Annotated in this window: 49 protein-coding genes and 1 other annotated feature (1 of these 50 running past the window's edge); of the genes, 22 read left to right on the top strand and 27 right to left on the bottom strand. The window is 43.4% G+C overall.

The features are described 5' to 3' along the window. Nucleotides 1-463: the 3' portion of a YchJ family protein gene (locus JMX82_RS10785; protein ID WP_201540539.1), read on the top strand. Its footprint begins 128 nt before the window's first position; only the last 463 of its 591 coding nucleotides appear in the window; the start codon falls outside the window, past its left edge; its stop codon occupies nt 461-463. Nucleotides 464-466: 3 nt separating this feature from the next. Here the strand turns inward: JMX82_RS10785 and JMX82_RS10780 are convergent, their stop codons facing one another. The 5 genes from JMX82_RS10780 to JMX82_RS10760 are packed head-to-tail and all read right to left on the bottom strand — an operon-like array spanning nt 467 to nt 4,433. Then, nucleotides 467-958 (bottom strand): hypothetical protein, encoded by a 492-nt coding sequence (locus JMX82_RS10780; RefSeq protein WP_201540538.1) that lies wholly within the window; start codon nt 956-958, stop codon nt 467-469. After that, the gene (locus JMX82_RS10775; protein WP_201540537.1) at nt 958-1,899 is read right to left on the bottom strand and encodes a hypothetical protein; all 942 of its coding nucleotides are present in this window, start codon (nt 1,897-1,899) and stop codon (nt 958-960) included. Before JMX82_RS10775 ends, JMX82_RS10780 begins: the two co-directional genes overlap by 1 nt. A 24-nt stretch (nt 1,900-1,923) precedes the next feature. Next, nucleotides 1,924-2,835 (bottom strand): class II glutamine amidotransferase, encoded by a 912-nt coding sequence (locus JMX82_RS10770; protein ID WP_201540536.1) that lies wholly within the window; start codon nt 2,833-2,835, stop codon nt 1,924-1,926. Continuing rightward, nucleotides 2,836-3,147 carry a putative signal transducing protein gene (locus JMX82_RS10765; protein ID WP_227676648.1) on the bottom strand — a complete coding sequence of 104 codons (312 nt, stop codon included), beginning with the start codon at nt 3,145-3,147 and terminating at the stop codon, nt 2,836-2,838. 50 nt (nt 3,148-3,197) lie between these two features. Continuing rightward, nucleotides 3,198-4,433, bottom strand: coding sequence for a homoserine kinase (locus JMX82_RS10760; RefSeq protein ID WP_201540535.1), 1,236 nt, complete (start codon nt 4,431-4,433; stop codon nt 3,198-3,200). A 188-nt stretch (nt 4,434-4,621) separates the two neighbouring features. Between JMX82_RS10760 and hisF the strand changes: the two genes are divergently transcribed. The 11 genes from hisF (at nt 4,622) to JMX82_RS10705 (ending at nt 17,345) form a co-directional block, all read left to right on the top strand. Next, the gene (gene hisF / locus JMX82_RS10755) at nt 4,622-5,404 is read left to right on the top strand and encodes an imidazole glycerol phosphate synthase subunit HisF (protein WP_201540534.1); all 783 of its coding nucleotides are present in this window, start codon (nt 4,622-4,624) and stop codon (nt 5,402-5,404) included. A 205-nt stretch (nt 5,405-5,609) separates the two neighbouring features. Next, nucleotides 5,610-6,131 (top strand): 6,7-dimethyl-8-ribityllumazine synthase, encoded by a 522-nt coding sequence (ribE, locus tag JMX82_RS10750; RefSeq protein ID WP_201540533.1) that lies wholly within the window; start codon nt 5,610-5,612, stop codon nt 6,129-6,131. A 230-nt stretch (nt 6,132-6,361) separates the two neighbouring features. Next, entirely contained in the window at nt 6,362-7,234 is an 873-nt protein-coding gene (nusB, locus tag JMX82_RS14270; protein WP_227676647.1) for a transcription antitermination factor NusB, read from the top strand. A gap of 2 nt (nt 7,235-7,236) precedes the next feature. Then, nucleotides 7,237-8,277 carry a thiamine-phosphate kinase gene (thiL, locus tag JMX82_RS10740; RefSeq protein ID WP_201540532.1) on the top strand — a complete coding sequence of 347 codons (1,041 nt, stop codon included), beginning with the start codon at nt 7,237-7,239 and terminating at the stop codon, nt 8,275-8,277. Nucleotides 8,278-8,280: 3 nt separating this feature from the next. Beyond that, nucleotides 8,281-8,859 carry a phosphatidylglycerophosphatase A gene (locus JMX82_RS10735; protein WP_201540531.1) on the top strand — a complete coding sequence of 193 codons (579 nt, stop codon included), beginning with the start codon at nt 8,281-8,283 and terminating at the stop codon, nt 8,857-8,859. Nucleotides 8,860-9,115: 256 nt separating this feature from the next. Further along, nucleotides 9,116-10,498: a bifunctional UDP-N-acetylglucosamine diphosphorylase/glucosamine-1-phosphate N-acetyltransferase GlmU gene (gene glmU, locus JMX82_RS10730; protein ID WP_201540530.1), complete on the top strand. Its 1,383-nt coding sequence runs from the start codon at nt 9,116-9,118 to the stop codon at nt 10,496-10,498. A 247-nt stretch (nt 10,499-10,745) separates the two neighbouring features. Beyond that, nucleotides 10,746-12,590 (top strand): glutamine--fructose-6-phosphate transaminase (isomerizing), encoded by a 1,845-nt coding sequence (glmS, locus tag JMX82_RS10725; RefSeq protein ID WP_201540529.1) that lies wholly within the window; start codon nt 10,746-10,748, stop codon nt 12,588-12,590. A gap of 148 nt (nt 12,591-12,738) precedes the next feature. Beyond that, on the top strand, nt 12,739-13,554 hold the full coding sequence (locus tag JMX82_RS10720) for a TnsA endonuclease N-terminal domain-containing protein (RefSeq protein WP_201540528.1): 816 nt from the start codon (nt 12,739-12,741) through the stop codon (nt 13,552-13,554). Beyond that, the gene (locus JMX82_RS10715; protein ID WP_201540527.1) at nt 13,538-15,640 is read left to right on the top strand and encodes a Mu transposase C-terminal domain-containing protein; all 2,103 of its coding nucleotides are present in this window, start codon (nt 13,538-13,540) and stop codon (nt 15,638-15,640) included. Before JMX82_RS10720 ends, JMX82_RS10715 begins: the two co-directional genes overlap by 17 nt. Before the next feature lie 71 nt (nt 15,641-15,711). Beyond that, a protein-coding gene (locus JMX82_RS10710; protein ID WP_201540526.1) for an IS3 family transposase occupies nt 15,712-16,931 on the top strand; the annotation gives its coding sequence in 2 pieces (ribosomal slippage) (nt 15,712-15,997 and nt 15,997-16,931; 1,221 coding nt in all). Continuing rightward, nucleotides 15,987-16,103: a sequence feature (AL1L pseudoknot), on the top strand. (Overlaps the previous gene by 117 nt.) A gap of 165 nt (nt 16,932-17,096) precedes the next feature. Beyond that, a complete protein-coding gene (locus tag JMX82_RS10705) occupies nt 17,097-17,345 on the top strand; it encodes an antitoxin VbhA family protein (protein WP_201540525.1) in 249 nt (82 codons plus the stop codon). Nucleotides 17,346-17,677: 332 nt separating this feature from the next. Here the strand turns inward: JMX82_RS10705 and JMX82_RS10700 are convergent, their stop codons facing one another. The 3 genes from JMX82_RS10700 to JMX82_RS10690 form a co-directional block, all read right to left on the bottom strand. Beyond that, entirely contained in the window at nt 17,678-19,264 is a 1,587-nt protein-coding gene (locus JMX82_RS10700; protein WP_201540524.1) for a BCCT family transporter, read from the bottom strand. Nucleotides 19,265-19,427: 163 nt separating this feature from the next. Further along, nucleotides 19,428-21,521 carry an acetate--CoA ligase family protein gene (locus JMX82_RS10695; RefSeq protein ID WP_201540523.1) on the bottom strand — a complete coding sequence of 698 codons (2,094 nt, stop codon included), beginning with the start codon at nt 21,519-21,521 and terminating at the stop codon, nt 19,428-19,430. A gap of 62 nt (nt 21,522-21,583) precedes the next feature. Then, nucleotides 21,584-22,750, bottom strand: a complete 1,167-nt coding sequence (locus JMX82_RS10690; RefSeq protein WP_201540522.1) for an acyl-CoA dehydrogenase family protein — start codon at nt 22,748-22,750, stop codon at nt 21,584-21,586. Nucleotides 22,751-23,031: 281 nt separating this feature from the next. Here JMX82_RS10690 and JMX82_RS10685 point away from each other — a divergent pair, with 281 nt between their 5' ends. From JMX82_RS10685 to caiE, 3 genes are read left to right on the top strand one after another with little or no spacing between them, the layout of a single operon-like run. Then, nucleotides 23,032-23,817 carry an enoyl-CoA hydratase-related protein gene (locus tag JMX82_RS10685; protein ID WP_201540521.1) on the top strand — a complete coding sequence of 262 codons (786 nt, stop codon included), beginning with the start codon at nt 23,032-23,034 and terminating at the stop codon, nt 23,815-23,817. Between the two features lie 13 nt (nt 23,818-23,830). After that, the gene (locus JMX82_RS10680) at nt 23,831-24,613 is read left to right on the top strand and encodes an SDR family oxidoreductase (protein ID WP_201540520.1); all 783 of its coding nucleotides are present in this window, start codon (nt 23,831-23,833) and stop codon (nt 24,611-24,613) included. Nucleotides 24,614-24,629: 16 nt separating this feature from the next. Further along, entirely contained in the window at nt 24,630-25,220 is a 591-nt protein-coding gene (gene caiE / locus JMX82_RS10675; protein WP_201540519.1) for a carnitine operon protein CaiE, read from the top strand. 41 nt (nt 25,221-25,261) lie between these two features. Here the strand turns inward: caiE and JMX82_RS10670 are convergent, their stop codons facing one another. Then, entirely contained in the window at nt 25,262-26,218 is a 957-nt protein-coding gene (locus JMX82_RS10670) for a GlxA family transcriptional regulator (RefSeq protein ID WP_201540518.1), read from the bottom strand. 920 nt (nt 26,219-27,138) lie between these two features. On the opposite strand from JMX82_RS10670, the gene truC reads away from it, so the two are divergent. Then, nucleotides 27,139-27,909, top strand: coding sequence for a tRNA pseudouridine(65) synthase TruC (gene truC / locus JMX82_RS10665; RefSeq protein WP_201540517.1), 771 nt, complete (start codon nt 27,139-27,141; stop codon nt 27,907-27,909). A 186-nt stretch (nt 27,910-28,095) separates the two neighbouring features. Here the strand turns inward: truC and JMX82_RS10660 are convergent, their stop codons facing one another. The 9 genes from JMX82_RS10660 to JMX82_RS10620 form a co-directional block, all read right to left on the bottom strand. Then, entirely contained in the window at nt 28,096-29,031 is a 936-nt protein-coding gene (locus tag JMX82_RS10660; protein WP_201540516.1) for an EamA family transporter, read from the bottom strand. A gap of 158 nt (nt 29,032-29,189) precedes the next feature. Further along, nucleotides 29,190-29,510, bottom strand: coding sequence for a LysE family translocator (locus JMX82_RS10655; RefSeq protein WP_265089320.1), 321 nt, complete (start codon nt 29,508-29,510; stop codon nt 29,190-29,192). A gap of 482 nt (nt 29,511-29,992) precedes the next feature. After that, nucleotides 29,993-30,826, bottom strand: coding sequence for a sulfite exporter TauE/SafE family protein (locus JMX82_RS10650; RefSeq protein WP_201540514.1), 834 nt, complete (start codon nt 30,824-30,826; stop codon nt 29,993-29,995). A gap of 77 nt (nt 30,827-30,903) precedes the next feature. Next, nucleotides 30,904-31,404, bottom strand: a complete 501-nt coding sequence (locus JMX82_RS10645) for a flavin reductase (RefSeq protein WP_060492047.1) — start codon at nt 31,402-31,404, stop codon at nt 30,904-30,906. Between the two features lie 136 nt (nt 31,405-31,540). After that, nucleotides 31,541-32,587 (bottom strand): methionine synthase, encoded by a 1,047-nt coding sequence (locus JMX82_RS10640; RefSeq protein ID WP_201502888.1) that lies wholly within the window; start codon nt 32,585-32,587, stop codon nt 31,541-31,543. Nucleotides 32,588-32,641: 54 nt separating this feature from the next. Further along, nucleotides 32,642-33,679 (bottom strand): DUF1852 domain-containing protein, encoded by a 1,038-nt coding sequence (locus JMX82_RS10635; RefSeq protein WP_201540513.1) that lies wholly within the window; start codon nt 33,677-33,679, stop codon nt 32,642-32,644. Nucleotides 33,680-34,099: 420 nt separating this feature from the next. Next, on the bottom strand, nt 34,100-34,714 hold the full coding sequence (locus JMX82_RS10630; protein WP_201540512.1) for a YceI family protein: 615 nt from the start codon (nt 34,712-34,714) through the stop codon (nt 34,100-34,102). 187 nt (nt 34,715-34,901) lie between these two features. Beyond that, nucleotides 34,902-38,003 (bottom strand): efflux RND transporter permease subunit, encoded by a 3,102-nt coding sequence (locus JMX82_RS10625; RefSeq protein WP_201540511.1) that lies wholly within the window; start codon nt 38,001-38,003, stop codon nt 34,902-34,904. Then, a complete protein-coding gene (locus tag JMX82_RS10620) occupies nt 38,000-39,328 on the bottom strand; it encodes an efflux RND transporter periplasmic adaptor subunit (protein WP_201540510.1) in 1,329 nt (442 codons plus the stop codon). Before JMX82_RS10620 ends, JMX82_RS10625 begins: the two co-directional genes overlap by 4 nt. 497 nt (nt 39,329-39,825) lie before the next feature. Here JMX82_RS10620 and JMX82_RS14375 point away from each other — a divergent pair, with 497 nt between their 5' ends. Then, complete coding sequence (locus tag JMX82_RS14375; RefSeq protein ID WP_265089319.1) at nt 39,826-39,954, top strand: hypothetical protein; 129 nt, start codon at nt 39,826-39,828, stop codon at nt 39,952-39,954. Between the two features lie 128 nt (nt 39,955-40,082). Here the strand turns inward: JMX82_RS14375 and recG are convergent, their stop codons facing one another. Next, entirely contained in the window at nt 40,083-42,449 is a 2,367-nt protein-coding gene (recG, locus tag JMX82_RS10615) for an ATP-dependent DNA helicase RecG (protein WP_227676635.1), read from the bottom strand. A gap of 272 nt (nt 42,450-42,721) precedes the next feature. Here recG and JMX82_RS10610 point away from each other — a divergent pair, with 272 nt between their 5' ends. Next, on the top strand, nt 42,722-43,738 hold the full coding sequence (locus tag JMX82_RS10610; protein WP_320158776.1) for a patatin-like phospholipase family protein: 1,017 nt from the start codon (nt 42,722-42,724) through the stop codon (nt 43,736-43,738). Between the two features lie 150 nt (nt 43,739-43,888). On the opposite strand, the gene JMX82_RS10605 is transcribed toward JMX82_RS10610, so the two are convergent. Continuing rightward, on the bottom strand, nt 43,889-44,476 hold the full coding sequence (locus JMX82_RS10605; protein ID WP_055125406.1) for a hypothetical protein: 588 nt from the start codon (nt 44,474-44,476) through the stop codon (nt 43,889-43,891). A gap of 517 nt (nt 44,477-44,993) precedes the next feature. Here JMX82_RS10605 and argA point away from each other — a divergent pair. Then, a complete protein-coding gene (gene argA / locus JMX82_RS10600) occupies nt 44,994-46,316 on the top strand; it encodes an amino-acid N-acetyltransferase (protein ID WP_045445754.1) in 1,323 nt (440 codons plus the stop codon). A gap of 98 nt (nt 46,317-46,414) precedes the next feature. On the opposite strand, the gene JMX82_RS10595 is transcribed toward argA, so the two are convergent. Continuing rightward, entirely contained in the window at nt 46,415-47,146 is a 732-nt protein-coding gene (locus JMX82_RS10595) for an FKBP-type peptidyl-prolyl cis-trans isomerase (RefSeq protein ID WP_055125408.1), read from the bottom strand. Between the two features lie 461 nt (nt 47,147-47,607). Here JMX82_RS10595 and JMX82_RS10590 point away from each other — a divergent pair, with 461 nt between their 5' ends. Then, nucleotides 47,608-49,320: a mechanosensitive ion channel gene (locus tag JMX82_RS10590; protein WP_201540509.1), complete on the top strand. Its 1,713-nt coding sequence runs from the start codon at nt 47,608-47,610 to the stop codon at nt 49,318-49,320. Between the two features lie 114 nt (nt 49,321-49,434). Here the strand turns inward: JMX82_RS10590 and JMX82_RS10585 are convergent, their stop codons facing one another. After that, nucleotides 49,435-50,865 carry a hypothetical protein gene (locus JMX82_RS10585; RefSeq protein ID WP_201540508.1) on the bottom strand — a complete coding sequence of 477 codons (1,431 nt, stop codon included), beginning with the start codon at nt 50,863-50,865 and terminating at the stop codon, nt 49,435-49,437. A 305-nt stretch (nt 50,866-51,170) separates the two neighbouring features. Between JMX82_RS10585 and JMX82_RS10580 the strand changes: the two genes are divergently transcribed. Then, a complete protein-coding gene (locus tag JMX82_RS10580) occupies nt 51,171-51,839 on the top strand; it encodes an SDR family NAD(P)-dependent oxidoreductase (RefSeq protein ID WP_201540507.1) in 669 nt (222 codons plus the stop codon). A 118-nt stretch (nt 51,840-51,957) separates the two neighbouring features. Here JMX82_RS10580 and JMX82_RS10575 read toward each other — a convergent pair whose 3' ends face one another. From JMX82_RS10575 to JMX82_RS10565, 3 genes are all read right to left on the bottom strand, one after another. After that, nucleotides 51,958-52,653 (bottom strand): lysophospholipid acyltransferase family protein, encoded by a 696-nt coding sequence (locus tag JMX82_RS10575; protein WP_227676630.1) that lies wholly within the window; start codon nt 52,651-52,653, stop codon nt 51,958-51,960. 149 nt (nt 52,654-52,802) lie between these two features. Next, nucleotides 52,803-54,689: a DNA topoisomerase IV subunit B gene (parE, locus tag JMX82_RS10570; RefSeq protein ID WP_201540505.1), complete on the bottom strand. Its 1,887-nt coding sequence runs from the start codon at nt 54,687-54,689 to the stop codon at nt 52,803-52,805. Nucleotides 54,690-54,799: 110 nt separating this feature from the next. Next, nucleotides 54,800-55,447, bottom strand: a complete 648-nt coding sequence (locus tag JMX82_RS10565; protein ID WP_201540504.1) for a YqiA/YcfP family alpha/beta fold hydrolase — start codon at nt 55,445-55,447, stop codon at nt 54,800-54,802. A gap of 188 nt (nt 55,448-55,635) precedes the next feature. Between JMX82_RS10565 and JMX82_RS10560 the strand changes: the two genes are divergently transcribed. After that, nucleotides 55,636-55,896: a DUF1289 domain-containing protein gene (locus JMX82_RS10560; protein WP_087816287.1), complete on the top strand. Its 261-nt coding sequence runs from the start codon at nt 55,636-55,638 to the stop codon at nt 55,894-55,896. A 182-nt stretch (nt 55,897-56,078) separates the two neighbouring features. Here the strand turns inward: JMX82_RS10560 and JMX82_RS10555 are convergent, their stop codons facing one another. Next, nucleotides 56,079-57,005 (bottom strand): hypothetical protein, encoded by a 927-nt coding sequence (locus tag JMX82_RS10555; RefSeq protein WP_201540503.1) that lies wholly within the window; start codon nt 57,003-57,005, stop codon nt 56,079-56,081. Further along, complete coding sequence (locus JMX82_RS10550; RefSeq protein WP_201540502.1) at nt 56,995-57,468, bottom strand: GNAT family N-acetyltransferase; 474 nt, start codon at nt 57,466-57,468, stop codon at nt 56,995-56,997. The genes JMX82_RS10555 and JMX82_RS10550 overlap by 11 nt, the downstream gene beginning before the upstream one ends. Nucleotides 57,469-57,671: the final 203 nt, after the last annotated feature.

The raw sequence follows: 57,671 nt of genomic DNA, 5'->3' as shown, positions 1-57,671 counted from the left end.
TGGTGAGGTTGGCAAAGCAGATGGTATAAAAGCGGAGACAGCCGAACGTCTCATGCGCACGCGCTATAGTGCGTTTGTGTTGATTAAGCCAGACTATATCGTCAAGACTACGCTACCCGCGCAGCAAGGCTTGCTAGATATTAACGCGATTGAATCGTGGGCAAAAGAGACAAATTGGGCAGGATTAAAAATCGTAGCGCACATGCCAAAGCTAGGCAAACGCCATGCGCAAGTTGAGTTTAAGGCTTATTTCAAGTCAACTAATAATGCAAGTACTTTAGAAGAGAAAGTGCAGGCGCATCATGAATTGTCTGCCTTTGTGAAGGTGACAGACAAAATCAATAATGAGGAGTATTGGTACTTTTTAGATCCGACCGTCACTATAAACGTCACGCAGAAACAGCCGTGTGTTTGCGGGTCGGGTGAGAAGTTTAAGCGGTGTTGTGGGATGTATTTGGGTTAATGGTTAGCTCTCGCCTTTAAGTATTACCCTTTTAAATTCGTTAGCTGTTTTGAAAGACGAGATTTGGTTATAAACTATGTATGTAGCTACGACAAATAGAGAAAGTTGGACACTACCGATAATCCAATTTACTTTTATTCCCAAAATGCATATATTTATATTGAGATCAACAACTCCTAGAAGGATATAGTTAGCAATTATTAATCCGACAAACAGGAGAACGTTTGATATTAATTCATTTTTTAAATCGATGAAACTATCTACTACATTTGAATAGGCTTCTAAATCTTCTAACTTCTTCTTTTCAGAAATATCTCGTATGACAGTATCTAAGTAATTCGAAAAAGCTATAGATGTAGCACCGAAAACCGTTAATATAGCAAAATAGCCTTCAAACAACCTCGAAAATACTGGTAAAATATTTCCGCTAGTAAAAGTAATTAATACTAATACTATAACAAAAGTGATTAAAAAGATTGTTATTAACTTTTGCATTAATCATGTCTACGCTTGATAAAATCTAGTATCCTATCTGTTAGCTTTGTTGCTACCCTACTTTGTACGTTATCGTAATCCTGCACCTCTTGCACATCAAGCTCATATTGGCTATTTAGTAAAACTTCATTTACATTCTTATACACAGGAAGTTCAATAGTTTCTGTCAACGAAGCACTTGAAATTATTTTTCTAACACCATTATCATTGACTTTAAGTTTCCATTCACCCTCGCCTTCTTCGATATACTCTACATAATCTTCGGTAGGTAGTTCAGGGATTTTTAAATTTCCAGACTCACTTTTCATCTTAATTTCTGTTTTATCTTGAGAATACAAGCTATGCAATGCTTCTAAAGCACTTCTTGCCTTTTTGTTAGTTTCTAAAATATTAGGAGAAATCAAGGTTAAGTTAAGTTCATAAATTCTATTATATTTATTAACGGCATGCCAAAATTCGCCTTTAACAGGTATAGGTTCAACAAAAACCCTATAATTATAGTTTAATAGAATTGGATCAAATAATCCTTTCTGTAGCTTTTTAGCAATATATTTTACATCTCCAAATTTAGAGCTTTTTTGAACAAAAATTAATTGTTCAACTGTATCGAATATTACTATAACTGGAATCCAATCGTCTTCTACGCTATTAACAATATCGCCTGGAATCTTCTCGCCAACATTCGTTTTCTTTAATCTAGCTAACTTTCCTATAAGGATACTTGAGCGCTTATTTGTTTCCTTACTCTCTCTTCTAATAGAATCACTGAACCCTACAAAACTAAACTTTACGTTTTTATCCATCCACTCTCTATCATCTGTAACTGCTACTTTAATAGCATCCCCTTTAATAGTAGGTAAATTGACAGGAATCAAAGTTTCTTGCTGTTCTTTCACTAAAGAGTATCTAAAAACGTAAAACGTACTTTCACTAGTTCTCATATCTTTCTCTACAAAAGTTAAACCCTAAACACTCGCCCCAACCGCCCGTGCCACCGCAATCCCTTCATCAATCGTCAAAAACTTCCGCTGACTTGGGCTGTCTTTATAAATAACATCACCATCTTGAAATATCAGACATTCATTGACGGCTAACTGTTGCCATTTTTCATTTTCAGTCAATGGCACTGTCACTAGTATCGTCACTTTATCGGTATCTGTCGTCACATCGCCAAAGTTAATCGCCAAATCATCATCTGCCAATTTCGCCTCACCAAACGGCGCTTGACGCGTGAGATAAAACAATAAACTCCCCGCATAAGCCAATTGCCAGCTACCATTTGATATCAAGCAATTAAACAACCCATTGGCGGATAAATAACGACATTGAGTGGTCAAAAAGTTAAACAGCGTTTGGTCATCAGGGCGAGTTTTAAAGCTACTTTTTAAACGATTAACAAGGTAGCAAAAAGCAATCTCAGAATCGGTTGAACCGACTGGCTGACAATGTGAGGCATTACCATTTTCTTGCAGGCGCTGGCAGCGTTTAATAAATTCGCTATTCATCTGTCCATTATGCGCAAATACCCACTGCTCGCCCCAGACTTCACGGACAAAAGGATGGGTATTCGCCAAACAATTCTGACCTTGGGTTGCTTTACGAATATGTGCGATAACATTCATCGCTTTAATTGGATAGTTATTAACCAAATCAGCCACGGGCGATAAATGGCTTGGGCGATTGTCATGAAACAAGCGCAGCCCCGTTGAGTCATTTGCCGATTCATCATTATTATTAGCGCATTCACTGCGCTCAAAAAATGCAATGCCAAAACCATCTTCATGGCTATCGGTCATGCCACCGCGACGACGAAAACCTGCAAAGCTAAAGCCAATATCAGTTGGGGTGTTGCAGTTCATTCCTAAGAGTTGACACATTTATACTTCACCACCGTTATTGTCGTCTTGTGCAGAATTTAAAGTAGGGTTAATTTTGGCTGCGGACGTTTCATCAAACATCTCATAAGGCGTTGCCCCATCGGTGTCAATATTCGCTAAAATGCGCTGTGCATGCGCCAAATCAGTATCCTGTACCCACAGCACAATCCCAGAATTCATACCCGGCATTGCGCTCAGCGGTTGCAGAGACACCGTAATACCATTGTTACGCAGCAGATTGGCATGCAGTTCACCCTGCATATTGGTGTCGTAGCGTGCCAGTTTGTGCCAGTTATCAACTTGATCGGTCATGATAAATTCCTTTTAGATATTTATAAATATAACTCGTTGCTAATATTCTATTAGCAACCGAAACCTTGTGACCAATTAATTTGATTTAACGGATAAGCATCAATATGAAAACCGTTTGGATAATCTTTAAAGCCAGATTGTGATTTTAATTGCTCAATAGCAGCTTGTGCTTGTTGCTCAGTCGCAAACACACCGATTATTTTAAAATCTTCGACATCATTGTTTTTATTGTCGTCTTTATAACGTGCATGTTCCAAAACAAATACCGTATTTTGCACTTTTTCAACATGCGACCAATGATAAGCGGCTAGACGCTTCATCAAGTCAGGATTTTTGACCATGATGTTATCGCCCGTACGACCTTCGGTACGGTTATAGTGAATAACGTTGAGACGTAATAGCCAAAAAATCACCGCCGCTTTTGCGAGCATCACTGGTAAGGCACGTTTTTCATCTTCACCGAGCATGCGTTTCGACTCATAGCCTTGCAAGAAAGCCGCCATTTTGCTGCGGTCAAAATTCACCGACTCGCCTTGTTCAGCCATACCCCACGTGGTACAAAAATCATTAATCGTAATGGCAATATCCATCACATAGTGCTCGACGCTGACTTCGGTAAAGTCTAACAACCCAGTCAGACGTTCTTCACCTTTTTGGCTATTATTTAACGATAAGTTCCATAGCGTGTTATCAGCGAACATGTCTAAATGACATAAGCCTTTTGGCAATGTCGCAAGTGGCAAATCGGTATAAGACTGCCAGATATCACTCATCAATTTGGCTTCATCAGCTGGCATAAACTGCCTTTCACGATCGCGCACCTCGCTCCATGGGTATAAAGGCACGCCATATTCTTCCGCAGGTTGTAGTGCCTGCAATGTCTCATGCAGCATCGCTAAAGCGGCGCCAATTTCATGGCACATCGCTTGTGTGGTTTGCTGTGGATGCGAACCTGCTAGGCATGGCACTAAGGTAATCGCTTTATTGTCATAGCGTATGACATAACATTTTTCTGCGCTATCAACGAGTGATAACGGCGCGGCGACCGGTAAGTTACCATCCAATTGATTAAGGATAACCGCCATTTTTTCGATGTCTTCTGGTGGACGCTCTTCAAATAGCGTAAATACATAAGAGTGTGCGCCATCCACATCGTCAGTCGTCTGAATAAACCAGTTAGAGTTTTTGATACCTTGGGTAATCGGAATGGCACGTGCAAATGACACGCCAAAACGTTGGCAAAAAGCGGCAAACTGGTCATCGGTTAACTGGGTATAGACGGACATGACATCTCACTTATGGCAATTAAAAAAAGGTAGATAGGATAAATATCGACGGTGATGGCAACGATTGCACCGCTTATAGATAAACTTTGCTTAAAAGCACATTAATCTTGCGAAAACCTGCCTGAGATGGCGGTGATTTTGCTAGACTAGCGCTTATAGAATGAATTGATTATAAGGCGAAAGTCCCTATGTTAGCAAAGCGTATCATTCCTTGTTTGGACGTTGATAATGGCCGTGTGGTCAAAGGCGTACAATTTGTCGATATTAAAGACGCAGGCGATCCTGTCGAAGTAGCAAAACGCTACAATGAACAAGGCGCTGATGAGATTACTTTTTTGGACATTACGGCAACCAATGACGAGCGTGATACGACGTATCATACGGTTGAGCGCATGGCAGAAACGGTATTTGTGCCGTTAACCGTCGGCGGCGGTGTGCGTAAGATTGCCGATATTCGTAATTTGCTCAATGCGGGCGCCGATAAAGTGGCGATTAACTCAGCAGCGGTATTTACTCCTGAGTTCGTTGGTGAAGCGGCGCAAAAATTTGGTAATCAATGTATTGTGGTTGCTATCGATGCCAAGCGCGTCGCTAATATTGAGGTTGATGGCATCATCATGCCGCGTTGGGAAATATTTACTCACGGTGGTCGTAAGCCAACGGGTATTGATGCGCTCGCTTGGGCAAGCAAAATGGCTGAGCTTGGTGCTGGTGAGTTATTGGTGACCTCGATGGATGGTGATGGTACCAAAAAAGGCTATGATTTGGCACTCATGAAGCAAATTACCAGTCGTGTGAATGTACCTGTGATCGCTTCAGGTGGCGTCGGTAATTTACAACATTTAGCCGAAGGGGTATTAGAAGGCGGCGTCGATGCCGTTCTTGCTGCCAGTATTTTTCACTTTGGTGAGTATACTGTTCAAGAAGCCAAAGAATATATGGCAGCGCAAGGGATACAAATGCGTTTGTAAGACGTTGGTAAAATACAAATCTAACAGCAAAAAATGTTATCATAGCGCTAACTGCTTATTATCATTTGATTTTCGTTCATTTAACTGTTTATTTAATGGATAATTAACCTATTGAATAAACTACTTGAACCTAGCAATATATTTAGATTCCTAATACTTAGATTCTTATACTTCTATTAATAGCCTATTCGGCAAAGGATTTTTTATGTCAAATTTACAACAGCAACGCAATGACGTGACCCATATCGATGGTAACTTACATCAAAACGAAGACGTGCGTATCGGTATCGTCGTAGGTCGTTTTAACGGTTTTGTCGTTGAGTCGTTGGTTGATGGCGCGATTGATGCATTGCTTCGTCATGGCGTATTGGGCAGTAACATCACTGTGATTCGTGTCCCGGGTGCATTTGAGTTGCCATTGATTGCACAGCGCGCTGCTGAGTCTGATCGCTTTGACGCTATCGTTGCTTTGGGTGCGATTATCCGTGGTAGCACGCCGCATTTTGACTTTGTCGCAAGCGAATCTGCTAAAGGTTTAAGCAGTGTTGCCATTGACTATAATATTCCAGTAGCAAACGGCGTATTGACTACTGACAGCATCGAGCAAGCGATTGAGCGTGCTGGTACTAAAGCGGGTAATAAAGGTTCAGAAGCAGCGATGGTTGTACTAGAAATGCTTGCTGTGTTATCACAGTTAGACATTGATGATGGCAGCGAAGACGCTTAATTGCATTCACTGTTAGCCGCATTTGTGAGTATAAAATTATTATTTATTGTTTGAAATGGGGCTATGGTTACAACGATAGCCCTCAGCACTTTACAATAGCATTAGCATTAATATTTTAAATGATTATCGAACATCCATCTCCAAGACTGACTAGCAACATTTGCGAGTCGACCACTATTTAACATTTTATTTTTAAACTTATTATCTCAAAAACTAGGTATAGACCCCTTATGACTGACCAACTCAAGCGCGCTATTAGCGCTGCACAAACCGCACAAGTTAATGACCAACAAGCTGAAGCCACGCGCATCGCGAGCAGCAGTGCGGGCGATCAAACCTTTGATATGAGTGAGTCTTCTTATAAGACCAGTCACACTGCTATTCGTAAGGCACGCCGCTTTGCTATGCAAGGTCTATATGAATGGCTGGTTACTGACCGCCGTTTTGATATCGATGGCAAGCTTGGTTGGAAAGCCAATGCCCCGCACGATATTGCTGCTCGTACACGCGCGACCAATGCCATGCATACTGTACATATTGGCTACTATCATGAAATGATGCGCGATATCCCAGAGCAGATCGAGGCGCTAGATGTCCTTATCTCTCAGCATCTTGACCGTGAAATCGATAAATTGGACACCGTTGAACACGCTATTCTTTTGATTGGTGCTTACGAGCTACAAAACCGCTTAGAGATTCCTTATAAAGTGGTACTTGATGAAGCGATGAAGCTGAATAATCACTTTGGCGCTACTGATGCGCATAAATTGATTAATGCCGTCCTTGATAAAATGGCGGTAGAGCTACGTGCTATTGAAGTAGAAGCAGATAGCAAAGCCAATTTACGCACCTCACAAAAAGCGGCTGCTAAACCTGTAATAAAAGCGGATAGCAATGCTGACGATAACGCTGATATAGAAGGTAGTGCTGATACAGCTGCCATTGAAGAAAAATCAACTGCCTCAAACAAGCCTCGTATTAGCGCCAATAATACTACCGTCAAACGCAATAGTGCTAGTAAAGCTACTGCCAATATTAGTGACTTTAAAGCGAGCAAAAAAGCGATTGAAACAGACCGCACTGATGCAGACAGCAAAGACTAATCATGAATGAGTTTGAGCTGATTGAGCGTATATTCTCCCAAATGCAAGCTGCGCAGTCATTGTCTAGCAGTGTTGACAAAGGCATTATCGAAAAAGGCATTGGTGATGATGCCGCGGTGATGAGCTTGCCTGCAGGCGCGCGCTTGGTCAGCTGTATTGATACGCTGGTTCAAGGTCGACATTTTAGCGCTGACTGGGAGCAAGTAAATAATCTGGCATTTACCATCGGTTATAAAGCCGTGGCAGTGAACGTCTCAGATATTGCGGCTATGGGTGCAACTCCGCATAGTATTCTACTGGCGTTAGCCTTACCTCAGCGCTTGGCAAATGAGCGCTGGTTAAGTGAATTTGCTAAAGGCTTATTTCATGCTTGCCAGCTATTTGGGGTGACGCTGATTGGTGGTGATACCACGCGCAGCGACAATTTAGTGCTTAGTGTCAGCGCGCAAGGGTTACTCACCAAAGAGACGCCAGCCGTCTACCGTTCAGGCGCGCAAGTTGGCGACAAACTTTATGTCTCAGGCACGCTTGGCGATGCCGCTTATGCGCTACAAAATCCTGACAATGCTATCGGTATTGAGCTTGCGCATCGTCTACATATGCCAACGCCACGTATTGCACTGGGTTCAGCATTGGCAAAAATTGGTGCGACGGCAATGATAGATATCTCTGATGGTCTGTATCAAGATATTGGACATATCTGCCAACAAAGCAGCGTTAGTATGCGCATTCATCTTGATCAGCTACCTACTAGTAAAGCATTGGTAAACGCTGAGTTAACTGAGCGCTTGTTGTGCCAGCTGGCTGGCGGTGATGATTATGAATTGGCTTTTACTTTGCCTGCTCATATTGAACCACCTGTCAATGACAGTAGCAACACGCCTGTTACCTATATCGGCGAAGTCATAGCCGTAAATGAGCCAGATGCTATCAAAAATTTACGACCAGAGCTTTTTTATCAAGGACAGCCAATCACACCTGCCCATCCCGCCCCCTTTACTACTTGGCCCAATCTGACGGGTTACCAACATTTTGCAGGTTAACCCATGATTGATCACAACCTATCTAAGCCTGATATCCGTAAAGCCAATGACTGCCCGCCTCTACCCGCCGATGCCAATATGCTTGACCGCATAGTTTATTGGCTTGGGTTGGGTTTGGGTAGTGGTCTGCCTCGCCGTGCACCCGGTACTTGGGGCACGGTTGGTGGCTTAATCATCGCGATACCATTGCTAAGCTTAGGATTCGTGCCATTTTTGATTATTACCATTCTCTCTTGTGTGATTGGTAGTTGGATATGCGGTCGTACCTCAGAGCTAATGGGTGGTCATGATAACCCGCATATCGTCTGGGATGAATGGGCAGGCATGTGGCTTACCCTACTGCCGCTATCTTATATGGGTATCGCTGACGGTAATTTTTGGCAAAATATCGCTCAAATCTCTTCTATTGTTGTCATTATTATCGCCTTTATATTGTTCCGCTTTTTTGACATTATTAAGCCACCACCGATTGGCTGGGCAGATAAAAAAGTCGCGGGCGGCCTAGGTATCATGCTTGATGACATCATCGCAGGGGTCATGGCAGCAGCCGTCTGGATCATTATTTATACCACCATCCTTTAGCTGTTAAATTAGCCTCGCTTTTATATAAGCGACGGTCTTTCATAACCGATTGTCGTTTATAGTCCATCATTTTTTGACTCTCCCACTTTTTTAGTAATGCGTTTGTGACGATAGCCAATTTATCAGCAAGCCACCAGTAAATGGTAAGCCCATGACAAGCAACGTAAGTTACAAAGATGTCACGACATAGCGTTTTGGTTAAATAGCTATTTACGCTATAATCCAACCCTATATTTTGTTACATTTGTAGGCTATTATGACATCTCCTCTTTCGGTAATTATCCTCGCTGCAGGCAAAGGCACGCGTATGCAGTCGGCTAAGCCAAAAGTGCTACAGACATTGGCTGGTAAGTCGTTATTGGGTCATGTCCTTGATACTTGTCATCAATTAACGGTTGACGACACTATTATTGTTCATGGTTTTGGTGGCGAGCAAGTCCAAGCAGATATCAATGCTCAATATGCGCATCTGCCTATTACTTGGGTTGCTCAGACTGAGCAATTAGGTACTGGACATGCGGTAAAAGTGACCCTGTCGGAATTACCCAAAGAAGGGCAAAGCCTGATTCTCTATGGTGATGTGCCATTAGTCAGCTGCCAGACATTAGCAACGCTACAAGTGGCTAACACCGAGGGCATGTCGATGTTGACATTGACCGTAGATAATCCTTTTGGTCTCGGTCGTATCAAACGTGACAAAGACGGCAACATCGAAGCCATCGTCGAGCAAAAAGATGCGAGCGCCGATGAGCAGAAAATCCAAGAGATTAATAGCGGTATTTACTGCGTCGATAATGCATTATTACATAAATACCTGCCAAAGCTGTCTAATGACAATGCGCAGCAAGAATACTACCTGACGGATATCGTCAAAATGGCGGTCGCTGAAGGCATTAATATTGTCGCGATTGAGCCTGAGCATACCTTTGAGATTGAAGGCGTCAATAACCGCCAACAGCTTGCTAGCTTAGAGCGCACTTGGCAAGGCAAACTGGTGGCTGACTTGCAAGAAGCGGGCGTGCAGTTTGCGGATCCAAGTCGCGTTGATATTCGCGGCACCTTAACTGCGGGTCAAGACGTGTTTGTCGATGTGGGTGTGGTATTCGAGGGCGATTGTGTCTTAGGTGACAATGTTTATATCGAAGCGGGCTGTGTCATCAAAAACGCCCACATCGGTAATGCCTGCCACATAAAACCTTATTGCGTGATTGACCGCGCTGAGATTGGGGCAGGTGTTGATGTCGGTCCTTTCGCCCATTTGCGTCCTGAAACCGTATTGTCTGATAACAGTAAAATTGGTAATTTCGTCGAGATTAAAAAATCAACGGTCGGTCATGGTAGCAAGGTTAATCACTTGAGTTATATCGGTGATACGACCATTGGTACAGATGTCAATGTCGGCGCAGGCGTCATTACTTGCAATTATGATGGTGTCAATAAATCACAAACTATCATTGAAGACAATGCCTTCATTGGCTCGAACTCAAGTTTAGTGGCACCTGTGACTATTGGTGATAGCGCTACGGTTGCCGCAGGTTCAGTGATTACTAAAGACGTTGATAGTAAAGCATTAGCCTTTGGACGGGCACGACAAACTCAGAAAAACGACTTTCAGCGTCCGACCAAAAAGTCAAAATAGCAATGGTCAATCACCAGCATTTTGAATAATGTCTATTGAAGTAATACTAAGCAGCATGACAATTTTTGTGATGCTGCTTCCTTATATTTATAACATCAAAATTGTTAATATAAAAGCTCTGCCAGTATGAACTTCTATTATTTATTGACTGAACATTATCGCCTCTCAAAGCATTTGAGCGGTTAAGCATTGAAACATTGAAGCCTTTAAAAATCAAAACATGAAACATCGAATTTAAGGAATAGTTATGTGTGGAATCGTTGGAGCAGTCGCTGAGCGTAATATCGCTAGTATCTTACTTGAGGGTCTTAAGCGTCTAGAATACCGTGGTTATGATTCTGCCGGTCTGACCGTCATTCGTGATGGCGAGCTTCATCGCGAGCGCCAAGTGGGTAAAGTGCAAGCATTGGTCGATGCTGTGGCAGTTAATCCTGAATTTTTCGATGGTCACATTGGTATTGCGCATACACGTTGGGCCACCCATGGCGAGCCGGCACAGCGTAATGCCCATCCGCACGTATCAGGAAAAATCGCTGTGGTACATAACGGTATCGTTGAAAACTATGCCGAGTTAAAAGAAGAATTGATTGCTAAAGGTTACGTATTTACGTCGCAGACCGATACCGAAGTCGTCGCTCATCTAATCAATGATATCTACAAAACAACGCCTGATTTACTAGAAGCAGTTCGTGCGGTTATTCCGTTATTACATGGCGCATTTGCCCTTGGTATTCTGCATATCGATTGCCCAGATGAGCTGATTACTGTTCGTTTGGGCTCTCCACTAGTGATTGGTGTGGGTATCGGTGAGAATTTTATTGCTTCTGATCAATTAGCCCTACTACCGGTCACCAATCGCTTTATGTACCTAGAAGAAGGTGATATCGCCAAATTGACGCGCAGTAGCATTCAGGTTTATGCCGATGGTGTCGAAGTAAAACGTCAGATACATGAAATTGATGCGGCACAGCACAATGCGGATAAAGGTGAGTTTAAGCATTATATGCTCAAAGAAATCTATGAGCAGCCAGACGCGGTTGCCCGTACTGTTGAGATGGCTGTAGATAGCGATGAGCAGTCTAAACTGCGCGATGACTTTTTACAGCGTCATGAAGCGCAATTAAAAGGCATTAAGCACGTCCAAGTCATCGCTTGTGGTACCAGTTACCACTCAGGCTTGGTCGCAAAATATTGGTTTGAGAGCCTTATTCGTGTGCCTTGTTCCGTTGAAGTCGCTAGTGAATTCCGCTATCGTAATCCTGTCGTCATCGACAACACACTTGTCATTTGTATTTCTCAATCTGGCGAAACGGCAGACACGTTATCGGCGTTACGTGATATTCAAAAGCACACGCCAGCAGGTCTAGTTAGCTTAGCATTATGCAACGTACCGACATCGTCTTTGGTACGTGAGACGGATATCTTTTTACCAACGCTTGCTGGTCCCGAGATTGGTGTTGCTTCTACCAAAGCATTCACCACTCAGCTCGCCGCTTTAATGCTATTGGTCTTAAAAGTGGGTGTCGTTCAGGAGCGCATGACTGGCGAAAACCTGAGTACCTTGCTTGGTCAATTACAAGAGCTACGTGGTCAACTACATGCCAGCTTAAACCTCGATGCGCCTATCAAAGCCATGAGTGAGCATTTTGAGTATAAAAAGAGCTGCCTGTTCTTAGGTCGTGGTTTGCAGTTTCCAATAGCGCTAGAAGGCGCGTTAAAGCTGAAAGAAATCTCTTATATCCACGCTGAAGGCTATGCCGCAGGCGAGCTGAAACACGGTCCATTGGCCTTGGTCGATAAAGACATGCCCATCGTCGTACTAGCGCCAAAAGACAGCATGTTTGATAAGCTAAAAGCCAATATGCAAGAAGTACACGCGCGTCATGGTGAGCTGTTCGTTTTTGCCAGTGAATCTAGTCAAATGGTCGCAGAAGACAGATTACATGTGGTCTATGTGCCTGATGTTTGTGAAACGCTTGCCCCTATCGTCTATAGCGTACCCGTACAGCTGTTGTCATACCATGTCGCAGTAATGCGCGGCACAGACGTCGATCAGCCACGTAACCTTGCTAAATCAGTGACTGTTGAGTAACATAAGTTTTTGATTTTAATAATATTGTATGCGAGTAATAAAGATTCATACTAAGTAATAAAGATTCATACTGAGTAATAAAGATTCATACTATTGACTCCATTATTACCCCCTGCTAAAGTTGATGTAACTTTAGCAGGGGTTTTTTATGCTCTCAAAAAAACAAGAGAAGTGGCTTAAAGAAGGCCGAGGTCAAGGTGAGCTTGCCGATTACAAGCCTTGGATAAAAATCTCTGACATATCTTCCTCAGGTCGATCTCATAGAGTTTTTGGTCATAAAACCAGACGAACTCATCATCTACTCTCAGATTTAGAGTTAGCTACATTTTTAGTGCTTGAATGGAGCCCCACAGTTCTTGATATTAGAGAGCAATTCCCTCTTAACTATGACGACACCCTCAAAATTGCAGAAGATAAGCAAATTAAGCATTCGAGTTTCGGAGGTAATATGAACATCATGACCTCAGATTTTTATGTAATTAGTTCTAATACACATTCTAGTCAGTTTGTATTACAAGCTAAATACTCAACAAAGTTAGATGATATTCGAACTATAGAAAAGTTAGAAATTGAGCGTCATTACTGGCAGTCCAAAGGTATTCCTTGGCAAATAATTACTGAGAAAGATATTCCTATAGTTATCCAAAATAATACTAAGTGGCTATATCCAGAATCGAACAGTCAAGTCACTTTCAATATTGAAGAAAAGTTAGACTTCTATATTGATCAGTTCAGCCGATCTCCTTCAAAAAGTCTCATAGACTTATGTAAGGAGGTTGATAGAGTTTATTTTAGTGAATTAGGCGCTTCTTTAAACGAGATCAGGAAACTATTAGCACTTAGATTTTTTACTTTTGATATTTTTATAGATTTCAGACGATTGAAGTGTAGTGATATCCATATCTCCAATAGTAACGACTACAGCTTGATAACTGAGGAGATTCGTTATGTTTCGAATCAATGATGTATACAACAACCAAGGAGAAAGATATAGAATTTTAAGTCTTTTATCTAAAAAGATCGTGTGGATTGATATCGATAAAGGATCTGCGTTACCCGCGTTAATCTCTTATAAAGAGCTAGCTAATCTTATTGAAGAAAACGTTTGCTATTTAATTGACGATCCGTATCAAGATTTGATCTTACAAAACCCTGAAGATGGTAGTACTGCCCAGTTAAAACGTGATAGCAATTACGAGCTGATAAAACCTATATTCAGTCATAATTTATACTACCTTTCAGTAGAGCGAGCAAAGTTCATCAATGAGATTATTGACTCCAAAAGAAGTACCAAACAAACTTTATATCGTTTACTACGACGCTATTGGCAAAGAGGACAAACTCCTAATACATTATTACCAAGCTATAAAAATTCAGGTGCAAAAGGCAGAAAACGTACTGCCAAAAATAAAAAGCTAGGTAGGCCAAGAGTTCATAAAGAAGGCTCTGGGGCCATAATCAATGATGAAACGGAAAGGTTGTTCTTGAAAATCATCAGTAAATACTTACTAAGTGATAAACAGCTTACGATCCTCTATGCCTATCGACAATTTAAAACCGCATATCGATCTCTAAACCCTGATGTTCATGAAGAAGATTTTCCCAGTATTTGGCAATTTAAATATTTCTATAATAAAGAGTTTACCTCTGTTCAGAAACTTAAATCTAGGCAAAACAAAATAATCTATAATAAAGATGTTAGACCACTACACTCTACTGTTAACACTCAAGTACTTGGACCTGGTTCACGCTACGAAATAGATGCCACAATTGCAGATATTTATCTATTATCTGATTCAGATCGGCAGAGTATCGTAGGCCGCCCTGTCATTTATTTCGTTATTGATGTATTCAGTCGCATGATAGCGGGTTTCTATACTGGGTTTGAAAACCCTTCATATGCCACTAGCATGCAAGCTTTGAAAATGGCAGTTACTGATAAGCAGGACTATTGCAAAGAATACGGGATTAATATCTCTGCAAATGACTGGCCGTGTATAGGGCTGCCTGATGCACTCCTCGCAGATCGCGGCGAATTACTTGGTCATCAAATTGAAACCTTGGAAAAGAGCTTTTCCGTTCGAATAGAAACTACACCCCCATATCGTGGAGATTTAAAACCTGTTGTAGAAAGGTACTTTAAAACTATGCAAGCAAAGTTCAAACCATTTGCGCCAGGTGTTGTAACGGGTGTAACAGAAAGAAAGAAAGGAGGGAGAGATTACCGTTTAGATGCTGCCTTAACCATTAAAGACTTCACTAAAATTATTCTTCATTCGGTTTTAAGGTATAACAAAACTCATCAATTAAGACATTATGATAGAGATAATGATATGCCATTGGACTTACCTGCCGTTCCTCTTGAATTGTGGAATTGGGGACTACAACATCGAACAGGTAAGTTACGTTCTGTGTCAGAGAAGTCTTTACACATTGCATTATTACCTAGAAAAAATGCAACATTGTCAGATTTAGGGATTAAGCTTTTTGGTAATTACTATACTTGTGCAGAAATAAGAGATCTAGGCTGGTTGCACAGAAAAAATTCAATACACAGACCTAAATCGCTAGTAGTTGCTTACGACCTCCTTGATGCAAATATCATCTATATTTTTTATGAAAAAGATAGCCTAAAGTATTGGGAGGCTCATTTATCTGATCGATCTAGAGAGTTTAAAGGCTGTAGTTTTTGGGAGGTTTGGCAGATTCAACAAGAACATAAAAAGACAGTTGCAGCACAAGAAGTTAAAAATGATTTAGGATTAGAGAAGTTAGAGCGAACAATCGAGAGCCTTATACAGAATGCTGTAGAATCTAAATCTAAATCCAAATCTTCACAAACTAAGCAGGCTCAGCTAGCTAATATTAACGATAATAAAAAACAGGCTAAAGATGAAGAGCGTCAAAGCAGAAAAAATGAGGCTAAGAAAGGCCAGTTAATTCAACTGCCCAAAATAATAAAAAACGAACGTAATCAAAACGAATTAAGCGATGAAGATCTGGCACTAGAATATCCTATCTATCACCAGACTTTATCTGATGATGACTAAGCACAAGTGATTGAGGTCAACTGAACCGCCCCGGGATTGTCGGAGACTCAACATTCTGAGAGAATACAACGATGAAAACACGACACTACACCCCCGAGATTAAAGACCGCGCCGTTCGCATGCTGATTGAAGCATTAAGCGACTATCCCTCCACCTGGTCAGCTATTCAAGCAATTGCACCTAAGATTGGCTGTACGCCTGAAACCCTGCGGTCATGGCATAAAAAGCACATAGATCAAACTATTCCTGCCTCAGTGCAAGCCCAAAGCCAAGAGCAACGTATTAAAGAGCTTGAACGCGAGAATAAAGAGCTCAAGCAAGCCAATGAGATTATACGTAAGGCTGCTGCTTTTTTCGCCCAGGCGGAGCTCGACCGCTGACTAAAATCATGATTCAATTCATCGACGATCATAAGAATAATTATGGGGTCGAGCTGATCTGTAGAGTATTACCGATTGCCCCATCAACCTATCACCGTGCTAAAGACTTGGAGAGCTACCCTGAAAAACGCTCACTGCGCAGTCAACATGACGACTTTTACATCAGCGAGATTAAACGTATCTGGCAGGACAGCAAATGCCGTTACGGTGCGCGTAAAGTATGGCAGCAGATGAAAGCTGACGGGTTAAAGGTTGCTCGTTGTACCATAGAGCGTTTAATGAGACAGCATGGCCTACAAGGTGTCTGGCGCGGTAAGGGTAAAATAACAACTCACAGCCGTGATGATCAAAAGCGTGCTGATGACTTGGTTAATCGTAACTTTAGCGCTCATCGCCCTAACCAGCTCTGGGTGGCAGACTTTACTTATATCAAGACGATAAGCGGCTGGGTGTATACCGCTTTTATTATTGATGTGTTTGCTCGCGCTATTGTGGGCTGGAAAGTATCTAATCGTATGAACACAGATATGGTGATGGCGGCGTTAAATCAAGCAATAGCAGATAGAAACTATCCCAAAGATGTGATTCATCACAGTGATCGAGGGGTTCAGTATTTATCCATTCGCTATACTGATAAAATGGCTGACTGCGGTGTGATTGCCTCTGTTGGCACTACAGGTGATTCATACGACAATGCACTGGCTGAGACGGTCAATGGGCTTTATAAGTCTGAGGTCATTCATTATTTGAAAGAGAGCTGGTCTGGTGTGAACGATGTTGAACTAGCAACCCTTGAATGGGTCGATTGGTTTAACAAAACACGACTGCATAGCACGATTGGATATGTGTCACCTTTTGAATTTGAAAAGCGGTATTATGATAATTTAATCCTGTCAGGCATTGCTGCCTGACTAAAGTAAATCAGCCTCCGATAAAGTCGGGGCGGTTCATACCGATGTCTAAATCATTAATACAATTAAATGAGCCAAATAAGGTATACCAGTAAAAGAAAGATTGTTTAGATAGAACACTATATAACTTGCTGAGCAAATTTATCGTTACTGATGGGAGCTGATATGGAAGACTCTAAATCTAAAACAACGATTGTTGACGATCGTCCCATCCTAGTTAGTCAAAAAGAAATAGAAAAGCGCCGCCGCATCAACTCTGATACGTTGGGCAGCTTTGCAGTCGATAACATTCCTGTTAACCCAGATACTCAGCATGTCTTTAAAGACTTTGAGGAAGGTAAAATTGCAACTAGCAAGGAAGTAAAAGTTCTACTGCATGCTCACTATACTAAGATAGCGCTTGAAAATAATTAATCAACATCTCTTCTTTTACGAAAATCTCAGTATGTTATTCATTACTCGCTGACATTAACGTTCAAAATGACCTGCAAACCGGATGTAGCAAAGGCTTATTTGTCCGGCGCCGATCACGCCGATGTGGATAATGCTCATAACGTACTCCTATTTATTGCGCTCAGAAGACCTTCATAAAAATCGGACGCAAAGAATTCAGAGGCTCCAGTTGGAGGCCTCTGAACTCGGGAAGGATTTAAAAGGCCGGCTGAACTGTCAGCCTTGTTGCATTGAGTCTAAGGCTTCAGTTCTAGCTCGGCGTTAGCGAGGCAATCCGGATTGGGGTTGAACACCTATTCCTTGCCGTCGCCGTATTGTTGTACCACTACTTCTTTGGCGAGAGCGCGTGGAGAGAGTTCGGCACCAAAGTCATTGTAGGCCCAGCGAACCAAGGATGCAGCCATGATAATAAGCACTGGTATCATCGGTAGCGCTACCAGGATAGTGGAGGTCTGAACCGCTTTAAGACCGCCAACGGATAAAAGCCCTATACCAACCAAAGCAAGCATAATGGTCCACAAGATACGATTCCATCTGGCTGGCTCCTGATAACCGGTGATTTTCTTGGTGCAGACCGATGCCAGCATGTAGGCGGAGGAATCTACGGTTGTGGCCAGAAACACAAAGCACAGCAATGTGAACAACGGGATGACCAGCCAGGCTACTGGCAAGGTTTTCAAGATCGCTACGACTGTTGCTGGTATGCCTTCATTACTTAGGATCGCCTGCAGGTCGACTGCACCACTAAGCTGCACGTCAAGAGCATAACCGCCCCATATTGCAAAGAATGCCCAACAGCCAAGGGTACCCCAGCCTACACCGTGCACGATGATTTCCTTGATGGTTCGACCGCGCGAGATACGGGCTACAAACAACCCCATCATAGGCGCGTAAGCAATCCACCAAGCCCAGTAGAAGATAGTCCAGTCTTTTACAAAGCTACCCTTTTCGACCGGATCAGTCCAGAAATTAATGCGGAAAAAATTATCTAAGAACAATCCTACACTGTTAGTCCAGAGGTTCAACAGAAAGATAGTTGGTCCCACAATCAAGACGAAAAACAGCAGCAAAAAACCTAGCGCCGCATTGATATTTGATAGCGTCTGAATTCCCTTGTTCAGACCGTTAAAAACACTCCAGGCTATCATCGCGGTCCAGGCGGCCAGAATCCCCATCTGCAATACAAACGAATCTGCCAGTCCGAACATCTCTTGAAAGAGGGCGGAAACTAACGGTACGGAAAGTCCAAGAGAGGTTCCTACACCACCGACGATCGAGAAGATCACAATGACGTCGATCAGCTTACCAACAGGACCATCCACCGCTTTTCCGAGGATGCCACGACAGGCTTCGCTGAGGCGCAATACATTGACCTTGCGTACGTACAGAACATACGCCATAGGCAGGGCAGGCATCAAGTACAGCGCCCAAGGCACCACACCCCAATGGAACATCGGATACATGGCGGCCCATTCCGCTGCCTCAGTGGTGCCGCCTTCGACACCCAAAGGTGGGCCTGAGAGCATGTAGAGGGGTTCTACAAAGGCCCAGTTACAGATTGAGATACCGATTCCTGCACAGAATAGCATGGAAATCCAAGGAACAGTTTTGAACTCAGGCTGCTCGTCGGGTGCGCCCATTTTAATCCGCCCCAGAGGGCCGTATGCAAGCCAAACCATGAAAAGGAAACTGCCGATTCCGGTTAGCAGATAGAGCCAGCCAAAGGTGCCAGTGAACGAAATTAACAGTCCATCAACAGCGGCTTTTCCTGCCTCCGGATATAAAACAAGAGGAATGCTTGCAACTAAAATAACAATTAGCGCACTCCAGAAAATTACTGGGTCGATCACCAGTTTGTTGTTTTCTCCAACGGTATTCATTACCTTTACCTCGCACGTAGTCCTTTAGGGAGGGATACCTCAAGTTTTATTTGTTATTGCTTGAGGTAACTATTACTAACATTGTCAATTATTGATGCTTTATATTTTCCTAATGTTTGAAAAATCGTTTCAATGAAAATGTGTGTGAACTGGTAGAAAAAAGCTACTGTTTTAATCGAACCAAAGCATCGGCAGCGACTGCACCTTTACCTTTAGGACGCACCATCAAAGGATTGATATCCAGTTCAGTAACACTGTCCCAGTGATCCATAGCAAAATCAGCTACGGCCATAATGGCATCTACTACGGCTTCCAAGTCGCCTTCCGGGCGGCCTCGAAAACCCCGTAGCAATGCGCTGCCTTTGAGTGATAGAACAGCAGCACCAGCGGCTTCGCGGGTGATTGGCAGCAGCATAATTGCACTGTCGTTGAGCAGGTTGACTAGAATGCCGCCCGTACCAACAATCAGTGCCAGTCCGAACTGTTCATCTCGTTTAAGGCCAATGATCAGCTCGCCAACAAAGTCTGAAATCATAGGTTCGATCAGAAAGCGGGCATCAGCGAGCCCCTGTTCGGCTAGGCGGCCCGCCATTACCTCAACGGCGCTGGCCACGGCGCTGCCATCCTTAAGATTGAGCATGACGGCCCCGGCCTCAGTCTTGTGAGCCAGCCTGTCGCTGACCCCTTTCATCACCACCGGGTAGCCAACTTCGTCCGCTGCTTCTACCACATCTGCTTTGTTTACACAGCGACCGCCAGGTAGTTGCAGTCCATAGCGGCCAACCAGTTGCTTAGAGGCCCACTCATCTAGCATCTTGCTCTCGCCTTCCATCAATAAAGGCCCTCGTAGGAGTAATTGCTCAGAGTCATCCATTGCGGCCACTTGACGGCGGCGTTCGCCATAACGCACAAGCCGTGCCAACGCTGCAACACCGTCTTTCAGGCTTTGCAATGGTGCAATACCGGCTTTCACTAACCGCTGGCGGGCGTTCTCTGGCATTAGCTCGCTGAGGTTAGAGATCACGGCGCAGGTCTTGGGGTGGTTGGCGTGAGCGGCTATTAAAGAATTGATCGCCACCTGCCATTCGTGATCGTTACCAATGCCCTGTTTGGGGAAGTCCAACGCTAATACGGTAGCGTCGCAGTCACCCTCCATCATAATGCCAAATACCTCGGTACAGGCTTCAAGATTGCCCCAAATCGAAGTGTTGTAATCTAAGGGGTTGGAAAGACTGGCAAAATCGGGCAACCATTTACCTAGTTTTTGTTCCTGTATCTTGGATAAGCTTGGCAGCTGAAGCTTATAGTGATCCAGACTATCGGCTAGCATGGCGCTATCACCGCCGGAGCAGGTCAGCACGCCGATACGATCCCCTTTGGGAAGTTCGCATAGAGAGGCAATCTTCAGGGTTTCAAGCAGCTCAGACAAAGAGTGCACACGAAGAATGCCCAGCCTGTCGAACATCGCCTGATACATGTCATCAGAGCCCGCTAAGGAGCTGGTATGACTCATGGTCAGCTGGGTGCCGATCTCTGAAGTGCCTGCCTTGAGCACTACCAGAGGAACGCCTTTCTCCAAAGCCTTCAGAGCAGCGCGACTGAACGTTTCAATATCTTTCAGCCCCTCGATATAAAAACCGATGGCGGTTACACGATCGTCTTCGAGCAGTGGTTCGATATAGTCGCCTACGCCTAACACCGCCTGATTGCCAACGCTGATTACATGGGTGATTGAAAGTGAGCGGTCGTGCATGGTCAGATTTAGCGCTACGTTACCGCTTTGGCTGATGATAGCGACACCTTTATCGGTACGCTCACCACAAAGACGGTCCGGCCATAACGCGACGCCGTTGGTAAAATTTAGCAAGCCATAGCAGTTGGGGCCCACTAATGCCATATCTCCGGCCGCTTCTATCAGTGAGTCTTGCAGTTCATCCCCATTGTTGCCTACCTCAGCAAAGCCAGCGGCGTAACAAACCACGCCGCCGCACCCCCGTTTACTCAGGTCGGCGACGGCTTGAACCGTCAGCTTAGCGTTGATGGATACGAACGCTGCGTCAGGAGTGCCAGGTAAATCAGCAATGCTGTCGAAACAGGGTACACCAGCGATTTCGTCGTACTTAGGATTAACCACCCATATTTCGCCATCAAAGCCGATGTCTTGAGTGTTTTGGATGGGGAGTGCCAGGTTGGAACCGCCAATAAATACAATACTGCGCGGTGAAAGCAGTCGTTGAAGATTTTCTTGTTTTGTCATGATGAGAAACCTTATAAGCCCAAAAAAAGAGTTAGGGCGCGCTCGTGCGCGCCCTAGGGGACTTACCAACCAGTGTAAATATCGAGGCCACGCTTCTTAATTTGGCCGCTGATAATGACACGTTGGATTTCTGAAGTGCCTTCCCAGATTCGGTCGACTCGGGTATCACGCCACAAACGCTCAACCGCTTGTTCACGCATATAACCGCGACCACCCAGAATTTGTACAGCCTTGTCGCAAACTCGGCCCACCATTTCGGAACAATACAGCTTCAATGCTGCCGCTTTGGCGTGATTAACCTTGCGATCGCTGGTCTGGTCGATTTCCCAGCTCAGTCGGTAGAGCATAGACTTGGCGGCCATGATTTCGACGCCCATATCAGCCAGCATGAATTCGATCGCTTGAAAGTTATTAATCGGTTGGCCAAATTGGATGCGTTCGGCGGCAAACTTGTTTGCTTCTTCAGCGGCTCGAATGGCGCCACCAACGCAACGGGCGGCTATTCCTAGGCGTGCTTCAACAAACCAATCCTTGGTCATATCGTAGCCTTGGCCGATTTCGCCCAGAATTTTGTCTTCTCCAACAATCACGTCATTGAAGATGTACTCAGGGTGCTTGAACGCAAAATGGTGGGTATAAAGCGGTGTGCGTTTGAGCTCTACACCAGGCAAGTTCTTTTCAACAAAAAATACGGTGGGTTTGGTTGAATCACCATCTACGTGAGCGTGTACTAGAATATAATCGGCAATGTCTCCGATGGTTACGAACCACTTCTCACCGTTAATTTTCCAACCACCCTCAACCTTATCTGCACGGGTCATGCACTGAGTCGGGTCAGAGCCTGCATCGGCTTCAGTAATGGCGTAGGCGTCGCGACGTTTGCCCTGACAAGTCGGGATTAAATATTCTTCTTTTTGCGCCTGGGTAGCGAAGCGCATGGGATAAGAGGGATACCAAAGCGCGTCCCAGATGGCGCCGGTGGCTTTGCCTAGTTGCTCGTTGAGAAGGGTCTGTTCAAAGATACTAAAGCCTTGGCCGCCATCTTCCTTGCTGTGGTTTGGTGCGTTAAAGCCCCACGCCAATGTGGCATCGATAATCTTTTGGTGAGTTTCACGGCTGATACCGTCATTTTCTTCACACTCCATTTCGTGAGGGAAGAGAACGGTTTCGGTAAATTCTTTGGCTTTTGCCTGCAGTTCAAGATGCTCTTTAGAAAGATTAAAATCCATTGTAAAATCTCCAAGAAATGTTGGTGTTGTTGATTATGTGCCGTTTGCTTACGGGCCTAAACTCCTATTAACTCTACGCAGGAGTGCAAGGGTGTGATTGATTAAAAACGACGTATTTATCGTGAAATACGACAATGAGCGGTGTCGTTTTGTGGCGTAAAGTCTGTTCTGTCGTTTTGGTGCATTGTTATGACGATTTTGTGCAATGGGTATATTGGGCTTTGCGCTAAGGTGGTGGCAATGGAACAACCAATAAAAAAACAACAGAAGGATTGAACAACATGTCAGTGTCTGTACATACCGAACACAGGGGCTCAGCGTTATTAATCACCTTGAATCGCCCCAAAGCTAATGCGATAGACTGCGCCACAAGTTTTGAGCTTTACGAGGCATTGGCTGAATTTGAGCAGAACCCTTCTCTTCAGGTTGCGATTATTACTGGAGCCGGCCAGCACTTCTTTTCAGCGGGCTGGGATCTTAAAGCCGCCGCCGCGGGGGAAGCGGTAGATGCTCATCACGGCCCTGGTGGTTTTGCCGGGCTGACCGAACTTTTCAGTCTGACCAAGCCTGTTATTGCCGCCGTTAACGGCATGGCAGTTGGTGGTGGTTTTGAACTGGTTTTGGCCTGCGATTTAATCGTGGCAGCCGACCATGCCCAGTTCTTCCTACCCGAAGCTCAGATTGGTATTGTTCCCGATTCAGGTGGCGTGTTTCGTCTGCCCAAGCGGTTGCCTCGAGCGGTTGCCATGGAAATGCTACTAACGGGTAGTCGCCTGAGTGCAGAGGAGGCTCTGCGGTGGGGGTTAGTGAACGCTGTTGTTGCCCCGGACGAATTGATAGCGACAGCACTGGCGCTGGCCGAAAGAGTCGCTACAAGTGCTCCCTTAGCTCAACAGGCAATCATGGAACTAGTCTCCGCCGGAGAATCAATTTCCGTGCAGCAAGCGTTTGAACTTCAGCGTAGTGGAACGCTGCCGGCTTACAGACGCATGCTTCAATCACAGGATGCCGAAGAAGGCAGCAATGCTTTTACGGAAGGCCGCCCCCCAATCTGGAAAGGGTGTTAAAAGGAGATAGGTTATGGAAAATATATTTAGAACTGATTTGTTTGCCGATAAAACGGTTTTAATAACCGGTGGCGGGAGCGGCATTGGCCTGGCCATAGCTCGTAATTTCGGTACTTTGGGTGCTCGGGTGGTGATTGCGGCGCGAGACCAGGAGCGATTGATTGAAGCGGGACAGAGCCTACGTGAGGCTGGTGTCGATGCGATCGAACTGGCAGTCAATATCCGCGATAGCGATTCTGTGGCAAGTCTAATAGAACAGCTGGAGCTACAGGGAATTGGTATTGATGTATTGGTTAATAACGCTGGTGGACAATTTGCTGCGCCTGCCCTAGAGCTCTCTGCCAATGGCTTTCGGTCAGTTGTTGACCTTAACCTAACCGGCACTTTTCTTATGTGTCAGGCTTTTGCTCGGCACTGTATGAACCGCAAGCTCCCCGGATGTATCATTAATATTGTTTTGTGCCAGGCCAACGGGCTACCCGGTATGGCGCACGCGGGTGCTGCCAGAGAAGGTGTCGTCAACTTAACCCGAACTCTTGCTTGGGAGTGGGCAAATCTTGGCATTCGAGTGAATGCCGTGGCACCGGGCACTATTAAGACTGAAGCATTGGATCAGTATGACCCAGTTGCGCTGCAGGATGGCATTAATAAGCTACTGATAAAGCGCATGGGCTTACCCGAAGAAGTTGCTCAATCAGTAGCTTATTTGGCATCACCTGCCGCTGGTTTTATCACCGGCACATGTCTCGCTCTGGATGGTGGTGAACACTTGACAGGCGCGTCTCCGCAACGCTAATCAAAGGATGAATTCTATGCCCTGTTATGAGTTTGAAGGTTTGATTCCGGTGGTGCATCCCAGTGCTTATGTTCACCCAACAGCAGTGCTGATCGGTGATGTGATTGTTGGCCCTAATGTTTACATTGCCCCGCTAGCATCTCTGCGTGGAGACTATGGCCGCTTAATCTTAGAGGATGGTTCCAACCTTCAGGACAGTTGTGTGATGCATGGATATTGCGACACCGACACCGTTGTTGAGGCTAACGGCCATATTGGGCACGGCGCAATTCTTCATGGCTGCATAGTAAAGCGTAATGCGCTAGTGGGTATGAATGCGGTAGTGATGGACGGTGCCATTATTGGTGAGGACAGCATAGTTGCCGCCGGCAGTTTTGTTAAGGCCGGCTTTAAAGGGACATCCCGCCAGTTGCTGGTAGGTTCGCCTGCCAAAGTAATTCGTGAGGTTAGCGAACAGGACTTGCATTGGAAAGGTCTCAATACAAAAGAATATCAGGCGCTGGTCTGGCGCTCAGCCGCGAGCATGAACGTGGTTTCGCCACTGCTGGAGATGGAAGCGGATCGCCCTAGACTCAAAGGAGTGACCGTCGTACAACCCAAAGTATGAGACAGAATCAAAGTGGTATACTCAAAAAAATTTGATGCATGTCAACGGTCTTCACTTGGGCTGCGAGCGAACTGTTTGCGGTAGCTTCGGGTAAAATGGGGAGCTGAATTGAATCCGCAGATGATTCTGATTTCAGAAATGCTTAAGCTGGACTCTTTCAGTAACTGTCGAGATCGTTCCAGCCGCAACTTCATGTAATAGCCAGAAGGTGAATCGTTCAGAAAACTGCGAAACAGGCGTTCCATCTGACGAACAGAAATGTGTGCGTATTTTGCCAGCTCTTTGGTGGACAAGGGCGACTCCAGATGTGCTTCCATCTTCTCCAACACGCGCAGAAGGCGGGGATGGTATATTTTGAGACGTGCGGATAAGTCGATACGTTGCTTGTCCGATTTCTGACGGATACCACTTTTTATAAACTGTTCACAAACCTTGATTGCGAGACCGTGGCCGAGCTCTTCCTGAATGATATAAAGCATCAGATCGATGGCCGAGGTTCCGCCGGCACAGGTAATCAGATTGTGATCTACTTCAAACAGCTCGTTGGTGAGTTCCAGTTCGGGATAATCTTCCTGAAAGGAAGGTGCTGCTTCCCAGTGCAGGGCTATTTTGTGCTTTTTCAGAAGCCCGGCTGCAGCCAGAAGATAGCAGCCGGTGTCCATGGCACCTATTAAAGAGCCTCCCCGGTTGAGTTTTTTAAGCCAAGCAATGGTGTCATCCCGGATATAGTCTTTCGGATTGAAGCTGGAGCAGACAAAAATATTAAGGGGGACTGCGGAATCACAGATAGCAACCGTTTGTTGCAATGCCAGTAGGTTGCTCGCTGCCACTGGTGGGCCGTCCTCAGAAAGCAATTGCCAACGAAAAATCTCGCGGCCGGCAAAGCGATTGGCTACTCGCAGCGGCTCAATAGCAGACAGTAGGGCGACCATTGCGTATTCAGGTAAAAGCAGAAAGGAAATGGTAAAAACGCCATCTTTATCAGGCTTTAGGATCATAGTGATAAACCAAGTTTTTACTGAATACTATAACAGACAACGGAATATGTAAGTATCTACACTAGATAAATTTGTCCCCGAATTCAGGTTTTTAGGCTAATTCCACTCAGTTATTTCCCATCTAGCTTGCTCGCCAGAAAACAGTGAGGATTGGAATTCAGAAATGAGCACAGCCCTTTGTTCAGAGGGCAAAGTCGAAACAGAGTTTATAGCACAGCGGATAGTGGGAGAATGGCAAAGATAATTTTCAAGTTACACCCCTACTCTTAGGTGGGCATGACTCTCATGAAGGTCTTTTTAAGGCTACACAATTGGAAAATAGACACGCATAAAATGTATATGTACCAGTTTATGAGGACCGTACAGCATCAAGAGATGGATTGCATTGTGGGGGACGAACAGTTTTGGACAAAGGAATTTGACGGTTATCATCGATTGCGCAAGAATTTTTACTCTGAAAGATTTAGGATACATACCGCCCTTGTCGCTTGTTTGTAGTTCCGAACGTTCCAAACCCCACTAATTAAAATATCTGATCTTTTTTTTCATCACTTTAACGCAATGAGTATTTTAACTGTGATAGTGCTCGCGTTATACTCAGCTTCATTAGTATGATACTTTATTACTCCTAAATATGACTCGATACCATGGATGAGACTATTCAGTATGATACTTTATTATTTTTACGGAAAATAAGAGGTAATGAAATCAAGGTTTTAACAAAGGCTCAGTATGATACTTTATTACTCGCTGACAAATATTATCATTAATTAGTTGCTTTTTGCACCGAATCCTTCGCTATCTGGTACGAATAAGATAGCGAAGGATTTTTTTGTGAATAACGAATAGAAAAATATCAGTAATTTATATAATTCAATCACTTATATAATTACTGTATCTACAGTATGGACAATGAGAACATGGATATCGAAAGCGACACCGCCAATCAAATCACTAACCAAATAGAAATAATCTATGAAGATGAATTTCTGGTGGCAATTAATAAAGAGGCTGGTCTATTGGTGCATCGCAGTTGGCTGGATAAAGGCGAGACGCGCTTTGCCATGCAACTCACCCGTGATGCGGTAGGTTGTCATGTATTTCCAGTGCATCGGTTAGACAAGCCTACGTCAGGCGTATTATTGTTTGCCAAGAGCTCAGCCGTGGCGCGCAGCCTTGGCGAGGCTTTTACTGAACACAAAGTTACCAAGCAGTATTTAGCCGTGGTGCGCGGCTATATGCCAGAACAAGGCACCGTCGATTATGCGTTGAGCTTTCAACCCGATGCCATCGCCGATAAGTTTGCCGATTTGGACAAACCCGCTCAAGAGGCGGTGACCCATTGGCAAAGTTTGGCACAAATCGAGCTACCATTTGCTGTATCAAAAAAACATGATACGAGCCGCTATAGTCTTGTGCGCTTGACACCCGAGACTGGGCGCAAGCATCAGCTGCGCCGGCACATGCGACATGTATTCCATCATATCGTGGGTGATACCAGCCACGGCGATATACGTCACACACGATTTTTTCGTACTCACTATGATTGTACGCGCATGCTGCTGCATGCTCAGACTTTAGCGCTCAGCCACCCCGTCACTGGTGAGCCATTATTGCTAAAAGCTAAATTAGATGACCAATGGATGCGTATCTTAGAAGAGTTTTCTTGGGTGGACAGCGCTAAAGGTTAAACAGCGTAGGTTTTATCTTAGATAGTCATATGAAAGAAGTCGATATACTGATGCTAGATATGAAGGTTCGATACCCTAGTAAGGACTTGAACCTTCGGCTATGAGCTTTTGGATTTTTATTTTTATTTTTATTTTTATTTACCGTAAGCGCTGTTCTAGGAATAAGAACAGCTAACATCATATTGGCTAGCGCTTTCTTCCCAGTTTTATTTTTATATTCGCTAGCACCAACCCCGACAATATCAATATCATTGCCAGCATCTTCCACCATGTCACGATCTCTCCTGTAAGTAGCACTGAGGTTGTCATACCGAATACTGGCACCAATAGAGCAAACGGCATAACCTTGGAAGCCGTATTTTGACTAAGCAGATGCGCCCACAGTCCAAATCCTATCAGCGTTGAGACATACACGATAAACCCAAGTGATAACCAAGACTTAAGCGATGCCTCGGTAAACGTCGCCAGCTGCCATGCCTCGGTCTCAAATATGAGAGAAGATAGCGTTAAAATCACGCAAGCGATCAGACCACCCCAAACCACGAGAGCGAGAGCAGACAACGCGGATGCCTTATTACTTCCAGTATTAGACGGAATAATAGCCCCGTCTGATCCTTGCTGCGTCGCTTGTGTTGACGCCTGTTTTGAAGCAATGTTTCCAAAGCTCCAACCTATGGCCGCAATCAAGATACAGACAAACCCAGCCAGAGGCATATCACCACCAAGGTTCAACGCGATGACGCTAAGCCCTAGCACACCGACCAGCATACCGATGATTTGCATGCGACTCACTGCCTCACCCAGTATAAAATACGCCAACAATACGGTAATAAAAATTTGAATTTGTAGCAATAGTGCCGTCAATCCTGCTGATGCCCCTAAGTGCATGGCAGTGAATACAAAAGCATACTGCATGACAAACGTACCGATAGCATAGATAAGTAATGTACGGTTAAATTTGGGCGGCTTCAGAAAGAAAACCAGTGGCACAGCGGTAAAGAAGAAACGCAGGGCGGTGAGCATTAGCGGTGGAAAGCTTTCAAGTCCCCATGCAATAAAGGTAAAGTTCACACCCCAAATAAAAGTAACCAGTACAGCCAATGCAGTGTATATAGGAGTCATATCGTTGGCCTAAGAAATTATGGCTGGTTATTATATTTAAAAAAATTTTATGACAATCTCGTATTAACCATAGGAGGCTTTTAGAGAGTGAGTAATACACTTACAAACAATAGAACGGCAATGAGCATTAATGCTGCACCGCCTATTTTTGTAATTAACTATAGGTTATCTTGAGCTTTCCATAGATACCGGCTGGCTAAAGCAAATGCTTCTGCGTAGCAAAAATGGATCAGTAAAACCAATAGGCAAAAAGCTGAAGCTAAAATGAGAAATTGAGAAAGATAGGTTTGCTCAGTATCGATAAATTGCGGAAATACAGCCATAAAAAATAAGATAGGTTTTGGGTTAGAAAGAGAGGTTAGCAAACCCTCTTTGAATAACCTACCAGCACTTGTACTACTCACATCTAACGTGTTGTCAGACTCTAGGACAAATGATTTTCTTTTTCCAAAGGCCATTTTAAAACCCAAGTAGAATATATATTGCGCCCACTAATTGAATGGCCAAGAACATTTTCTTTGATGTTGCAATCACTAGTCCAATACTAGTAGCTGAGACAATAGCCGCGCCTAGCATTCCTAGAGAGATACCTAAGATGCCATAAGCTATTTTTTTCGACCATGCGTCAGGGGGTTTGTAATACTTAGAATGACATCAGGACTTGGGCTAGCAATAGTGGCAGAGGCGATAAGAACGTATAAGGCAATATTACTCATTAAACACGACTACCAGAGTAAGCTTTTGTTGGCATTCTAGCATTTAATTTATATGGCAAACCATGCTTATTTCAGAAAGGACAGTCATTCTGAAAAACAAAAATACGTATACCCAACAGAACCCAGATACTTCACCCTTTAGACCCATTAATAGACCACTTAAAGCAGACTGATATAAGAGAACCACTCAAAATAAACTTTTGAACGATCTAAACGTTGCAGTGTAAACGCGCCAATATAAAGACTTAAACCAATCCCTTATACAGAAAGTAACACCCTACAACCGTTAATAACAACGCAAAGCATTTCTTTAAAAGCTCTGGTGATAGTATATGAGCAACTTTCGCGCCTAGCTTGGCGGTAAAAAAGCTCATGATGCTGATCCCTAAAAAGGCATAAATGTGCACAAAGCCAATGGTGTTAGGCACATCAATTTGTTGCTGCATCCCAAAGAACATAAAACCTAATGCCCCAGCTATGGCAATCGGCAGACCACAAGCTGCTGAGGTACCAACGGCTTTTTGCATGACTACACCATAACGCGTGAGATAAGGCACGGTTAAGCTACCGCCGCCAATACCGAAAATGGCAGAAGCGATACCGATAACCCCACCTGCTGCTAATTGCCTAGGTTTTGAAGGCAGTTGTGTATTAGCATCGTCGGCACTACTAGAATTGGTAGCAGGATTAGTAACCTGTTTTTTGCCACCGAAAAACATCTTGTAGGCGACCCACAGTAAAAATACGCCAACAATGAGCTGAAGGTATAGCCCAGACATCTGCCCTGCAATCCCTGCCCCTAAAAAGCAACCAATCGCTAAGCCTGGTGCCAGATTTTTGAAGACAGGCCACATGACTGCGCCTTTTTTATTATGTGCCATGAGCGAGCTGATCGAGGTGACAATGATGGTCGCCAATGACGTACCTAATGCCAAATGCATGATATTGTCAGGGCTGTAACCCATTTGCGTAAAGACGATGAATAATAATGGCACGATAATTGTGCCACCGCCTACACCAAATAGCCCCGCAGCAAATCCTGCTAGCGCACCTATGATTAAAAAAATGATTAATTCCACGGGATATTTACTTCTTATGTAGAGTTAGTACGATGGTTATTTTAGTTCAGTGACAATCAATCAGTTAAAAAGCCAAATTAAGCGATTTCTGCTTGATCCACTTGACCAACCCGAGAATAGGCACGATTAAAATACACCAAACTCTCCTCTTGCTCACTTTGTCTAATGGCGACCACCCGGCACATGAAAACACTGTGCGTGCCCACTTGCTGAATGTCCTCAATCTCACAATCAAAACTGACCAACGCATCTTCTAAAACGGGAGCGCCTGTTTTAAGCGGTGACCAAGAGCCGTATTCAAATCGCTCTTGTGAACTCAATTTGGAGGCAAAAGCGTTAGATATTGATTCATGCTGTGCACCTAAAACATTGACACTTAACGTTTTATTTTCAATAAAATGGGCATGTGAGCGAGATGTCTGATTCATGCAAACCAGCAAGGTTGGCGGTGTATCGGTGACGCTACACACCGCAGATGCGGTAAATCCATGAGTACCAGCGCTGCCTTCTGTGGTAATAACATTGACCGCTGTTGTTAACAAAGACATACCATCTCTAAAATCGGTGGCTTCAATCATGACTTAACTCCTAAATTTTAAATCTTTAAGTTCATTGATAACTGAGGTCACTCATGAGTTTAAACAAGCTAGTATAGACGGGGTTAAAAACCCAACCTATAAAAGCTAAATTTTGTATCAGTTTATTCAATGAACCCTAAGCGGTCAGTTCTTGACGCACGATTGCTGCGCCTGCACTTAACGCTTGCAGCTTACCTCGTGCCACTTGGCGCGATAGTGGTGCCATACCGCAGTTGGTTGAAGGATACAGCTTATCCGCATCGACGAATTGCAAGGCTTTACGTAGTGTATTGGCCACTTCTTCAGGGGTTTCAATAGTATTGGTTGCCACGTCAATGGCACCAATCATCACTTTTTTACCGCGGATCAATTCAATCAAATCCATGGGAACATGTGAGTTTTGGCATTCTAAAGAGACAATATCGATATTCGACTGCTGCAACTTAGGAAAGGCTTGCTCATATTGACGCCACTCTGAACCCAGTGTCTTTTTCCAATCGGTATTGGCTTTGATGCCATAGCCGTAGCAGATATGCACCGCCGTCTCACACTTTAGACCTTCAATGGCACGCTCTAACGTGGCAATACCCCAGTCGTTGACGTCATCAAAGAACACATTGAAGGCAGGCTCATCGAATTGGATAATATCCACCCCAGCCGCCTCTAACTCTCTCGCTTCTTGATTTAAGATTTTAGCAAATTCCCACGCCAATTTTTCACGGCTTTTATAATGACCATCATATAAGGTATCAATCATGGTCATCGGACCAGGCAGTGCCCATTTGATCGGCTGATCGGTTTGCGCACGTAAAAACTTAGCATCATCAACAAATACAGGCTTTTGACGGCTTACCGCGCCCACAACTGACGGCACACTGGCATCATAACGATTACGAATGCGCACGGTCTCGCGCTTCTCAAAATCGACGCCATCCAGATGTTCAATAAAGGTGGTCACAAAGTGCTGACGAGTCTGCTCGCCATCACTGACAATATCGATGCCTGCATGCACTTGCTCTTGCAATGTCAAACGTAGTGCATCTTGTTTGGCTTCAAGCAGTTGCGCGCCTTCTAATGCCCAAGGTGACCAGATTTTTTCAGGTTCTGCAAGCCAAGAAGGTTTCGGTAAGCTGCCAGCCGTTGACGTCGGTAATAACTTTTGTGTCGGTAATAATATTGTCATACGATTCATCTTCTTATTAATTTGTATTTTACTTTTCGGCTACATTTATATTGGCTATGCTGCGGCTTTTTTTACGGCTTCTTTTTGAACAATGCTGCTTGTCACATCATAGCTTGCTGCCCACTCATTAAGAATGGTTTGGTATGGCTTGATGAACTGCTCTTCGGTGAACTTACCTTGTGTCACTGCCATCTGACTACGCTCTGCGCGATCATAGACGATTTGCGTTAGGGAATAATCTTGATACTTCAAACTCGGTTGATACACTTGACCGGCTGCCGAATTGGCATTATAAATTTCAGGTCGGTAGATTTTTTGAAACGTCTCCATGGTACTAATCGCACTGATCAGCTCAAGATCGGTGTAATCGCTCAGCAAGTCACCCGCAAAATAAAACGCTAATGGCGCGGCGCTACCCGTAGGCATAAAGTAGCGAACGGTTAAGCCCATTTTGGAAAAGTACTCATCGGTTAGTGACCCTTTGTTCAAAGAGCAGCCATCTTGTTTGTATTCAACGCCCAATACAGGGTGCTGATTGGTCGTACGTTGATAGGTTTTACTGGTGGACACACTCAAGCAAATCACAGGCTTCTTGGTGAAATTAGCTTGGTAAGCTTCTGAATTCAATAAATACTGAAACAGTTTGCCATGTAAGTCACCAAAATCTACTGGTGGCGCAGATGATGGATGTTTATCGAAATGGTCTAATAAGACGACGCTAAAGTCATAATCGCGCACATAAGATGAGAAACTATTACCAATCATACCGTCAATACGGGTGTTCTCTTTATGATCCACAATCGTTGTTTGCAGCATCTCGATGATAGGGAAAGTATCGCCATTTCCTGCAACATCCATGTCGACAGAAATAATATCAACCTCAACAGAATAACGATCTGCGGTGGTATTATCCCAATGTGCCAAAGCATTAAAACGATTATTTATCATTCTTAACGTTTTGCTTAAGTTCTCTTGACGATGCTCGCCACGCGCCAAATTCGCAAAGTTCGTCGTGAGACGCGTGCTATTTGCAGGATGATAGTTTTCATCAAAACGAATGCGCTTAATTGCACAACTAAATTCTTTACTCATGATAATCCGCTACCCTAATCTACTCTCATTATTTGAGATAAAACCAAATTTGTGTATGAGGTGAATCATACCTAAACTATTACATGAATAAAAACGATACTATTTAAATATAAGATGAATATAATTCATGTTAATTAAATTATGGTATGACATGAGATTGGATAGCGGAGACTGTACGACTTACTCGATAGGATCATTGAGCAAAAAATAAGCTTGTAGAAAAATGAGCTACGCTAAAGAAAGCATAAAGAAAATTTCGATAAATTAACTAACGAATCTAAGGATTCTCTCATTAAAAAAGCCGAAACTTATTTTCTAAGTCTCAGCCCTTTTTTTGATAATATAAATAGAAAATTGCTTTCTATTGATTGTGTTAGCAATAAACATTCTTAAGACTTCTTCAACTTCAACGCGGTCAAACTACTGCCTTGCCGCTTCAATCTGAATATTTAGCTGAACTTTTTCAGTAATACCCAATAACGTATATTTACTGATGCCCCATTTCGTTCGATCAATGGTCGTTGTAAAATCCCCACCGCAAACTGGCTTTTTCAATATTGGATTTAGGTAGCAATTGAACTTGCTGGCCGTTAGCGTAATGGGGTTAATCTTGCCGTGTAGTGTCAACATACCATCAACTTTGCTGACATTTGAGCCACTACCATCAGTCGTAAAATACCATTTGGTAGACTCAAATTGCGCCAGTGGAAACTGCTCAATATCGAAAAAATCTGCGCTTTTTAACGTAATATCAAATGCTGTATTGCCTGTATTTAGGCTATTCAGAGGAATTACTAGCGAGATATTACCGGTCTTAGCCGCTGGATCATAATCTAGCTGCCCAGTGATATTATAAAAGCCACCTGTGTTGGTAGAGGTATTAAAATGGTCAATAGCAAAGCGTACATTGGTATGAGTGGGGTCGATATCGTAAGTCCTCGCCTGACTGCTGGCGATACCTAACATGCTTATGCTTAAGGCTAGTAGCGGCTTCCGCGAGGACAGTATGACTGTCGAGAGGGACATTTGATTCATAGTAACATTCCTTTGCTGTATAAATGATAGAGCAATCACATCCTTTGTGATTTTGCTCTTATAATTGCTCTCTTATATAATGACAACAAGCCCATACTTAATCAATAAGTATGGGCTTGTCTATTTTAGACATAGCATTCTCACTGCTAACGCTACGTCATAGATATGATCAAATAAATCCATTAAATCATACTTTACTATCTGTCGTTGTCTGCTCTTTGCCACTAGGTACGAGCCATTTAGCAAACCATCCTGACAAATCATCCATTAAAGTATAAACCACGGGAATCACCACAAGGCTTAATAACGTCGAAGTCACCAGACCACCCAATACCGCAGCGGCCATCGGACGACGGAAAGTTGGATCAGCATCACCCCAACCGAAAACTAAGGGCAACATTCCCGCGCCCATCGCAATGGTGGTCATAATAATAGGACGCGCCCGCTTGCGGCAAGCATCGATAATAGCCTCAAAACGCGCCAAACCTCGACGCTGTGCAATCAGTGCATAATCGACCAATAAGATAGAATTTTTGGTAGCAATACCCATTAGCATAATAAAGCCGATCATCGATGGCATAGAAAGACTGCTATTGGTAATAACCAAGCCTACAAAAGCACCGCCTATCGATAAAGGCAATGCCATCAAAATGGTAAAAGGCTGCAATATACGCCCAAACAATAGAATAAGTACGCCTAAAATACAAACCACACCGACCGACATCGCAATCACAAAACCGCTGAATAGCTCAGCCATGTTTTCTGCTTGACCTTGGTCAATAATGGTAATGGAAGGCGGTAGTTGTTGCATGGCAGGTACTGATTTAACCGCTTGTACCAAATCTCCAAGCTCGCCACTCGCAGGTTGCACCGTGATACTGATGGCGCGTTCCCGATCGAGCCTGCTAATCTGCGCAGGCCCAGTGCCAAAGTCTAATGACGCGACTTCACCCACACGTACACCCTGTCCTGCTGGTAACGAGCTCGGTACATATATACCTTCTAATTGACTGACATTTTGTTTGGCAATATCTGGTAGACGAATGACGATAGGAATCTGCCGCGTATCCAAATTGAGCTTGGATAAACGCTGCTCATAGTCACCCACCGTCGCCACTCGTAACGTCGTAGCGATGTCTTGCGTGGTCACCCCTTTATCCGCCATCGCCAGTCTGTCTGGCGTCACCGTTAACTCTTGACGCGGTAAACTGCGGTCACTGGTCACGGAGCCAGCACTGGGCAGCCCTCGAATTTCTGACATGATTTGCTGAGCGGTTTGTTCAAGCAATTGCGGATTGGTACTGGTCATAGAGAAGTTGTAACCACTCTCTCCACCACTCGACAAACCAACGGTAAAGCGCGCACCTGGCACTTCTGCCAACAAACTACTTATTTGACGTTCAATCTCTTGCTTAGAGCCGCGCTCTGCACGCGGTGCTAGTACGATATCTAGACCTGCTATATTTTCAGCTTTGCCACCACTAGAGTTTGAGTCCATGCTAGCCTGAGCCTCACCGACTGAGGTAAAAATATTGGTGACTTCAGGCATTGCTAAAATACGCTCACTTGCCAACGCAGCAACGCGCTCTGTGTCTTCCAGTGCAACGTCAGGTGTCAACTCAATCGCCACACGAGTTTGGTCAATATCATTATCAGGAATAAACGATGTTGGTAGTAATTTGACAAGCATCAGTGACGCCACGAATAATACTAAAGTTGCACCCATCGTCAGCCAGCGATGATGCAGTGTCCATGCCACTATTTTGAGATACCAACCCATCAGCGCGCTTTGCTTCTCAACGTGTTTTTTCTCTGGTCGCAATATATACGCTGCCATCATCGGTGTGATGAGACGTGCGACCATCAAAGACGCAAAAATCGATAATGCAGCTGTCCAACCAAACTGACGGAAAAACTGACCAACGATACCGCCCATAAAGGCGGTAGGTAAAAACACGGCAATCAAAGTAAATGTGGTCGCGACTACTGCCAAGCCAATCTCGTCAGCCGCTTCCATCGCTGCTTCATACGGTGTCTTGCCCATGCGTAAATGCCGTATGATGTTTTCGACCTCGACGATCGCATCATCAACCAATACACCGATCACTAATGACAATGCCAACAAAGATATAATATTGAGGCTAAAGCCAAATAAGTACATACCTAAAAAGGTAGGAATCACTGATAATGGCAAGGCGACAGCAGCAACTATAGTCGCCCGAATATTGCGCAAAAATAAGAATACGACGACGACTGCTAACAGACCACCTTCGATCAGCATCCGTAAAGAAGCTTGATAATCTTCCGCAATCGGCGTTGCCCGATCATAGACCTTTTCAATAGTGATATTACCTACATCGGCTGACAGCTTGGCAAGCTCTGCATCAACCAGCTCCATGACCTCAACTTCACTGGCACCACGCGAGCGGGTGATGTTAAATGCCACCACCGTTTGCCCGTCAAGCTTAGCAATAGAGCTTGGGTCAGCCGCGCCATCTGTGATTTGTGCCATACGTCCAAGCGCTTGTGTGCCGCCTGCTGGGATTGCCACTTGTAAATCATTGAGCTCACTTGCCCGCTCCACCGCACCAAGGACACGAATCGTCTGGGTGGTTTTGCCCACTTCTGCTTCACCACCAGAGCTGTCCTGCTGAATACCCGTGATTTGATTGGATAGTTGTGTGATAGAGAGCTTAAGACCACTCAAGGTAATCGGGTCAGCTGCGACGGTAATCTCACGCTGCAAACCACCAATACGGCTAACCGTACTGACACCCGGTATGTCAGAAAGACGCTTGGTGACTGTATCATCGACGAACCAAGACAAGTCTTCCACATTCATGTTTTCAGAAGCCACAGAATAAGTGACAACGGGGAATCCTGCGGTTGAAACTTTAGTAATAATAGGGTCATTGGCAGCGGCAGGCAAATCGCCGCGTACCTCGCCTACTGCCGAGCGCACATCATCGACCGCTTCTTGAATATCCTTTTCTAACACAAACTCTGTGACCATGGTGGCAGCACCCGTTTGTAACGTGGTGCGAATATGCTTGATACCTTCAATACTCGTAAGCTTGTTTTCTATCTTTTTTGCGATGTCGTTTTCGAGCTGTGATGGCGCGGCACCCGGTAAAGTCACCGTGACCACGACTGCAGGTAAGTCAATATCAGGAAACTGCTGCACCTTCATTTTCATAAAGCCATAAATACCGCCTAACGTCAGTAGTATAAATAGCAAAATGGCAACTAAAGGATTTTTTATCGAGTAAGCAGAAACATTTAAACTCATGGTTGTGCCTGCGCTGCTGTACTCGTTTGGCTAACACCATCAACGATACGCACCAAATCTCCATCATTTAAAAAGCTGCCGCCTTGTTTGACAATTTGACTGTCACTAGGCAATGGCTCTAGCACTGCCACATTTTCGCCAAGTCGCTCGCCCAATGTCACTCGTTGTTGCTTGATACGACCCATGGTCTGACCATCTTGAGTGGTCACATTGGTTACTAGCATCACATAATCATAGCCATCGTTGCTGACGATAGCGCTATTGGGCACCGTTTGCGTACTGGCACTGCCTAATAGGAACTCACCCGTTTGATACATACCTGCCCGTACTTTTGCATTGGCTGCCAAGCTCGCATAGATGGTAATCTGCCGGTTGTTGTCCGCCGTTGGTGCTATGCGGCTCACTTTCCCCATTACCGTATCACCATCTGGTAAGCTCACCCGTACTGGCGTCCCGACACTGACTTCACCAACAAGCTTGGGATCAATATCTGCACGCCATTCCAAAATACCACCTTTAATGATAGTAAATAATGGCTCGCCACCAGCAACCATACCGACCTCCGCCATTTTCTCGCTGATGACACCGCTGACTGGTGCGACCACTGTTGCATTATCTACACTCAAGCGCTGAGTGCTCAGACGCGCTTTGGAGGCTTGTAGCGCAGCCTGCGCTTGAAGTTTTGCAGTGCGATAGCGATCGGCTTCTTGTTTGCTAATCGCATCAATATCTATCAATGGCAATACACGGGCAGCATCAGCGCTGGCATTGGCAAGCGTCGCTTCTGCTTCGGCAACATCTGCCTCTGCTTGCAAGACTTGCTGCTCCATAGCATCGGTGTCAAATATCGCCAATACTTGACCCGCTTTGACGCGATCACCTTCTTCGACCAATATACGCTCGATAGCAACACCGTTTACTTTGGCACTGACATTCGCCGTATCTTTGGCATCAATGGTGCCATCAGCACTGAGTGTATTACCAATATCATCTTGGCTTGGGCTGACCGTTTCTACTGATAATACCGCCTGCTCAGTGCTCGTAGCGCTTGCAGTGGCACCATCACTTGAAGTACGACTAGAAGCTGGTGATTCATCGGTCGCGGCTTTATCACTACCGCCCCAATACTTTCCAAGTAGCACACCAATGATAAGCACGGCTGCCAATACGGGTAACAACCATAATGGTAGTTTTGAAGCGGTTTTTTTAGACAAATTATCAGACTGGCGATACGGTGGTAGCTCAGATGGTTGAGGTGGCTCAATGTTGGTTTCTTGCTCGCTAGTCGGTGCTTGCTTATTATTAGGGTGTTCAAAATCACTCATAGTCGGTCTCTATAAATAAGCACGGTACTAACGCCGTAAAAAGTATAAGGGAAACAAAATGATACAGGCAGAGCTTATCAAAATAGTCTTTTATCATTGTAGACTATCTCGTCATTGGGTCAATTATGTTAAGTATCTACATAGTCAATTGTTGATAGTAATCAAGATATAATAATCAAGACGTAGTAAGACATTGAACTTAATAAAGATTATTAGTAGCAAAGATTATAAAGTGAACGATAAGTAAAGACAAAAGACAGCCTATTCCTAGCTCAGTCCCAGTTCATTGCATAAGTCTTCTTCACCAAAATCCCTTGCTTAAAACTTATTCAGCCAATGAAAAAATATGCTGTCATATTGAATGCATTAAGATGCGACCATTATAGTTGGAACAATCACTCGTAAAAATTAATGATACATACGCCCTACAGTTTAGACTTGTATTTATGGGGTAATTTGTCATTATTAAGATAACTCTACTAATAAAGGAATCCATCATGGCTAATAAATCAGACGTAAAGAAGCTTAAGCAAGAAATTAAAGACACCAAAGCAAAAATTAAGCAGAAAAAGAAATATCTCAAAGAACTTAAGAAGTCATTGAAAAAGTCGAAAAGAGCCAAATAGCTTTTTTTCCAGATGATGGCTTTACGTCAAAAAACAGAAGAGGATAGCGTTGGCTGTCCTCTTTTTTGCTATTAATTTAGCCATTTTCAGCCCATTTAGAGGATAATCGATTGAATTGAGAACACCCCTTAGGCATTGGTATAACGACTCGCTTCAGGCATCCAGCGGTGAATCAGTTGGCTGACATCTGCCTTGCGCGTAGGATCTGCAATTAAATGTTTGGCTAAACGCTGAGCAATGGCAAACAGCTGCTCGTCACGTATCAGATCAGCCAAATAATAACCGACGTTACCCGTTTGACGTTTGCCTAATAACTCACCGGGACCACGCAATTCCAAATCTTTTTGGGCAATAACAAAACCATCAGTGCTATCACGCAGGACATTTAAGCGCTCTGTACCTGTCTCTGATAATGGCTTTTGGTATAACAGTACGCAATAGCTTTTGGTTGAGCCACGCCCGACTCGCCCGCGCAGCTGATGTAATTGCGATAGACCTAATCGTTCGGCATTTTCGATGACCATTAACGACGCATTAGGTACGTCGACCCCAACTTCAATGACTGTTGTGGCAATCAACAAGTCCAAATTGCCAGTTTTAAACTCTTGCATGATGGCTTGTTTGTCAACGGATTTCATCTTGCCATGGACAAGACCAATGCGAATATTCAAGCGCTCATTTAAATCCTCATAAGTGGCTTCAGCAGCTTGCGCATCCAGCACACTAGACGCTTCGACCAACGAGCAAACCCAGTACGCTTGCCTACCCGCTTCACAATTAACCGCAATCCGCTCAATGACTTCATCGCGTCGATTACGGTCAATGGTCACCGTAGTAATTGGCGTACGCCCCGGTGGCAATTCATCAATAATCGAGGTATCCATATCACCGTAAACGCTCATCGCGAGCGTGCGCGGAATCGGGGTAGCGGTCATAATCAGCTGATGTGGTGTGCTATTCGCCACACCTTTATTGGTCAGTGCCATACGCTGCTCAACACCAAAGCGATGCTGTTCATCGATAATAACTAAGCCCAATTTGGCAAACTGCACCTGCTCTTGAAACAGTGCATGAGTACCGACCACGATTTGCACCGTGTTTTCTGCGACGGCTTCCAACGCTTCGCGGCGCTGCTTCGCCGTTTGTTTACCAGCAAGCCAGCCAACACCGATACCTAACGGCTCAAACCATTGTTTGAAATTGACCAAATGTTGCTCTGCCAAAATCTCCGTGGGTGCCATGACCGCCACCTGCCAGCCACTATCAAGCGCATAACCCGCTGCACCCGCTGCGACCAGAGTCTTGCCCGCGCCCACATCACCTTGCACCAACCGCAGCATTGGGATGGACGTTGCCATATCAGCCGTAATATCTTTCATGACTCGTTGCTGTGCACCCGTTAAATCAAACGGCAATGCGGCAAATAGCTTATCAGCCAATGGACTTTGCGTGGCACATTTGGGTGCTTTATGCTGATGCAGTTGCTGACGACGATATAACAAGCTGAGCTGATGGGCGGTTAATTCTTCAATAATCAAACGCTGGCATGCCGCATGAGTACGGGCACTTAATTGGGTGAGTAGCTGATATTGTCGTCCGGCGTCGGTATAAGTCGGCGGTGTATGCAGTAATACTAAGGCTTCAAATATCGTCAGGTTATAGACGTTGTTATTAACTGTTCTATTAGCGACTGTATGGATATCACTGTTTGTATTATTATTGGCATCATAGACATTGGCTTTATTGACACTACTAACGCTATGACCAGTCGTATTATCTGGCACACTACGCGCCAATGTCGAAAATATATCTTCTGGATACTCTGCCTCTGTTATCGGTATTTTAGCCGGTTCAAAAGGTGCTAATGGCAAGTCAGCCACGACTGCAAAGTCTGTAGGAGTAAACAGCGTCATTGGTAAGCCTTCACTGCGAACCGTCTGTAATGCCAGCTTAATTAAGGTACGCAGCTTATTTTGGTGCAAACCTTTAACACTTGGATAAATGGGCTGCAAACCGGTATTTACTACCGTCTCATTACTACTGATAATTTGATATTCAGGATGGTGGATTTGCTTACCATAACGACTCACCTTTACTTCGCCAAATAATTGCAGCTGCGTCCCTAAGCTCATGGTTTGTGCAAGACCACGATAAACCTTAAAAAACCGTAGCGATATGGTGCCAGTATCATCATCTACCACGACCGTCATACCGCTGCGCTTGGTGTCGACGTGCACCACACGCCCAGTAATCAACGCAGACTGCCCGTGCCCCACCTCTGCTATAGACAGCAATCGGCTACGATCTTCATAATCACGTGGCAGATGCAGCAATAAATCAAATATTCGTTTAATATTCAATTGTGCCAACTGTTCTGCGACTTTTAATCCCACACCCGCCAGTGCCGTCACTGGCATATCTAGCGCTGAGAGTGGCAGCTCAGACCTTATATGCTCTGTTGGGCTGGATAAAGAAGCGTTCACTGATACTGACATCAAAGATCCTAACAATATTATTTTTAATTTTTGTATACTCATTCAAGTATTTTCAATATACCGTAGATGATGACAGTTTTTATAAAACAGCTGTCATCAACAGGACACATCAAAACACCGACTCATTTCATTATAGCTGACAATACAATTGCTTATGCTCAGCTATTTAGTAATACTGCGTCAAAAAGCCTGAAAGTCAAACGACTCATTTGTATCATATCAATAACTGATGTCTTATTTTCCGTATTATGGCCATTTTATAAGGTGTTTTTATGTTCCCTCCTGCCCAGTACCGACAACCTCTTCATAGTTTAAAAGTGCGACATAGTATGAGAGTGCTATGCACCAGCTTAATTGCCGTACTCGGATTATCTATCAGCGCTTGTAGCGCTCTAACGCCAGCGCAGCCGTTACCTGAAGCACCTGAAATAGCGCCACTTAATGTGGCGTTGGTATTGGGCGGCGGTGGTGCCAAAGGCTTCGCCCATGTCGGGGTGATTAAAGCACTAGAAGCAAATGGTATCAAACCCACGCTCATCGTTGGCACTAGCGTCGGCAGCTTGGTTGGTGGCCTATATGCCAGCGGTTACACACCAGTACAGCTTGAGCAACTGGCACTGACCACTACAGATAGCGAATTGACAGATTTTGTCTTATCCAATCAAGGTGTCATCGAGGGTATCAAACTCAAGAACTTTATCAACGATAAAGTCGATGGACGAGTAATAGAGGATTTTCCCATCCGCTTTGCAGCAGTCGCGGCGGAAAAGCATACTTTGAAAAAAGCCATTTTTACCACTGGTGATGCAGGGCTTGCCGTTCAAGCATCCTGTAGCGTACCGAATATTTTTATTGCGCCGCGCATTCCCGAAAAGGTCGGTAAAAAATATATCGATGGTGGCGTGGTCAGCCTAGTACCTGTCGATAGCGCTCATGACTTGGGTGCTGATATTGTTATTGCCGTTGATGTGACAGATACTGGTATTAACAATCCTAGCGGTGTCTCTACACTTGATAAAAAATTAAACCTCAACAGATTAAGCAATTTTTGGGGATTTTTGGAGAGTAATGTCGTAGCCTCGCCAAGCGCCAATCGTGCCTCATCGATGCAACGTGAACGAGATCGTGCTGATGTGCTGATTACGCCTGCGGTCAGTCATATCAGCTCACTAGATACCAGCCAGCGCCGTGCTCTCATCGCTGCAGGATCGCAAGCCACTACCGCACAGATGGCTGCCATCAAGCAATTAATCAAAGAAAAATCTAACCGAAAATACGCGACGCTTTAAGCGCCTTGCAACGGCGTACCAAAATTTCTTATTAACAACCCACAAAAAAGCACCACCGCAACGAGCCGTGATGCTTTTTATGATTAAACGAATATTAAGCCAGTATTAAATAAATCACCCTGATAAAATACTTAATATTAAATGACTGGCTTATTTCACACGTGCACGGTATTTAACCACTACGGTGTCATTAAGACCAACACCCTCTAAATCCCAGCGTACCGCTTTATAATACTTTAATGGAATTTCTTGCAGTTGGTTATCCACTTTTCCACGTAATGGCATACGGGCAAAAGTATTGCCGTCCGCACTGCCGTATGGAAATTCAGGTGATACTGTACGCAATAACTCTACCTGCTCAGGGATACTCATCGTCACAGTCATTTTACGGACGCGATCTGCATTGGTATTGGTAAAATAGCCTTGGTACTCCAAGACATTACCTGATTGCAGGCGCGTACTAGCATTCACCGGAGCCAAAACCTCTTGACCGTTTGCATCAACGCTAATCAATGACGCGGTAATTTTACTATTGACAGCTTGTGCACTCGAGTTGCTGCTTTTAGTAGCATTGGTCTGTACAGCTGCCGAACTATCGACGGCTTGTTCTGGCGTCGGTAGCATTGCCGAGGCTTGCGTCACTACCATCGCACCGATGAGCGTACCAGCCACAACGTGGAATAAGCGATGTCCGCTCCAAGCACTAAATGGGCTAGCAAATTGGTTACTTTTTTTCATGGTTTTCATTATCCCTGGTTAATATGTCGGTAAAACGCAGCTGGTAAAATTTGAATGACTTTTGATATATGTTGAATCGTTTACAGGCAGCGCAATTTAGACGGAACATACTCAATTATAATAAACATAACTCATTATAAATGGTCGACTGTTATAGTATTAGCAGACCTAGTATCGCTGCAGATTGTATTGACAGCTAATGGCAAGCGCTGCTGGCGTCTATGCTGCATGCGTCTATCTTGTCATAGCTGGCAAGCTTATCGTATAAAGTTTTTATTTTTGTTGATTATCTTCGTTCATCGCCTGTAAAGCAATACCGCTTAGCATAGCAAAAAGTGTTTGTACGTACACTAACCCCGTGTTGAGGTTGTGTATATCCTCCATCAGTGATAAAAATTGATTGATACTACTGAAATAAAAGATAGCTCATAACGGCGTTTTTTGCTATGGTAATTCTTTAGCGATAGGCATTTTTTGCTACGCCCCTTTTCTTATTCTCACTACTATTGCCCTTATTATGACTACTAGCGCCATGCCCCAAATCAACCCTGAATACGTCCATTGGTTCCGTAACTCTGCCCCCTACATCAATACCCATCGCGGCAAAACGTTCGTGATTATGTTTGGTGGTGAGGCGGTCAATCATCCAAATTTCAGCACCCTTATTCATGATTTTGCGCTACTGCATAGCTTAGGTATCAAGCTGGTATTGGTACATGGAGCGCGACCGCAAATCGAAAAGAACTTAAAAGATGCTGACATTACCTCCCCCCTGCATCAAGACATTCGAATTACACCGCGCGTGGCGATGCCTGCTATTTTACAAGCGGTAGGCGCTATTCGCCTGCAACTCGAAGCGCAGCTGTCGATGGGACTGGCCAATTCACCTATGTATGGTTCACGCATCGATGCCATTTCAGGCAATTTTGTGACCGCACGTCCTTACGGTATTCGTGATGGTATCGACTACCAAATGACTGGCGAAGTGCGCTCTATCGATGTTGAAGCCATCAAAAATAACCTGCTACACGACCATATTGTGATTTTAGGCTCAATGGGTTATTCAGCGACTGGTGAAGTCTTTAATTTGTTGGCTGAAGACGTGGCGCTTAGTGCAGCCGTGGCACTGGGTGCTGATAAGCTTATCTTCTTGGGTGAAGAAGCAGGCATCAATGACGATGATCGCTTACTAAGAGAGATGATTCCTAATGAAGTCGATCGCTTCTTACGTGATCGTGATTTAAATTGCGAGATCAATTATTTCTTAAATTGCGCCAGTTTGGCTTGCCGCCAAGGCGTCCATCGCACCCATATTATCTCGTATGCCAAAGACGGTGCCTTATTAGAAGAGTTATTCACTCGTGATGGCTCTGGCACTCTTATCAGCCATGACCCTTACGAAGAGATTCGTCGTGCCAATATTGACGATGTGGTCGGACTGATTGAGCTATTATCACCGCTAGAAGAGCAAGGCATATTAGTCAGCCGCTCACGCGAACGCTTAGAGCAAGAGATTGATAATTATAGTGTCATCGAGCGTGATGGTATGATTTTGGGCTGCGCGGCGCTATATCCATTGGATACAGAATCAGCAGAAGTTGCCTGTGTCGCCGTACATCCCGATTATCGTAGCGGTAGTCGCGGTGCAGACTTACTGGCATTTTTAGAGCAACAAGCGCGCAGTCATGGTCTGCACAAGTTGTTTGTGTTGACAACACGGACGGCACATTGGTTCGTCGAACAAGGCTTTGCCGAAGTCGAGGCCAGCGCGCTACCTGCATCGCGTCAAGAAAAATACCATAATGGTCGTAACTCTAAAGTCTTTCAAAAAACTCTTTAGATACTTAAATTCTAGTCATAAAAAAGCCCTCATAATATTATGAGGGCTTTTTTATGATTTTATTTTTTAACACTGTTCACTAGGGTGTGTACTAAGTATTATTTTACTTTTAATAGCTCAACCGTAAAGATAAGCGTACTGTTAGGCTCGATACCTGCGTTACCCGCTTCGCCATAAGCAATATCTGATGGGATATAAAACTCGTATTTGCCGCCCTCTTTCATCAGCTGTAGACCTTCTGTCCAGCCAGCGATGACTTGGTTCAACGGGAACTCAATTGGCTCACCGCGCTCATAAGAGCTATCAAATACCGTACCATCGATTAACTTACCTTCGTAGTTTACTTCAACCACGTCAGTCGCTTTTGGTGATTTACCCGTACCTGCGGTGATAACTTTGTACTGTAAGCCAGAAGCCGTTTCTTTGACACCTTCTTTTTTAGCGTTTTCTGCTAAGAATGCAGCGCCTTTGGTTTTGTTTTCTCCAGCTTTTGTTTCCATGTCTTTAACGAACTTTTCTTCTTGCTCTTTTTGATAAGTCGTCAACACTTCCTGCATTTGTTCTTGAGTCAATGCTGATTCGTTGCCTTCATAACCATCACGGAAGCCTTTTTCAAAGGTATCAAGATTCAGGTCACCGACCGCTTCTTTGTTACCTTCAGCCATCATGAAGCCTAAGCTATAACCTACTTTTTCATTTGCTGAGCTTTGCTCGGTGATTGAAACACTTTTTGCAGCTGTCTCTTGGTTACCGTTATTTGTGCTACAGCCTGTTACCAACAACATAGCACTAGCAAGTGCACCAACGCTTAAAGTAGTGATTTTTTTCATAAAGTACTCTCAAATTGTAAGGATAGTGGCGAGATGTCACATGTTCCTATAATAACAAATCTTAGTTTTAGGAACCATGTTTGCCGTCAAATTATCGGGCGAATGTACAGTCTATGTTAATATTTCTCATCATAATAACAAGTTATCACACAAATACAGTAACACGTTAAGCTTTCTATCTTTAAATCCACTAATACATCAGATAAGCTAAATGAGTTAAGGTGATAAGTAACCGAGTGTACGTCTTTATCATGGATGATTAACATTGGCAGTAGAGCAATTAACACGAGGGAAACCAACGTTTTTTGATAAGGTTACCTACTCAAAAATTATAATATCACCGCATAACTTACTTTAAAAATACTATTAATTATAACCATCTATGTATTGGTTTCGCTCAACAATAGCTGTACTGATGATATTGTTGAGTGGCTTTCGTATGATGATTAAAGGAGGATAAGATGAATCCAATGTACACATCTTTTAACGGTTATCTTGGTGGGCCGATCGGCTCTATTATTGGTGCTATTTTAATATTTATTATTGGTTGGCTGGTGGCACTGGGTATCGCAGCACTGGTTCGTAATGTATTATCTAGAGTCAATCTGAACCAACGCATGAACTCTTCAACGGGTAAGACCTACGATTTAGAAGGTATTATCTCAAAGATTGTATTTTGGTTCATCTTTATCATCGCGATTTCTGGGGCGCTGAATCAATTGAATTTGAACTCAATCTCGACACCGTTTGCAAATATGGTCAATCAAGTCTTAGCCTTTATCCCTAATCTTATCGGCGCTATCGCGGTGGGTATTATTGGTTGGGTCTTGGCTACCGTTGCACGCACAGCTATCAACGCGGCATTGGCGAAAACGTCAATGGATGAGCGTTTGAGTGCTCAGGCAGGTGTAAAACCGATGAGTAGCACGATTGCCGATATGGTTTATTGGTTCATCTTGTTGGTTGTTTTGACGATGGTATTGGGTAAATTAGAACTCGATGGTTTATTTGCTCCATTGACGAATATGGTTGATAAAATCTTTAGCTTTATCCCTAACATCCTCATTGCAGGTGTTGTCTTTGTCGTCGGTTATATCATTGCCAAAGTGGTACGCGGCATTGTGACCAATCTTGTGTCTACTTTTAATGTTCAAGAATTGGCTACAAAAGCAGGTTTAAGCGAAAAAAACAGCTTGCCTAATATCGCTGGTTCATTGGCATTTTTAGTAGTGATCATTCCAACTATTATTGCTGCATTAAACGCATTAAAAATTGAAGTGATTGCTCGTCCTGCGACAAATATGCTGAACAAAATCATGGAAGCACTGCCAAATATCTTTATGGCGGTTGCGATTTTAGTCGTGACTTTCTATGTGGTACGTATGGTTGCCAATATCATCAAAGGTTTGATCGAAAACACTGAGATTAATCAATTGCCTGCGAAAGTTGGCTTACAAGAAACGATGGGCGATAAGAGAGTCTCTGATCTTGTTGGTTATGCGATTATCTTCTTTGCGATGTTATTTGCCTCAATTGCCGCCGCTGACTTACTAGGTTTTGAGCCTATCTCAGCCATTATCGCCATGTTTATTGCGTTTGGTGCCAATATTATCTTGGGCGCAATTATCCTATTTATTGGCTTCTGGCTTGCCAATATCATTGCAGGTGTCGTTGAGCGTTCTGAGCAAGGCTCACAATTCCTAGCAAACATCGTCCGTGTACTAATCATGGGTTTAGTACTTGCCATGGGTCTAAAAGCGATGGGTATTGCTGACTCTATCGTTAACCTAGCCTTTGGTCTAACACTAGGTGCCGTAGCGGTAGCCTTTGCCCTTTCATTTGGTCTTGGTGGTCAAGAAGCCGCTGCACGTTTCCTACGTAAAATGCAGGATAAAATGGACAAAGAACGTGAAGAAGCTAAAGCGAAATCTGCTCTTCATACTAGCTCAAGTACACAAGAAAAAGTTGCTGACTCAGTTCGAGAGAACACTCCTGCTGCTTCAGGTACAATGACTAGTGACTTCCCTACTAGCACTGGCGATACCAACAATCTTAGTACGGGTCATGTAGATATCACTCATGTTGAAACAAGTGATGACGATATCGACACTGGTTCAAATCTAGCGCCCAGTAATAAAGGCTTTACTGATATTGATGATAACGACTTAAAATAAGTCATCGTTAACGATATATTTTGAATAAAAAAGACAGCCTAGGCTGTCTTTTTTTATGGCGTCAACTTAGTTTCTATGAAAGACTCGCTACAAAACATCGCTGCAAAATCATACTCAGGACTTTGTCTTCCGTGCAGGTATATTCAAATTTAATTGCATTCGCATTGACTCATTTTTACTTGCTGATAAGTTACTTGCTGATAAATTATTTGCCGTTTGCTTTTTATGCTGTTGGTTTAAGCGCTGTAGTTGCTTGGTCAGCTGCCGCTCACGCTGGGTCATCGGATCAACGGGTTGAATCCATAAATCGATATCAATAAAGGTATCATTAGACTCTTCAATAAAATCAATGCCCAATACAATCACATGATGCAGCTCGGCTATTGGCAGGCGGCTCGCAACATCCTGTGCAATCCTTGCTAAGTTTGGCTGAATAGCCTGTTTACTGTGCTGGCTCTCAACATCTTGCCCATAAAATATTAATACATAATGCCGTCCCAAGCTCTCATAAGAGTGCTGATGGACGACATAACCTTCTTTTTGCAGACCATGTGCTTGTTTAGGATGTCTATATATTGTTCGAACCAGCTCATGGCGCGAAAATAAAGACTCGTCCAATAGCTGCTGTTGCCAATAACAGCGTTTTATTCCTAGTGTCTCTTTATCAGCATTGCCTAGTACTTCTTCATCGAGCATCTCTATCATTTGGATGCTTAGCTGCGACCACAGAACTGCCGCTTGCGCCATATGCTGATGATACATCTGTGCAGTCGTGCTTTTGTTTTTGTAGGCAAGTGTCATAGCGACTAATGCAGGATTGGGCTCATCTTGCACTTCATATTTGATGAGTGCATTATCTAATGCGATAGCGTCCGTAAATAAAGTTGGGCTATGTAAAAACTGAGTGACTAGACCTGCTTCTGATTCAAAGCTAGCGACATGATTACTGGCTGAATACTGTAATTGCCCTAAACGATAATGCAAAAACCGCCATAACTCGCATGGTGCTTGTAGGCTTGCTAATATCGCCTGCCAGTCATGCCAGCTAAAAACTTGTAGCTGCTGCATACTGTCGCTCATATCCACCACCAAATCTTCCATAAAATAGCGGACTCCAAAACCATGAGTGAGCCTTTTTAGGGGTTGTCGTTGCTGGTTATTTATCTTAATTTTATTGATTTCTTGAGCTTTATCGGTGCGCTGAATATCAAAAACTAAAACATTATGGCTCATGTTGTCGTTATTTTTATGCTGAGTAAGATATGTCTTGTGCCATATGAGCGTGGCCTTTACTACCGCCATACGCGCAGCTTTAATATCGACCAGACTACTTTTAGCAGGCAAATACAATATGAGCTCAAGTAATGATAGGTTACCCAGTGGCAATTGATAGTGATATTGCTGAGCACGGTAACACGCGTCATATTTATGCTCAAGATGCTGCATATTGGTCAAAGCAATATCTACAGCATCTTTCTGCAAATAGCAGGTCAACTCATTAACAAGACAGTCATTATCAGATAGGGTAATAGATGAGTCAGACACAGTGTTAACCTTTTATTATCGAATGGACGCGTTGTATGGTAAGTTGCTATTGATGAGCATAACACTAGAGCATGTTGAATATTCGCAAATGTTTTTGCTATAACGACAGGCTACCAACGAAAAACTTAACAAAATAAGCCTTATTAAATGCAGTCGCTTTCAGGGCAATGAGTTGTTATGATAATAGCAAAGTAGCATGATTTGCAGTCAAACTTATCGCTTATGGGCTGCCTTTGATTACATTTTTTAGAGACATTTATTAAAATTATTTAATGACCATCATATAATAAAAAGGATTGAACATTATGAAGCGCTTTAAAGAAAAAACTGTCATTATAACAGGTGCAGATTCTGATATTGGTCGTGCAACGGCGCTTAGATTTGCACAAGAAGGGGCGAATTGTATAATCGTTGGTATTAATAACGATATTTTAGAATACATCTACGAGGATCTGCCACAGGATCATACATGGATCAATACAGGTAACCACCTTACCGTAACCAGTGACATTAATGATCTGACCCAAACGGCAAGATTAATAGAGCATGTACGCGATAAATATAAACATATTGATGTGATGGTCAATATAGATACTGCAGTCGGTATTCATCAGTCAGTTATTCCAGAACTGATAAAAACACAAGGCAATATCGTTAATGTATCAACGCTAACGGAGATATCAGCAGACTGGAATATAGAGACATATAGAGCTAAGCAAAGGGATTTGACTGATATTACAAAGAAGCTGGCATCAGAGAATATACCAAATAATGTACGTATTAATGCCGTATCTGCTGGATTGGTAACAACGGATATCAACCCAAATCCATTTATTACCCACTCTCCACTAGGGAAGACAGCGACACCGTTTGATGTAACCGCCGCTGTGATGTTTTTAGCCAGTGATGACGCTGCCATCATTACTGGTATGAATTTACCTGTCGATGGCGGGGTGAGTACGTTCAACAGCTAACTCAATGCTTAGTTTTTAGCCATTCTTAAAACTAAGCACCGCAAAAAAAAGACCCCCTGACATTAATCAGTCAAGGGGTCTTAATATAATACAGATACTCATAACTCATTTAAAAACTTTATCCAGCTGAATTATTGATATCTTGTAATGGTTGAGATAAGCGCTCGGGATGTCTTGGTATCACCCCTTTATACTGAGCATAAATTTTTGGTAAATCCGCTTCGATATCACCACTAGGATAGACCAACGACATAAAGCGTATTTCTTTGGTTTTGTAATCCATCGCTACTGGCAAAATAGGTACACCAGCGCCCACTGCTAAATAATAGAAGCCTGATTTCCAAGTTTCAGTATATTGACGAGTGCCTTCTGGTGCTAAACCCAAAAATAGTGGCTTACCTGTTTTGAACTTATCAATACTGGCCTGTAATACTGAGCCTTTATCACTACGATCAACGGGAATCACCCCTATCCAGCTTAATAGCTGAGCAAATACGGGCACTTTAAATAACGTATGCTTACCCATAATACTGATTTTCAAATCTAGGGCGAATAAACTGGGTATCGCATAAACCCCATCGACATTCGAAGTATGCGGCAGCGCTAAAACTACGGCTTGTGAAATATTTGGAATCTCTCCAACTGTACGCCAACCCGCAGCTTTTAGCATAGCTGAGGCAATCACTGGCGCAATTTTATTACCGCGTTTCGGGACTAAACTACCCAGCTGCTTTCTACTAAGCTTGGGCAATATTTTAGAGTTTATAGACTGAGAAGCAGCAGCTTTTGAGCGATTAAACAACTTTGATGTCATGACGGCACCACATAATAAAAGATACCTACATAATAACATTAAGCTTATACAACTAAATTGAATTTTATAGGCTTTTATTGCTTGCTAGCTTACCGGTTTATAAACTTATATAAATATATAGCTATTGACGGACATATCCATCAAGCCCATTAGGATATGTCAGCCAAATTGCCTTTATTCTCAAGCCAAACCTTACGATCAGCAGCCCGTTTTTTAGCCAACAGCATATCCATCACGCTATTAGTCAACACCATGTCATCCATATCTAGCTGAACTAAACGCCGAGTATCACGGTTCATGGTCGTCTCACGTAACTGCTCTGCACTCATTTCACCCAAGCCTTTAAAACGTGTAATCTGCGCTTTTTTATTGCCCGGCACATTGGACAAAATGTGCTGAAGCTCAGGCTCATCTAACGCATAATGCACCTCTTTACCCACGTCTACTCGATATAACGGTGGCATGGCGACAAATAAATGACCCGCATCCACCAAGGCAGGAAAATGCTTAACAAATAGGGCGCAGATGAGCGTGGCGATATGCAGACCATCAGAATCCGCATCCGCTAAGATACATACCTTATCATAACGCAGCTCAGACAAATCATCAGATGCCGGATCGACACCGATAGCAATGGCGATATCATGAATCTCTTGGCTCGATAACACCGTATCTGATGACACCTCCCACGTATTTAAAATCTTACCACGCAGCGGTAATATCGCCTGATAATGACGGTCACGTGCTTGCTTGGCGCTACCACCCGCAGAATCACCTTCCACCAAAAACAGCTCAGCACCATCACGCAAATCACCGCGACAATCTGCCAACTTACCCGGCAACGCAGGACCTTGCGTGATTTTCTTACGGGCGACTTTTTTGGCAGACTTGAGACGACGTCCAGCTTTATTAATCGCCAGCTCTGCGATTTGAGTACCCATATCGGCATGCTGGTTTAACCACAGACTAAAAGCATCTTTTGCCAATGTCTGTACTGCCCCAGCAGCTTCGCGGCTAGATAAGCGCTCTTTGGTCTGTCCAGAAAATTGCGGCTCAGAAAACTTGAGTGATAGGATGTAGTTCACTCCATCCCAGACATCTTCTGCCGTTAGCTTGACACTCCGTGGCAGCAAATTATGAATATCGCAAAACTCACGCAATGCCTCTAAGATACCCGTTCGCAGACCATTAACATGCGTACCACCTTGAGCAGTAGGGATCAGGTTTACATAGCTTTCTTGAATTGGCGTGCCACCATCAGGCAACCAAGACAAGGCAAAGGTAATAGCAGCACGTTCGCCCGCTTTTGCATCGTAATTGTAATAGAACGGTGCTTCAGGTAAGGTTTCTAAACCATCCAACTGTTCGCTTAGATATTCGACCACTCCGTCAGTAAACTGCCAAACCACCTTTTCATTATTAATATCATCGACAAATTCAATCGTCAATCCAGCGGCCAATACCGCTTTGGCTTTTAGATTGTGCTTGAGCTGCTTGACATTAAATTTAGGCGTATCAAAAAAGCGACCATCTGCCCAAAAATGCACTCTGGTACCACGTTTGCGTTTGTTTGAGCTGATTGCTTCAGTTAACGGCGTAACTGGTGCGCCATTTTCAAACGCCATATCAAACTGTGTACTATCACGCCATACCGTCACTTCGACGCGTGTGGATAAAGCATTGACGACAGAGATACCCACACCATGCAGACCGCCTGACACCTCATAATTAGAAGTCGAAAACTTCCCACCAGCATGCAAACGAGTTAAAATCAGCTCAATCCCTGACTGATTAAACTCAGGATGAATATCAGTCGGCATACCACGCCCATCATCTTCGACAGACAACGAGCCATCACTATGCAGTTGCACCTTGATGGTTTTCGCATAACCCGCCAACGCTTCATCGACGGAGTTATCAATGACCTCTTGCGCCAGATGGTTCGGGCGCGTGGTGTCAGTATACATACCTGGACGACGACGTACTGGCTCAAGCCCTTCTAAAACTTCTAACGATTGCGCATTATATTGACTCACAAATGCATCCTTAACGATTCATGTCTGATTAATTCTATTCAACCATTATAACCAAAAATAGCGACGTTAAGGTTAATAGTCCATCGCTCACGTCATATAATGTCGCCTGTTTAGACCCTTACTAAATCTTTTAGCATATTTATCACCATCGGCAACTGCTCACCAAAGTCACTAAACCGATGATCGCCACCCGCTTGTAAAATAACCGTACTTCCTTGCTCTTGATAAAAGGCTTTAGACAATTCAGGATTTAATAACTCATCGCCTTCTTTGATAAATACAGCAATTTTTTTAGGATAATGAATTTCTGATAACTGATGATCTGCAAACCATTGCAAATCCGCAGAAGTAATATCCCAACCGCCAGTGGTCGTATAGAGAATTTGATTCTTTGGCAATTCATCTTCGCCTTGACCTTCATTACTATCGTTATTTAACAGTAAGTCATGAGCAAAGCGCTGTAATGTCACATGTGGCTGCGTACTAGGATTTAATAGTAAAGCCGCACAGCCTGTATGATTGCTCACCAAGGTAGAAAAATAGCCACCCAATGAGCTACCAACGAATACAACTTTTGAGTCGCTGCCCCATTCCTCAACTAGACTTATCAGTTTATCGAACACGTCTTGTGGCGATTTATTCAAATCGGGACGCAGTACATTAATATCAGGGTGATGATGCTGGCAGTATTTTTCTAATAGCATTCCCTTGGTAGAGTTCGCATCACTGTCCAGTCCATGGATATAAATCAAGTTCACGTATCATCTCACTTATTAATTTTGTTATGATTATCTTATATAGACTAGTGACGCTAAGCATAGCACCCGCCAAACAAAAATAATAACAATAAAACGGCACACCATTAGTCAGTATTTGCGACATAATAATGTTGCCATAATAGTTTTATGCAAGTCAAAGGAATGACGATAATAGCAATGGAGTCGCCATGAACCAACAGTTTGAGCTGTTTGAGATTGCCAATCCGTGTATTGGTCTTTGCCAAAGCAATAAAAAAGGCTATTGCTTTGGTTGCCTGCGCAGTCGAACGGAGCGCCAGCGATGGCATGATATGACAACAGAGCAACGCCGTGAAGTTTTAAGGCTGGTTTCTGGACGTAAACTGCGTATAGAGCAGATGAGACAGCGTAAGGGCGAGCAGTTAGGATTTGATTTTGAAGAAGATGTTGAGGTTGGGGAGTTGTTTTGAGAGATATAGATTAAGTGTAAAGATAATAACTATCTTATGCTTTTAGGCTGAAGCATTTAACCTTAAAGTGTTCAAAGAAATTTTTTTTAATGGATTTTCAGAAGATTAGATCTCTTGTTCAAAATTTAAGTTGAGAAAGACCCTATAGGCTATTACAATTTCTTCTAACTGCTCCGTTATATTCAAACATCCAAAGATTCCGCAAGCTCTTTAAGTATTTTTTCTGATGATTCAACCATGGTTTCACTCACTATTGGTTCTGCCCCATGTATTATTGTATTTCGTAAGGTAATAAGACTCTTTATTTCCTCAAACAAACCTCTATCTATTTTTTCAGCTCGTAGAATAAATTCAGCAAGACGCACATTAGATATTCTTCTTCGTGATGTATTTAAATTACCTTCCAATTCAGATTGGTATGCTTGTCCGTATTTTTGAATTATATTTTCAAGCTCATTATAGTTTTTCAAAAAAGTCTCTAAACTACCTTGCTGTTCTTTATCATCAATAGGGTCAACTTGACGCTGAATGAGTTTACTTTCTTTTTGTATTCTCTGAGGGGAAATAACGTCAAATATAAAATACGCGATTACACATAGATTGATGACAAAGAATGACTGCCCAACATTTATTATTATTGTAATAAATATTAAATTTGAGCTACTTTGAGCCGAAATTGCAATATTTAATAAAAATAAAGTAGTGATTGAAATAAATATTAGAAAAGTTAGAATTTTGAAATATCTATTTTTTAGACTTTCAACAGCATCTGTAAGAGTGTTATCTTCGAACTCCTCTCTACTTAGTTCATTCCTAAAAAATATGAAGCCAGTAAGAGTTAAGCCATAAATACTAGCTAAAACTTGAGCGGAATTAGAAAAAAGATAAAGAATTTCATTTTCATTTAAACTTAGTAAAGGGGCTTTAATTCCAATGATAGTTAATACTAGCGAAAATAATAAAAGCAATACTATAGATAAAAGTATTATATTCATTGTGGATAAAAATGAACTTTTGTAATTAAAAATATAACACTGCTGCCAAACGGAGGTTGGAGATGAAGCATCAATCGAGCAGACACCACTCTGATCAACGTTATTAGAGTTCATAAATCATTCCACGGTAGCCTTCTTCACTAGTTTCGACATGCGCAAACCCATTCTTAAGTAATAACTGATACATTTTTTCTGATTCAGGTGAACATCTAGCAAATAGCATCAAATTCAGTCCTTTAAATTTATCAAGAACTCCTTGAACCATTTTCTTTCCATATCCCTTCTTCTGAAAATCTTTATGAATTGCGACCATCCACAGTTCATTCCCTTTATTTTTTTCACCAGCAGACATCAACACAAAACCAATAGGTTGACCCTTATGCTCATATATAATCCTACTCGCTTTTAAACCATTGGGACGAATTCTACTTTCTAAAATCAGTGAAATCTCTAATCGAAGCCCATGTGCTGCAGCAGGAAGTTGTTGAAATTTTCGATTAAAGAACCCCTGTTTTGCTCCATTCATAATTAGATCGTAAATGAAATCCAAATCACCAATATTTGCATCACGATGCATTATTAATCCTCATAATTTACCATTCTGATTAATTTAGCATCAATATCACGTATCAACAATATAAATTAAAATATTCTTAAAAACACCAGCTAAAAGAAAACCCCCTCCGCGAAAGCGAAGGGGGTTTTACTTTAGAATAGAGAGCTGACGATGACCTACTCTCACATGGACGAATCCACACTACCATTGGCGCAATGATGTTT

The sequence above is a fragment of the Psychrobacter sp. 1044 genome, assembly GCF_904846525.1.
GTDB lineage: Bacteria > Pseudomonadota > Gammaproteobacteria > Pseudomonadales > Moraxellaceae > Psychrobacter.
The sequence above is the reverse complement of the archived record's forward strand: the minus strand, read 5'-3'. Positions and strand labels throughout refer to the sequence as shown.

What these genes read in the sequence shown, in the direction of transcription:
- JMX82_RS10640 (WP_201502888.1), bottom strand. Translation starts at nt 32,587, where the DNA reads ATGACAATATTATTACCGACACAAAAGTTATTACCGACGTCAACGGCT.
- JMX82_RS10660 (WP_201540516.1), bottom strand. Translation starts at nt 29,031, where the DNA reads ATGACTCCTATATACACTGCATTGGCTGTACTGGTTACTTTTATTTGG.
- JMX82_RS10560 (WP_087816287.1), top strand. Translation starts at nt 55,636, where the DNA reads ATGAACCAACAGTTTGAGCTGTTTGAGATTGCCAATCCGTGTATTGGT.
- JMX82_RS10610 (WP_320158776.1), top strand. Translation starts at nt 42,722, where the DNA reads ATGTTCCCTCCTGCCCAGTACCGACAACCTCTTCATAGTTTAAAAGTG.
- JMX82_RS10770 (WP_201540536.1), bottom strand. Translation starts at nt 2,835, where the DNA reads ATGTGTCAACTCTTAGGAATGAACTGCAACACCCCAACTGATATTGGC.
- JMX82_RS10590 (WP_201540509.1), top strand. Translation starts at nt 47,608, where the DNA reads ATGAATCCAATGTACACATCTTTTAACGGTTATCTTGGTGGGCCGATC.
- JMX82_RS10555 (WP_201540503.1), bottom strand. Translation starts at nt 57,005, where the DNA reads ATGAACTCTAATAACGTTGATCAGAGTGGTGTCTGCTCGATTGATGCT.
- truC (WP_201540517.1), top strand. Translation starts at nt 27,139, where the DNA reads ATGGATATCGAAAGCGACACCGCCAATCAAATCACTAACCAAATAGAA.
- JMX82_RS10635 (WP_201540513.1), bottom strand. Translation starts at nt 33,679, where the DNA reads ATGAGTAAAGAATTTAGTTGTGCAATTAAGCGCATTCGTTTTGATGAA.
- nusB (WP_227676647.1), top strand. Translation starts at nt 6,362, where the DNA reads ATGACTGACCAACTCAAGCGCGCTATTAGCGCTGCACAAACCGCACAA.
- JMX82_RS10735 (WP_201540531.1), top strand. Translation starts at nt 8,281, where the DNA reads ATGATTGATCACAACCTATCTAAGCCTGATATCCGTAAAGCCAATGAC.
- JMX82_RS10695 (WP_201540523.1), bottom strand. Translation starts at nt 21,521, where the DNA reads ATGACAAAACAAGAAAATCTTCAACGACTGCTTTCACCGCGCAGTATT.
- glmU (WP_201540530.1), top strand. Translation starts at nt 9,116, where the DNA reads ATGACATCTCCTCTTTCGGTAATTATCCTCGCTGCAGGCAAAGGCACG.
- JMX82_RS10760 (WP_201540535.1), bottom strand. Translation starts at nt 4,433, where the DNA reads ATGTCCGTCTATACCCAGTTAACCGATGACCAGTTTGCCGCTTTTTGC.
- ribE (WP_201540533.1), top strand. Translation starts at nt 5,610, where the DNA reads ATGTCAAATTTACAACAGCAACGCAATGACGTGACCCATATCGATGGT.
- JMX82_RS10595 (WP_055125408.1), bottom strand. Translation starts at nt 47,146, where the DNA reads ATGAAAAAAATCACTACTTTAAGCGTTGGTGCACTTGCTAGTGCTATG.
- JMX82_RS10670 (WP_201540518.1), bottom strand. Translation starts at nt 26,218, where the DNA reads ATGATCCTAAAGCCTGATAAAGATGGCGTTTTTACCATTTCCTTTCTG.
- recG (WP_227676635.1), bottom strand. Translation starts at nt 42,449, where the DNA reads ATGTCAGTATCAGTGAACGCTTCTTTATCCAGCCCAACAGAGCATATA.
- hisF (WP_201540534.1), top strand. Translation starts at nt 4,622, where the DNA reads ATGTTAGCAAAGCGTATCATTCCTTGTTTGGACGTTGATAATGGCCGT.
- JMX82_RS10775 (WP_201540537.1), bottom strand. Translation starts at nt 1,899, where the DNA reads ATGAGAACTAGTGAAAGTACGTTTTACGTTTTTAGATACTCTTTAGTG.
- JMX82_RS10630 (WP_201540512.1), bottom strand. Translation starts at nt 34,714, where the DNA reads ATGAATCAAATGTCCCTCTCGACAGTCATACTGTCCTCGCGGAAGCCG.
- argA (WP_045445754.1), top strand. Translation starts at nt 44,994, where the DNA reads ATGACTACTAGCGCCATGCCCCAAATCAACCCTGAATACGTCCATTGG.
- glmS (WP_201540529.1), top strand. Translation starts at nt 10,746, where the DNA reads ATGTGTGGAATCGTTGGAGCAGTCGCTGAGCGTAATATCGCTAGTATC.
- JMX82_RS10575 (WP_227676630.1), bottom strand. Translation starts at nt 52,653, where the DNA reads ATGACATCAAAGTTGTTTAATCGCTCAAAAGCTGCTGCTTCTCAGTCT.
- JMX82_RS10680 (WP_201540520.1), top strand. Translation starts at nt 23,831, where the DNA reads ATGGAAAATATATTTAGAACTGATTTGTTTGCCGATAAAACGGTTTTA.
- caiE (WP_201540519.1), top strand. Translation starts at nt 24,630, where the DNA reads ATGCCCTGTTATGAGTTTGAAGGTTTGATTCCGGTGGTGCATCCCAGT.
- JMX82_RS10705 (WP_201540525.1), top strand. Translation starts at nt 17,097, where the DNA reads ATGGAAGACTCTAAATCTAAAACAACGATTGTTGACGATCGTCCCATC.
- JMX82_RS10620 (WP_201540510.1), bottom strand. Translation starts at nt 39,328, where the DNA reads ATGAGTGATTTTGAACACCCTAATAATAAGCAAGCACCGACTAGCGAG.
- JMX82_RS10690 (WP_201540522.1), bottom strand. Translation starts at nt 22,750, where the DNA reads ATGGATTTTAATCTTTCTAAAGAGCATCTTGAACTGCAGGCAAAAGCC.
- JMX82_RS10720 (WP_201540528.1), top strand. Translation starts at nt 12,739, where the DNA reads ATGCTCTCAAAAAAACAAGAGAAGTGGCTTAAAGAAGGCCGAGGTCAA.
- JMX82_RS10685 (WP_201540521.1), top strand. Translation starts at nt 23,032, where the DNA reads ATGTCAGTGTCTGTACATACCGAACACAGGGGCTCAGCGTTATTAATC.
- thiL (WP_201540532.1), top strand. Translation starts at nt 7,237, where the DNA reads ATGAATGAGTTTGAGCTGATTGAGCGTATATTCTCCCAAATGCAAGCT.
- JMX82_RS10715 (WP_201540527.1), top strand. Translation starts at nt 13,538, where the DNA reads ATGTTTCGAATCAATGATGTATACAACAACCAAGGAGAAAGATATAGA.
- JMX82_RS10780 (WP_201540538.1), bottom strand. Translation starts at nt 958, where the DNA reads ATGCAAAAGTTAATAACAATCTTTTTAATCACTTTTGTTATAGTATTA.
- JMX82_RS10700 (WP_201540524.1), bottom strand. Translation starts at nt 19,264, where the DNA reads ATGAATACCGTTGGAGAAAACAACAAACTGGTGATCGACCCAGTAATT.
- JMX82_RS10625 (WP_201540511.1), bottom strand. Translation starts at nt 38,003, where the DNA reads ATGAGTTTAAATGTTTCTGCTTACTCGATAAAAAATCCTTTAGTTGCC.
- JMX82_RS10645 (WP_060492047.1), bottom strand. Translation starts at nt 31,404, where the DNA reads ATGATTGAAGCCACCGATTTTAGAGATGGTATGTCTTTGTTAACAACA.
- JMX82_RS10605 (WP_055125406.1), bottom strand. Translation starts at nt 44,476, where the DNA reads ATGAAAAAAAGTAACCAATTTGCTAGCCCATTTAGTGCTTGGAGCGGA.
- JMX82_RS10765 (WP_227676648.1), bottom strand. Translation starts at nt 3,147, where the DNA reads ATGACCGATCAAGTTGATAACTGGCACAAACTGGCACGCTACGACACC.
- JMX82_RS10580 (WP_201540507.1), top strand. Translation starts at nt 51,171, where the DNA reads ATGAAGCGCTTTAAAGAAAAAACTGTCATTATAACAGGTGCAGATTCT.
- JMX82_RS14375 (WP_265089319.1), top strand. Translation starts at nt 39,826, where the DNA reads ATGGCTAATAAATCAGACGTAAAGAAGCTTAAGCAAGAAATTAAAGAC.
- JMX82_RS10550 (WP_201540502.1), bottom strand. Translation starts at nt 57,468, where the DNA reads ATGCATCGTGATGCAAATATTGGTGATTTGGATTTCATTTACGATCTA.